Source organism: Brevibacterium sp. OS20 (assembly GCF_056837565.1).
In genome coordinates, this window is the sequence record NZ_CM166367.1 from 2,641,824 (window position 1) to 2,698,860 (window position 57,037).

At 65.7% G+C, this 57,037-nt stretch carries 56 protein-coding genes (2 of these 56 only partly in view); 8 read left to right on the forward strand and 48 right to left on the reverse strand.

All coding sequences use genetic code 11. The features are described 5' to 3' along the window. The 3 genes in view from ACVZTU_RS11820 to ACVZTU_RS11830 are tightly spaced (at most 4 nt apart) and all read right to left on the reverse strand, a layout consistent with a single transcriptional unit that may run on beyond the window. Positions 1–633, reverse strand: partial view of a thiamine pyrophosphate-binding protein gene (locus ACVZTU_RS11820; RefSeq protein WP_229664178.1) — the 5' end (the start) only. The gene continues 1,002 nt to the left of window position 1, outside the view; the window shows 633 of its 1,635 coding nt (coding positions 1–633); the start codon lies at positions 631–633; the stop codon falls past the left edge of the window. 2 nt (positions 634–635) lie between these two features. After that, positions 636–2,723 carry an acetate--CoA ligase family protein gene (locus ACVZTU_RS11825; RefSeq protein ID WP_181272039.1) on the reverse strand — a complete coding sequence of 696 codons (2,088 nt, stop codon included), beginning with the start codon at positions 2,721–2,723 and terminating at the stop codon, positions 636–638. Positions 2,724–2,727: 4 nt separating this feature from the next. After that, entirely contained in the window at positions 2,728–3,912 is a 1,185-nt protein-coding gene (locus ACVZTU_RS11830) for a Glu/Leu/Phe/Val dehydrogenase dimerization domain-containing protein (RefSeq protein WP_181272038.1), read from the reverse strand. A 115-nt stretch (positions 3,913–4,027) separates the two neighbouring features. Between ACVZTU_RS11830 and ACVZTU_RS11835 the strand changes: the two genes are divergently transcribed. Then, positions 4,028–4,693 carry an SDR family NAD(P)-dependent oxidoreductase gene (locus ACVZTU_RS11835; protein WP_181272037.1) on the forward strand — a complete coding sequence of 222 codons (666 nt, stop codon included), beginning with the start codon at positions 4,028–4,030 and terminating at the stop codon, positions 4,691–4,693. 105 nt (positions 4,694–4,798) lie between these two features. On the opposite strand, the gene ACVZTU_RS11840 is transcribed toward ACVZTU_RS11835, so the two are convergent. The 14 genes from ACVZTU_RS11840 to ACVZTU_RS11905 form a co-directional block, all read right to left on the reverse strand. Further along, a complete protein-coding gene (locus ACVZTU_RS11840) occupies positions 4,799–5,386 on the reverse strand; it encodes a TetR/AcrR family transcriptional regulator (RefSeq protein WP_181272036.1) in 588 nt (195 codons plus the stop codon). A gap of 77 nt (positions 5,387–5,463) precedes the next feature. Continuing rightward, a complete protein-coding gene (locus ACVZTU_RS11845; protein WP_229664179.1) occupies positions 5,464–6,735 on the reverse strand; it encodes a M16 family metallopeptidase in 1,272 nt (423 codons plus the stop codon). A 62-nt stretch (positions 6,736–6,797) separates the two neighbouring features. Further along, the gene (locus tag ACVZTU_RS11850) at positions 6,798–9,020 is read right to left on the reverse strand and encodes a polyribonucleotide nucleotidyltransferase (protein WP_139468948.1); all 2,223 of its coding nucleotides are present in this window, start codon (positions 9,018–9,020) and stop codon (positions 6,798–6,800) included. 334 nt (positions 9,021–9,354) lie between these two features. Next, entirely contained in the window at positions 9,355–9,624 is a 270-nt protein-coding gene (rpsO, locus tag ACVZTU_RS11855; protein WP_039210907.1) for a 30S ribosomal protein S15, read from the reverse strand. Between the two features lie 91 nt (positions 9,625–9,715). Next, positions 9,716–10,654, reverse strand: a complete 939-nt coding sequence (locus ACVZTU_RS11860; protein WP_181272035.1) for a bifunctional riboflavin kinase/FAD synthetase — start codon at positions 10,652–10,654, stop codon at positions 9,716–9,718. A gap of 90 nt (positions 10,655–10,744) precedes the next feature. Further along, complete coding sequence (locus ACVZTU_RS11865; protein WP_139468782.1) at positions 10,745–11,116, reverse strand: hypothetical protein; 372 nt, start codon at positions 11,114–11,116, stop codon at positions 10,745–10,747. Further along, entirely contained in the window at positions 11,106–11,747 is a 642-nt protein-coding gene (locus tag ACVZTU_RS11870) for a hypothetical protein (protein ID WP_139468783.1), read from the reverse strand. The genes ACVZTU_RS11865 and ACVZTU_RS11870 overlap by 11 nt, the downstream gene beginning before the upstream one ends. Before the next feature lie 99 nt (positions 11,748–11,846). After that, on the reverse strand, positions 11,847–12,785 hold the full coding sequence (gene truB / locus ACVZTU_RS11875) for a tRNA pseudouridine(55) synthase TruB (protein WP_181272034.1): 939 nt from the start codon (positions 12,783–12,785) through the stop codon (positions 11,847–11,849). Between the two features lie 11 nt (positions 12,786–12,796). Beyond that, positions 12,797–13,672 carry a VldE C-terminal domain-containing protein gene (locus tag ACVZTU_RS11880; RefSeq protein WP_139468785.1) on the reverse strand — a complete coding sequence of 292 codons (876 nt, stop codon included), beginning with the start codon at positions 13,670–13,672 and terminating at the stop codon, positions 12,797–12,799. 194 nt (positions 13,673–13,866) lie between these two features. After that, positions 13,867–14,301, reverse strand: a complete 435-nt coding sequence (gene rbfA / locus ACVZTU_RS11885; protein WP_181272033.1) for a 30S ribosome-binding factor RbfA — start codon at positions 14,299–14,301, stop codon at positions 13,867–13,869. A 189-nt stretch (positions 14,302–14,490) separates the two neighbouring features. Then, positions 14,491–17,409, reverse strand: coding sequence for a translation initiation factor IF-2 (gene infB / locus ACVZTU_RS11890; protein ID WP_139468787.1), 2,919 nt, complete (start codon positions 17,407–17,409; stop codon positions 14,491–14,493). 130 nt (positions 17,410–17,539) lie between these two features. Then, complete coding sequence (locus ACVZTU_RS11895) at positions 17,540–17,878, reverse strand: YlxR family protein (protein ID WP_308423783.1); 339 nt, start codon at positions 17,876–17,878, stop codon at positions 17,540–17,542. Between the two features lie 9 nt (positions 17,879–17,887). Further along, positions 17,888–18,850 carry a transcription termination factor NusA gene (nusA, locus tag ACVZTU_RS11900; RefSeq protein ID WP_172174327.1) on the reverse strand — a complete coding sequence of 321 codons (963 nt, stop codon included), beginning with the start codon at positions 18,848–18,850 and terminating at the stop codon, positions 17,888–17,890. 137 nt (positions 18,851–18,987) lie between these two features. Then, entirely contained in the window at positions 18,988–19,452 is a 465-nt protein-coding gene (locus ACVZTU_RS11905) for a ribosome maturation factor RimP (protein WP_139468788.1), read from the reverse strand. Between the two features lie 223 nt (positions 19,453–19,675). On the opposite strand from ACVZTU_RS11905, the gene ACVZTU_RS11910 reads away from it, so the two are divergent. Next, complete coding sequence (locus ACVZTU_RS11910) at positions 19,676–20,674, forward strand: hypothetical protein (RefSeq protein WP_139468789.1); 999 nt, start codon at positions 19,676–19,678, stop codon at positions 20,672–20,674. Continuing rightward, positions 20,671–21,690 (forward strand): aminoglycoside phosphotransferase family protein, encoded by a 1,020-nt coding sequence (locus tag ACVZTU_RS11915; RefSeq protein WP_139468790.1) that lies wholly within the window; start codon positions 20,671–20,673, stop codon positions 21,688–21,690. The genes ACVZTU_RS11910 and ACVZTU_RS11915 overlap by 4 nt, the downstream gene beginning before the upstream one ends. A gap of 69 nt (positions 21,691–21,759) precedes the next feature. Here ACVZTU_RS11915 and ACVZTU_RS11920 read toward each other — a convergent pair whose 3' ends face one another. Further along, positions 21,760–22,569 (reverse strand): TSUP family transporter, encoded by an 810-nt coding sequence (locus ACVZTU_RS11920; RefSeq protein ID WP_229664181.1) that lies wholly within the window; start codon positions 22,567–22,569, stop codon positions 21,760–21,762. 9 nt (positions 22,570–22,578) lie between these two features. Then, on the reverse strand, positions 22,579–24,426 hold the full coding sequence (locus ACVZTU_RS11925) for a proline--tRNA ligase (RefSeq protein WP_139468791.1): 1,848 nt from the start codon (positions 24,424–24,426) through the stop codon (positions 22,579–22,581). A 205-nt stretch (positions 24,427–24,631) separates the two neighbouring features. Between ACVZTU_RS11925 and ACVZTU_RS11930 the strand changes: the two genes are divergently transcribed. Together ACVZTU_RS11930 and ACVZTU_RS11935 are read left to right on the forward strand one after the other, a co-directional pair. Then, positions 24,632–25,492, forward strand: a complete 861-nt coding sequence (locus ACVZTU_RS11930) for an NUDIX hydrolase (RefSeq protein WP_229664182.1) — start codon at positions 24,632–24,634, stop codon at positions 25,490–25,492. Further along, positions 25,492–25,908, forward strand: coding sequence for an RNA-binding S4 domain-containing protein (locus tag ACVZTU_RS11935; RefSeq protein ID WP_139468792.1), 417 nt, complete (start codon positions 25,492–25,494; stop codon positions 25,906–25,908). The genes ACVZTU_RS11930 and ACVZTU_RS11935 overlap by 1 nt, the downstream gene beginning before the upstream one ends. 12 nt (positions 25,909–25,920) lie before the next feature. On the opposite strand, the gene ACVZTU_RS11940 is transcribed toward ACVZTU_RS11935, so the two are convergent. Both ACVZTU_RS11940 and ispG read right to left on the reverse strand, forming a co-directional pair. After that, positions 25,921–26,802, reverse strand: a complete 882-nt coding sequence (locus tag ACVZTU_RS11940; protein ID WP_139908433.1) for a GNAT family N-acetyltransferase — start codon at positions 26,800–26,802, stop codon at positions 25,921–25,923. Between the two features lie 81 nt (positions 26,803–26,883). After that, complete coding sequence (ispG, locus tag ACVZTU_RS11945) at positions 26,884–28,047, reverse strand: flavodoxin-dependent (E)-4-hydroxy-3-methylbut-2-enyl-diphosphate synthase (RefSeq protein ID WP_482400473.1); 1,164 nt, start codon at positions 28,045–28,047, stop codon at positions 26,884–26,886. A 280-nt stretch (positions 28,048–28,327) separates the two neighbouring features. Here ispG and ACVZTU_RS11950 point away from each other — a divergent pair, with 280 nt between their 5' ends. Next, positions 28,328–29,728, forward strand: a complete 1,401-nt coding sequence (locus tag ACVZTU_RS11950) for a serine hydrolase domain-containing protein (RefSeq protein WP_181272032.1) — start codon at positions 28,328–28,330, stop codon at positions 29,726–29,728. 71 nt (positions 29,729–29,799) lie between these two features. Here the strand turns inward: ACVZTU_RS11950 and ACVZTU_RS11955 are convergent, their stop codons facing one another. Both ACVZTU_RS11955 and dxr read right to left on the reverse strand, forming a co-directional pair. After that, positions 29,800–31,350, reverse strand: coding sequence for a M50 family metallopeptidase (locus tag ACVZTU_RS11955; protein ID WP_181272031.1), 1,551 nt, complete (start codon positions 31,348–31,350; stop codon positions 29,800–29,802). Continuing rightward, positions 31,347–32,567 carry a 1-deoxy-D-xylulose-5-phosphate reductoisomerase gene (gene dxr / locus ACVZTU_RS11960; RefSeq protein WP_181272030.1) on the reverse strand — a complete coding sequence of 407 codons (1,221 nt, stop codon included), beginning with the start codon at positions 32,565–32,567 and terminating at the stop codon, positions 31,347–31,349. The genes ACVZTU_RS11955 and dxr overlap by 4 nt, the downstream gene beginning before the upstream one ends. A gap of 158 nt (positions 32,568–32,725) precedes the next feature. Here dxr and ACVZTU_RS11965 point away from each other — a divergent pair, with 158 nt between their 5' ends. Next, positions 32,726–33,925, forward strand: coding sequence for an acyl-CoA dehydrogenase family protein (locus tag ACVZTU_RS11965; protein WP_092017334.1), 1,200 nt, complete (start codon positions 32,726–32,728; stop codon positions 33,923–33,925). 200 nt (positions 33,926–34,125) lie between these two features. Here ACVZTU_RS11965 and ACVZTU_RS11970 read toward each other — a convergent pair whose 3' ends face one another. The 9 genes from ACVZTU_RS11970 to rpsB form a co-directional block, all read right to left on the reverse strand. Continuing rightward, positions 34,126–34,941 (reverse strand): N5-glutamine methyltransferase family protein, encoded by an 816-nt coding sequence (locus ACVZTU_RS11970; RefSeq protein ID WP_248283978.1) that lies wholly within the window; start codon positions 34,939–34,941, stop codon positions 34,126–34,128. Positions 34,942–35,113: 172 nt separating this feature from the next. Beyond that, complete coding sequence (locus ACVZTU_RS11975) at positions 35,114–35,788, reverse strand: hypothetical protein (protein WP_482400474.1); 675 nt, start codon at positions 35,786–35,788, stop codon at positions 35,114–35,116. After that, on the reverse strand, positions 35,781–36,341 hold the full coding sequence (locus ACVZTU_RS11980) for a DivIVA domain-containing protein (protein ID WP_025777300.1): 561 nt from the start codon (positions 36,339–36,341) through the stop codon (positions 35,781–35,783). Before ACVZTU_RS11980 ends, ACVZTU_RS11975 begins: the two co-directional genes overlap by 8 nt. Before the next feature lie 100 nt (positions 36,342–36,441). After that, positions 36,442–37,671, reverse strand: a complete 1,230-nt coding sequence (rlmN, locus tag ACVZTU_RS11985; protein WP_482401753.1) for a 23S rRNA (adenine(2503)-C(2))-methyltransferase RlmN — start codon at positions 37,669–37,671, stop codon at positions 36,442–36,444. 186 nt (positions 37,672–37,857) lie between these two features. Continuing rightward, entirely contained in the window at positions 37,858–38,880 is a 1,023-nt protein-coding gene (locus ACVZTU_RS11990; protein WP_482400475.1) for a phosphatidate cytidylyltransferase, read from the reverse strand. After that, complete coding sequence (frr, locus tag ACVZTU_RS11995) at positions 38,880–39,437, reverse strand: ribosome recycling factor (protein WP_101544639.1); 558 nt, start codon at positions 39,435–39,437, stop codon at positions 38,880–38,882. The genes ACVZTU_RS11990 and frr overlap by 1 nt, the downstream gene beginning before the upstream one ends. Before the next feature lie 193 nt (positions 39,438–39,630). Continuing rightward, positions 39,631–40,383, reverse strand: coding sequence for a UMP kinase (gene pyrH, locus ACVZTU_RS12000; protein ID WP_139468802.1), 753 nt, complete (start codon positions 40,381–40,383; stop codon positions 39,631–39,633). A gap of 184 nt (positions 40,384–40,567) precedes the next feature. Beyond that, a complete protein-coding gene (gene tsf / locus ACVZTU_RS12005; protein WP_101544635.1) occupies positions 40,568–41,395 on the reverse strand; it encodes a translation elongation factor Ts in 828 nt (275 codons plus the stop codon). A gap of 33 nt (positions 41,396–41,428) precedes the next feature. Continuing rightward, the gene (gene rpsB, locus ACVZTU_RS12010) at positions 41,429–42,346 is read right to left on the reverse strand and encodes a 30S ribosomal protein S2 (RefSeq protein ID WP_101544634.1); all 918 of its coding nucleotides are present in this window, start codon (positions 42,344–42,346) and stop codon (positions 41,429–41,431) included. 551 nt (positions 42,347–42,897) lie between these two features. Between rpsB and ACVZTU_RS12015 the strand changes: the two genes are divergently transcribed. After that, on the forward strand, positions 42,898–43,968 hold the full coding sequence (locus ACVZTU_RS12015; protein ID WP_482400476.1) for a D-alanyl-D-alanine carboxypeptidase family protein: 1,071 nt from the start codon (positions 42,898–42,900) through the stop codon (positions 43,966–43,968). 63 nt (positions 43,969–44,031) lie between these two features. Here ACVZTU_RS12015 and ACVZTU_RS12020 read toward each other — a convergent pair whose 3' ends face one another. From ACVZTU_RS12020 to ACVZTU_RS12095, 16 genes are all read right to left on the reverse strand, one after another. Then, positions 44,032–45,147 carry a tyrosine recombinase XerC gene (locus ACVZTU_RS12020; RefSeq protein ID WP_482400477.1) on the reverse strand — a complete coding sequence of 372 codons (1,116 nt, stop codon included), beginning with the start codon at positions 45,145–45,147 and terminating at the stop codon, positions 44,032–44,034. Between the two features lie 77 nt (positions 45,148–45,224). Next, positions 45,225–45,899 (reverse strand): maleylpyruvate isomerase N-terminal domain-containing protein, encoded by a 675-nt coding sequence (locus ACVZTU_RS12025; protein ID WP_482400478.1) that lies wholly within the window; start codon positions 45,897–45,899, stop codon positions 45,225–45,227. A gap of 49 nt (positions 45,900–45,948) precedes the next feature. Beyond that, on the reverse strand, positions 45,949–47,178 hold the full coding sequence (gene dprA, locus ACVZTU_RS12030; RefSeq protein WP_482400479.1) for a DNA-processing protein DprA: 1,230 nt from the start codon (positions 47,176–47,178) through the stop codon (positions 45,949–45,951). Further along, a complete protein-coding gene (locus ACVZTU_RS12035) occupies positions 47,175–48,812 on the reverse strand; it encodes a YifB family Mg chelatase-like AAA ATPase (protein WP_482400480.1) in 1,638 nt (545 codons plus the stop codon). Before ACVZTU_RS12035 ends, dprA begins: the two co-directional genes overlap by 4 nt. After that, on the reverse strand, positions 48,809–49,228 hold the full coding sequence (locus tag ACVZTU_RS12040) for a YraN family protein (RefSeq protein ID WP_139908445.1): 420 nt from the start codon (positions 49,226–49,228) through the stop codon (positions 48,809–48,811). Before ACVZTU_RS12040 ends, ACVZTU_RS12035 begins: the two co-directional genes overlap by 4 nt. Positions 49,229–49,397: 169 nt before the next feature. Further along, on the reverse strand, positions 49,398–49,715 hold the full coding sequence (locus ACVZTU_RS12045) for a DUF2469 domain-containing protein (RefSeq protein WP_025777313.1): 318 nt from the start codon (positions 49,713–49,715) through the stop codon (positions 49,398–49,400). Further along, positions 49,712–50,524, reverse strand: a complete 813-nt coding sequence (locus ACVZTU_RS12050; protein ID WP_482400481.1) for a ribonuclease HII — start codon at positions 50,522–50,524, stop codon at positions 49,712–49,714. Before ACVZTU_RS12050 ends, ACVZTU_RS12045 begins: the two co-directional genes overlap by 4 nt. Beyond that, positions 50,524–51,231, reverse strand: coding sequence for a signal peptidase I (gene lepB / locus ACVZTU_RS12055; RefSeq protein ID WP_172171301.1), 708 nt, complete (start codon positions 51,229–51,231; stop codon positions 50,524–50,526). The genes ACVZTU_RS12050 and lepB (ACVZTU_RS12055) overlap by 1 nt, the downstream gene beginning before the upstream one ends. A 106-nt stretch (positions 51,232–51,337) precedes the next feature. Further along, entirely contained in the window at positions 51,338–51,961 is a 624-nt protein-coding gene (gene lepB / locus ACVZTU_RS12060; RefSeq protein ID WP_482400482.1) for a signal peptidase I, read from the reverse strand. A gap of 31 nt (positions 51,962–51,992) precedes the next feature. Then, positions 51,993–52,334, reverse strand: coding sequence for a 50S ribosomal protein L19 (gene rplS / locus ACVZTU_RS12065; protein WP_025777317.1), 342 nt, complete (start codon positions 52,332–52,334; stop codon positions 51,993–51,995). Positions 52,335–52,507: 173 nt separating this feature from the next. Then, positions 52,508–53,326 carry a tRNA (guanosine(37)-N1)-methyltransferase TrmD gene (trmD, locus tag ACVZTU_RS12070; RefSeq protein ID WP_181272055.1) on the reverse strand — a complete coding sequence of 273 codons (819 nt, stop codon included), beginning with the start codon at positions 53,324–53,326 and terminating at the stop codon, positions 52,508–52,510. 119 nt (positions 53,327–53,445) lie between these two features. After that, positions 53,446–53,946 carry a ribosome maturation factor RimM gene (rimM, locus tag ACVZTU_RS12075; protein ID WP_458310317.1) on the reverse strand — a complete coding sequence of 167 codons (501 nt, stop codon included), beginning with the start codon at positions 53,944–53,946 and terminating at the stop codon, positions 53,446–53,448. A 180-nt stretch (positions 53,947–54,126) separates the two neighbouring features. After that, positions 54,127–54,357, reverse strand: a complete 231-nt coding sequence (locus ACVZTU_RS12080; protein WP_039210974.1) for an RNA-binding protein — start codon at positions 54,355–54,357, stop codon at positions 54,127–54,129. 1 nt (position 54,358) lies between these two features. After that, complete coding sequence (rpsP, locus tag ACVZTU_RS12085; protein ID WP_139468811.1) at positions 54,359–54,802, reverse strand: 30S ribosomal protein S16; 444 nt, start codon at positions 54,800–54,802, stop codon at positions 54,359–54,361. A 157-nt stretch (positions 54,803–54,959) separates the two neighbouring features. Beyond that, positions 54,960–56,570 (reverse strand): signal recognition particle protein, encoded by a 1,611-nt coding sequence (gene ffh / locus ACVZTU_RS12090; protein WP_482400483.1) that lies wholly within the window; start codon positions 56,568–56,570, stop codon positions 54,960–54,962. Positions 56,571–56,999: 429 nt separating this feature from the next. Next, positions 57,000–57,037, reverse strand: the 3' portion of a protein-coding gene (locus tag ACVZTU_RS12095) for an ammonium transporter (protein WP_139908450.1). Its footprint extends 1,183 nt past the window's final position; only the last 38 of its 1,221 coding nucleotides appear in the window; the start codon falls outside the window, past its right edge — the gene reads right to left on this strand; its stop codon occupies positions 57,000–57,002.

Here is a 57,037-nt window from a genome sequence, read left to right on the forward strand (position 1 = left end):
GGCGATGATGAGCGGTCGATTCGAGCCGGCGATCGCCTCGGCGGCAGCATCGATCTCCGAGGACACGGGAGCCGGCAGCGCCCGGGTCACGGACGGATGGAGCTGTCCCGGGCCGGCGTCTTCGATGAGGTCGAGGGGGATCTCGATGGCGGCCGGGCGGGGCCGGCCTGAGCGCATCGCCGACAGCGTCTGCCCGACGGCCAGCGACACCTCGCCGGGGCTCGTGACCCGCATGACCTCGGTCAGTACCGCCGAGAGGGCCGCGGACTGGTTGCGCACTTCGTGAAGGAGTCCGTTCCCGCGGCCGGGGTGGGTCAACGGCATGCCGGGGGTGATGAGGAGGACGGGCACGGAATCGGTGAAGGACTGCAGCAGGGCGGTGAGTGCGTTGAGTGCGGCCGGCCCGGTGGTCGTGACGATGACCTGCACCTCGCCGGTGACGCGGGCGGCTCCATCGGCCATGTAGCCCGCGCCCTGCTCGTGGCGAGGTGAGACGATGTCGATGCCTGCGGCGCTCAGCTGCGCGAAGATCTCGAGGTTGTGGGTGCCGGGGATTCCGAAGACGCGGGTGATCCCTTCGGCCTGGAGCGCACGAGCCAGGTGTGCTCCGCCGGTGATGGTCGTCTGGTCCATTCTCATTCCTCGCTGTTCGGTTTCTCTGCTGGCACGTTCTCTGCGGTCGGGTTCTCCGTCGTCACGACGAGTGCGTCGACGGCCAAGGCGCTGTCCGGAGCGACTCGCACCGGGTTGATCTCGATCTCGGCGATGGCGTTGTTCCCGGCCACCATTCTGGATACCGCGACGATGATTTCGGCGAGGGCGTCGATATCCGCGGCGGGTCTGCCCCGCCATCCGGTGAGCAGCCGCGAGCAGCTCAGTCGCGAGATCATGTCCAAGGCTTCGGTGTGGGTGACGGGGGCGAGTTCGAGCCACGTGTCGGCGAAGAGTTCGGTCTCTGTCCCGCCGGCGGCCACGATGACGAGCGGCCCGAAGTTTTCGTCCTGCCGACCCCCGACGAGGATCTCGACGACGTGATCGCGCGTGTCCATCTCCTCGAGGATGTACTCACCCTCGCCGAGGCGACCCACCATGTCCGCGTATGCCGTTTCGACTGCGGGGAGATCGCTCAGTCCCAGGGCGATGCCGCCGACCTCGGTCTTGTGGGCGGGCCATCCGGCCTTGAGCGCGAACGGCGGTCTGAGTTCGGACGCCTTGGCCGCCTCGGCGGGTGCACGGGACTCCCCCGGGCCCACGCTGCCCACAGTCACAGCGGCAGGGACGGGAATCCCAGCGCCCTCGATCACTGCTCGAGCGGCCGCGTATCCGGTGCCCCACGGGGTGACGGGGCCGGTGAGTTCGAGGGATTCGGTGAGCCGACCCGAATGGGCGGCGTAGAAGCCGGCGCGGGCGAGCACGCGCATGGCCGCTTCGATGGAGGTGTAGGCGGGTATGCCGAGCTCCCAGAGGTGGGTGACGGCGGGCGACGATGCGCTCATCGAGTGGACGATGACGGGCTTCTTCGCCTCGGCGACGAGCTCGCCCAGACGATCGACGACAGCCAGTTCTCGGTCGCGCAGGTCGGGGACGTCCTCGCCGTAGCAGCCGAAGTATCCGGAGACGACGACAGCGTCGATGTCCGTATCGGTCAGCAGCACCTCGGCGAGGTCAGCATAGACATCAAGGTTCTTCTCTCCTGCGCCGTCGAGGTCGATGGGATTAACGATGTGGTCGGCCTCGGGCAGCAGTTCGCTCACGCGTCCGGCAGCGCCGGCGCTGAGTTCGCGCACGTCGAGTCCCCAGCTCTCGGCGGTGTCGGCGGCGATCGCTCCCTGTCCGCCCGAGTCGGAGAGCACACCGATGCGCCGGTCTTTCGGCAGCCAGGCGGAGGCGAAGAATCCGGCGAGTTCGACGAGTTGTCCGGGGGTGGCCAGGCGGATGGCGCCGGCGGCCCGGCAGGCGGCATCGACGGTGTCCATGGCCGAGGTCATCGATCCGGTGTGGGATCTCGCGAGACGCGCTCCTGCACTGGAGGCTCCTGTAGTCAGGATCATCGTCGGCTTCCCGGCGGCGCGCAGGGCTTTGAGGGCTGAGACGAGGGCGGCTCCGCCGGTGAAGGATTCGAGGTAGAGCGCGACCTGAGCGGTGGCGGGGTCGTCGACGAGGGTGCCGAGCACCTCGGCGGCGCGGACGTCGGACTGTCCGCCGATCGAAGCGAATCGGGAGACGCCGAGTCCGCTGCGGGCCGCGAGTGTCGCGATCTCCGTGCCGAGCTGGCCGCTCTGGGTGACCACGGCGAGACTTCCGGGTATGAAGTTGCCCCAGGCCAGGAGCAGATCGGCGTGTGAGTCGACGATCCCGAGCGAGTTCGGGCCGATGAGGCGGCCGCCGGTCTCACGGATAGTGGCAGCCAGTTGGTCGGCGTCGGGGACGCGGGCGGAGATGATGAGGAAGGCGCGCACTCCGTTCTCGAGTGCTTCGGCGACGACTCCCGCCACGGTGGGGCCGGGCACGGAGATGACGAGCAGCTCGGGCGTCTCCGGCAGGTCTCTCAGGCGAGCGTACGTCGGCTGGCCCTGGATCGAGCCGGCTGTGGCGTTGATGAGGTAGACGCGGCGGCGCTCGGCCCCGCGCAGAGCTCCGGCGGCGAGCCAGAAACCCCATTTGCTGGAATCGTTCGATGCTCCAAGGACGGCGACGCTGCCGGGATCGAAGAACGCGTCCATATCGCTAGCTTTCCGTCACCGAAACGGCAGCGGCAGCACGATCGCCCAAAGCGGCGAGATTCGCATCGACCTTCGCCTGGGCGGCCCCCCGGGGACTGATGCCCTGGTCGCGAGCTGCGGTGAGGACTTCGGCGGTGAGGTCGCGCAGGGTCGTCGTGACGATGGTGCGGCCGTCCTCCCAGCTGCCGTCGACGTCGCCGAAGGTCACCCACCACCACCAGGCGTTCGTCGCCGAGTTCGCGAGGAAGTCCGGGACGACGATGACGCCGCGAGCCAGCAGCGTCTCTTCGGCCGCGGGCAGGACAGGCATGTTCGCGGCCTCGACGATGAGTGAGGCGGTGATGCGGTCGCAGTTGTCCGGCGTGATCGAGTAGCTCACGGCCGCGGGGACGAGGACATCGGCGTCGGCGGCGAGCCAGTCGTCGCGATCGCCGACGCGGTCCTCCGGGCGCAGCGCTTCGCGGTCGATTCCGCCGAACTGGTCCCGGGTGACCAGCAGCGCTTCGACGTCGAGCCCGGCAGGGTTGGACACGAACCCGTCGGCGTCGGCGATGCCGACGATGCGCAGTCCCGCCTCGGCGAGATAGCGGGCGGTGGCACCGCCCATGGAGCCGAATCCTTGGATGACGGCGGTGGATTCGCTGGGGTCGCGGCCGGCGTCGTGCAGGGCCGCAATCGCCGAGGTGGCCACACCGAGGCCGCCGACGAGTTCGTCCTGGGCGACGCCGTCGACGACGGCGGAGAAGGCCTTCTCCGCACGGGCCTCGACGGCGACGGGATCGTCGACGAGCTTGTTGACGGCGGAGAGTCCCGAGCCGAGTTCGCGGCGGGCGAGGATCTCGTCGATGTCGTCCTGGCGAACGCCGAGGTCTTCCCCGAGGGCCCAGTAGGCGTGCATGATCGGGTTGATGTCGACGAGGAAGCGTTCGAGGACGTCCTTGGCTCCGGGTGCGCGGGGGTCGAAGTCGATTCCGCCCTTGGCTCCGCCGACGGGCACATAGTGTCGGCCCTCGCGCAGATGGATCGCTTCCTTGCGGGTCATCCCCTGGGCGAGTCCGCGCACCTCCTCGAGGGTGCAGCCTTTGCGCATGCGCAGACCGCCCGAAGCGGTGCCGCGCACGAGGGTGTCGATGACGACGTACCCGTGTGCACCGGTGTCCGGATCCTGCCAAGTGATGTCCATGAACATGGGGCTCCCAAAAGATCGGCGTCTCAAGACTCTTACTGAACCGCTATTCAGTAAGACGTGTGACTCCAGTCTGTCCGGGTGAGGGCCACCACGTCAAGGCCGCTAGGATCGAAGCATGCCGACAGCACTCATCACCGGAGCCGGACGAGAGAACAGCATCGCCGCGGGAGTGGCCGCACGACTGTCGTCCGACGGCTGGACCGTGTGCACGAGCGATCTCGATCGCGGAGACTACCCGTGCGACCTGTCATCGGCTCAGGAAGCTCAGGAGCTGGTCGGTCGGGTGAGCAGGGATCATGGCACCATCGACGGATTGGTGCTCAGCCATGCGCACGGCGAAGAGTCCGGGATCTTGGACACCACCGCCGACAGCTTCGACCGCCACATGGTTGTCAACGCACGCGCGTCGCTGCTCCTCATCGCGGCGTTCGCGAAGCAGATCGGCGAGTCGGGAGGCGCGATCGTCGCCTTCACCAGCGATCACGCCACGGGCAATCTGCCCTATGGAGCATCGAAAGGCGCGCTCGATCGAATCGTCATCTCCGCTGCGCGGGAACTCGGACCGAAGGGGATCTCTGCGAACGTCGTCAATCCTGGGCCGATCGATACGGGCTGGATGGACGAAGAGACGAGGACCGGGCTGATCCCTTATCAGCCGCTCGGCCGCATGGGCACTCCTCGCGACATCGCCGGGGTCACTGCATTTCTGCTCTCTGCTGAGGGTCGGTGGATCAGCGGCCAGCTGCTGTCTGCCGACGGAGGGTTCTCCGCTCGCTACTGATGGGAGCGCACGGCAGTCGACCACATGACCGCACGGAAGCATTGTTGGGTCGATCCGCGGCGTTCTGGACGTGCAGAACACCGTGGATCGACCCAACAATCACCCTCAGCCGAGTTCGCGGGTGAGGAAGTCGTCGACCCAGGTGCTCAGCGCCTCTGTGTCAACGGTCTCCGAATTGACCATCACCTGGATAGCCAGGCCGTCGAGGAAGGCGAGGACCCTGGTCGCGCCCGACGCGGTGCCGCCTTCAGGTGCCGTGCACTCCCCCGCCGCGATGGCCTCGTCCATGAGGTGCACGAGAATCGACTTCCACTCCCGGTCGAGAGCGGCGAATGTTGCTCTCAGACCAGCATCGAAGAGTCCGGCCGACCAAGCGTCGATCCAGATCTTCCAACTGCGCGAGGAGCCGCTTGGCAGGTACCAGCCGACGACGTCCCGCAGTCGCTGGAGAGCCGAGACCTGCCCGGCAGCCAGCTCCCGGGCACGGTCGATGTCCTGCCGCCCGGCGAAATCGAAGGCCTCGGCGACGAGGGCTTCCTTCGTCTCGAAGTGGTAGATGACGAGACTGGCGCTCAAGCCCAGACGCGCGGCGACGTCGGAGACGCGCAGCGCGCGCAGACCCGTCGCCTCGATCTCCTCGACCGTGGCCGCCAGGATCTCCTCCCGGCGGACCGCTGCGCTCTTCCTCGCCATCTCGCCTGTCTCCTTTCACGTTCCAGCCGGACGGCATCCCGCGCCCGAGGCTCGACGCCCCGAACGCGGCGACGCGCTCAGGGCAGTTCAACCTCGGCGGCCGGTCCGACCAGCGCCAGAGCCTTGGGCCGCGACAGCAGCCGCCCGGCCATCTCGCTGACGTCCTCGGCCGTGACCGAGCGGACGCGTTCGATGAGGTCCATCGGCGATTCGAGCGGCAGCCCGAAGATCTCCGACCGGGCGAGACGATTCATCCGCGCCGCAGAGGACTCGAGTCCGAGCACCATCGACCCCGACAGTTGGGACACGATCTCGTCGAGCTCGAACTGACTCGGCGTCTCCTGCGCCAGCCGATCCCATTCGCTCACCGCCAGATCGACGACGGCCTGAGCGTTCTCGGCCGTGCATCCGGCGTAGATGCCGAAGGTGCCGGTATCCGTGAACTGGCTGGCCACGCAGTTCACGGCATAGGCCAGTCCGCGCTCCTCGCGCACGCTCTGGAACAGTCGCGACGACATTCCCCCGCCGAGCATGGTGAGCATGACCGAGTAGATGAACCGGTCGTCGTCGCCTTCCGGCAGGCCTTCGCAGCCGAGCATGATGCCCAACTGTTCGATGTCTTTGACGGTGTGCGACTTTCCGGAATGGAACTCCGGACGCACCCGTGCGGCCCCACCGAGGTGCGAGCCCTTCGCCACCGAGGCGGCGTCCCCGTTCCCCGCGCCCGACCAGACGTCGGCGCGGGACCCGAGCCCCGCCTCGGCGAGGGCATCCTCAACCATCTCGAGGACCTCTTCGTGGGTCGCCCCGCCCGCGGCGGCGATGACCAGACGAGGCGGGATATACGTCGACTGATAGTGGTCGATGACCGTGTGGTGGCCGAGCACGCGGGCCTGATCCTTCGTCGCACCCACGGGCCGGGCCAGCGAATGCGGCCCGAAGACCAGAGAATCGAAGTCGTCGAAGAGGACGTCTCCGGGATCATCGGCGGACATGGCGAGCTCTTCGATGATGACACCGCGCTCGCGTTCGAACTCCTCGACGTCGAGTTGGGAGTTCGAGACCATATCGACGAGGAGGCCGGTGATGTTCGGCAGATCCGTCACGAGGCACCGGGAGTAGTAGCAGGTGAGCTCCTTGGCGGTGATCGCATTCGAATCCCCGCCGGTGCGGTCGAAGGCCGCGGCGATGGTCTTCGCATCGCGGCTGCCGGTGCCTTTGAACAGCATGTGCTCGAGGAAATGCGTCGAGCCGGCGGTCTCGGCGGATTCGTCACGGGACCCGGCCGCGACCCAGATCCCGATCGTCTCCGAGGCCAGACCCGGCATGTGTTCGGTGGTCAGCGTCAAACCACCGGGGAGGACAGACCGATCGATTCGGCTGCCCTCCCCGGTGTGCGAACTGCTCAGTATCAGTTGTCTGATCCCTCTTCGTCCGATTTCTCGTCTTCGTCGGTGACCGGAGCCAGCGACAGCTTGCCGCGGTCATCGATCTTCGTGATCTCGACCTGGACCTTCTGGCCCACACCGACGACGTCTTCGACGTCCTCGACGCGCTTGCCGTCGTTGAGCTTACGCAGCTCGGAGATGTGCAGCAGGCCGTCCTTGCCCGGGGTCAGGGACACGAATGCGCCGAAGCTCATTGTCTTGACCACGGTGCCCAGGTAGCGTTCGCCGACCTCGGGAACCTGCGGGTTCGCGATCGCGTTGATCATCGAACGGGCGGCCTCGGCGGCCGGTCCGTCCGTGGCACCGATGAGGACGGTTCCGTCGTCTTCGATGCTGATGTCCGCGCCGGTGTCCTCCTGGATCTGGTTGATCATCTTGCCCTTGGGCCCGATGACCTCACCGATCTTGTCGACGGGGATGTTCACGGAGATGATCCGCGGTGCCGTCGGGGCCATCTCGGCCGGGGCGTCGATGGCCTCTGCGATGACGTCGAGGATGACCATGCGTGCTTCGCGGGCCTGCTTGAGGGCGGCACCGAGCACCGAGGCGGGAAGGCCGTCGAGCTTGGTGTCGAGCTGGATCGCGGTGATGAAGTCACGCGTACCGGCGACCTTGAAGTCCATATCGCCGAAGGCATCTTCGGCACCGAGGATGTCGGTCAGAGCCGCGTAGGCGGTCTGCTCACCCTGGTCGGTGGAGATGACGTCGGAGACGAGACCCATGGCGATGCCGGCGACGGGCGCCTGCAGCGGCACACCGGCCGAGAGCATAGCCAGCGTCGAGGCGCAGACCGAGCCCATCGAGGTCGAACCGTTCGAACCGAGGGCCTCGGAGACCTCACGGATCGCGTACGGGAAGTCCTCACGCTTGGGCAGAACGGGCACGAGGGCGCGTTCGGCGAGAGCGCCGTGGCCGATCTCGCGGCGCTTCGGGCTGCCCACGCGGCCGGTCTCACCGACCGAATAGGGCGGGAAGTTGTAGTGGTGCATGTAGCGCTTCGACGTCTCGGGTGAGAGCGAGTCGATGGTCTGCTCGAGCTTGAGCATATTCAGGGTGGTGACACCCAAGATCTGGGTCTCGCCGCGTTCGAAGATCGCCGAACCGTGCACGCGCGGGATGACGTTCGTCTCGGCGGTGAGCGGACGGATGTCCTTGAGCCCACGGCCGTCGATGCGGACCTGCTCGGTGAGGATGCGCTTGCGCACGACCTGCTTGGTCAGGGCGTTGAGAGCGTTCGCGATCTCCTTCTCACGGCCTTCGAAGCGCTCTCCGAGCTTCTCGAAGAGCTCGTCGAGGAGGGCGGCACCGGCGGCTTCCCGCTCCTGCTTGTCGGCGATCGTGAAGTTCTCGGTCTGCTTCGCCTCGGCGAGTTCCTTCACCGCTTCGAAGACGTCGTCCTCGTAGTCGCGGAAGACGGGGAATTCGACGGTCGGCTTCGCGGCGCGATCGGCGAGCTCGGACTGCGCGCGGCAGAGCTCTGCGATGAACGGCTTCGCAGCTTCGAGACCTTCGGACACGACCTCCTCGGTGGGGGCCGCGGCACCGGTCTTGATCTTGTCGATGGCGTTGTCGGTGGCTTCGGCCTCGACCATCATGATGGCGACGTCGTCACCGACGACACGACCGGCGACGACCATGTTGAACACGGCGTCCTCGAGCTGCGAGTGGTTCGGGAAGGCGACCCACTGGCCGTCGATGAGCGCGATGCGCACACCGCCGATGGGGCCGGAGAACGGCAGACCCGAGAGCTGAGTCGACATCGACGCGGCGTTGATGGCCAGAGCGTCGTAGATGTGGTCGGGATTGACCGACATCACGGTGACGACGACCTGGACCTCGTTGCGCAGGCCCTTGACGAACGAGGGGCGCAGCGGACGGTCGATGAGGCGGCAGGTCAGGATCGCGTCTGTCGAGGGGCGTCCCTCACGGCGGAAGAACGAGCCGGGGATGCGGCCGGCGGCGTACATGCGCTCTTCGACGTCGACTGTCAGGGGGAAGAAGTCGAAGCCCTCACGGGGGTTCTTGCCGGCCGAGGTGGCCGAGAACAGCATGGTGTCGTCGTCGAGGTAGGCGACGGCGGATCCGGCGGCCTGCTGGGCAAGTCGTCCGGTTTCGAAGCGAATGGTGTGTTTGCCGAAGCTGCCGTTGTCGATATGGGCAACGGCGGATTCAGGGTTGAGTCCCACGTAGTCTCCTATGTTGTGCCGGCACGCGGTGGTCTGCGGTGCGCAGGTGATAGTTCTCAACGCATGAGTGGACGCGCTGCCTTCGGCGGTGTGCCCTCGGCAGTGCGCGACCCCGCGTCGTTCCGGCGGGATATTGGCTCGGACATCCCATGGATCCAAGCCGGTCATCGATCGGGGCCCACGGAACCGGCGCTCAAGCGCTCATTCCTCCGGAGGCCACTACCGAAGACCGAAACGTCCATGGCGTGGTTGTCCGGTACGAAGTCTACCGCAGAAGCACAGAAGCGCCCCACCCGAAGGTGGGACGCTTCCATTTCAGCTGCGCTGAGTCGAATCAGCGGCGCAGGCCGAGGCGCTTGATGAGCGAGCGGTAACGCTCGATGTCGACCTTCGCGAGGTACTTGAGCATGCGGCGACGCTGGCCGACGAGGAGCAGCAGGCCACGACGCGAGTGGTGGTCGTGCTTGTGATCCTTGAAGTGCTCGGTCAGGTCGGTGATCCGGCGGGTCAGCAGTGCAACCTGGACCTCGGGAGAACCGGTGTCGCCCTCATGAGTTGCATATTCCTTGATGATCTCTTGCTTCACAGCGGTATCGAGAGCCATGGAGTTCTCCTTCGTGTCGTTGCGCGGCGCAGGGACCTGAAGTCTCTGCCCTATGGGACCGCGGCCGGTGAAAACGGCAGAGATCAGCTTATCAGGTGTGCAGGACCTCGCGCACATCGGCGATGTCCTCATGCATCTGCACGATGAGGTCGTCCATCCCGGTGAACGCGACCTGCCCACGGATGCGGGAGACGAATTCGAGAGTCATCTCACGGTCGTAGACGTCGAATTCGCCGAATTCCTTGTCGAGCACGTACGCCTCGACCCGTCGGACCTGTCCCTGGAAGGTCGGGTTCGTGCCCACGGAGATCGCGGCCGGGTACGCCTGATCCTCACCGGAGAACGTCGCCCAGCCGGCGTAGACGCCGTCGGCGGGGACGAGTCCGTCGGGATCGTCCGAGAGGTTCGCCGTCGGAAATCCCAGGTCGCGTCCGCGGGCATCGCCGTGGACGACGGTGCCGTGGAGTGCGTGGTAGCGCCCGAGCTGGTCGGCCGCCTCGGCGACATCACCGGCAGTGAGCTGCTCCCGGATCCGGGAGGACGAATACCGACCCCCGCGCCCGACTTCGTCGATCGTTTCGACACGGAACCCGAATTTCTCGCCGAGGCGGCGCAGAGTCTCGATCGTGCCTTCATTGTCCTTGCCGAACCGGACGTCGTCGCCGACGACGACGATCTTCGCGCGCAGGGCTTCGACGAAGTACCGGCGCACGAATTCCTCGGCCGACTGGGCGGCGAAGTCGAGGTCGTAGGGCTGGATGAGGAGGCCGTCGATTCCGGTGGCGGCGATGAGGTCGGCGCGCTGCCGGGTCGAATTGATCATCACGGTCGGCTCGTCGGGGCGGTGGACCGTGCGCGGGTGGGGATCGAAGGTCATTGCGATCGAGCGCAGGCCTTCTTGCCTGGCCAGGGCGGCGACGGTGGTCAGGACCGTTTCGTGTCCGCGGTGCACGCCGTCGAAGTTGCCGAGGGTGACGACGGTGCCGACAGCGTCGACCTCGACCTCACCGAGTCCGTGATACAGCTCCACCAGACATTCGCTCCTTCCGTGCACCGATTCAGATTATCGCAGAGATCTTCCGCCTCCTAACCCGGACCTCGCCGAGGCGGAAGGACGGGTTCAGGCAACGATCGCCCACCCGATGACGCCGAGGAGGGAGGCCAAGGCGATGGAGACGAAGGTGCCGATGATGAACCGCTCCCCCGCGGCCGCCGAGGACTTGATCTCCGCGAAGCGCCCGAGCCCTTTGACCGCGATGACCACGGCCATGAGTTCGGGGCGACCGAGCACGATCGCACCGGCGATGAGTGCGCGTTCAACGATGCCGATCCACAGTCCGCCGCGCAGGACTTCGACGTCCTCGGCTCCTGTGCGTTCGGGCTTGGAGCCCGGGCCCGCATGGGTCAGACGGAGGAGAAGCGGGACGAGTGGCCAGCCGATGAGGGCCGCGATGATGGCGGCGGCGATGGCGACGAGCACGTCAGTCCACATGTGCGTCTCCTTCCGATAGGGCTCGTTGGAGCCGGTCGAGGTGATGTCGGGCCAGGTGCTCGGCCCCGGCGATGATCTCGGCGGGACCGGCCGCCAGCACCCGAGAGACCGCCTGTTGGGAGACGTCGAATTCCGCGGCGATCTCGGCCTGAGTGGCATCAGGGTGGTCCAGTCGGTATCCGACGTAGCCGCGGGAGTGACCGCGCAGCTCTGTCAGCGTGCTGATGAGGAGCCGCAGAGCTGCCTCCGCCAGCCCACGATGGTCACTGTCCGCATCGGCGCTGACGACGTCCGGGTCGGCGCTCACGACGAGGTGGACCGGTGCGGATTTGGCCGCTTCGACCGCCTGGCGGGCGGAGTAGAAGGCTTCTCCCCTGCCTTCGGTGGTCGTCTCGGGCAGCGGCCGTTCGACCTCGCCGATTCCGAGGCCGATATGCCAACCGGAGTCGATGCCGATACGGCGGACCGCCTCGGCGACGGCGTCGGGACCGTCGAGGACCCCTTGGACCTCGTCACCGATGGTGCGGGCGAAGGGAACGACCGTGTCGATCGGAGAGAGAGCATCGAGGATGCGGGGCACCGCGTCGGCGTTCGACCGCGAATCCTGCTGGTCGATGGTCAAGACGAACATAGGACAAGTAGACCAGATGATAGCCTCAGACACAATAGTTTCAGTTGTATCTGATGAATACAAACTATTTAGTTGTTTCGAGCGTGAAGGCTGAGCCCCTCAGGCGAGGTCGATGGCGAAGGCGGTCAGCGACTTCAGACCGCCATTCCGACGCACTTCGGCCACGGAGACGAGGGCGTCATCGCAGATGACGGCGACCTCTCGGTTCCCCGCGTCGCCGGCGTCGGAGCCTATATGCCAGTCACCAGCCTCAACGATCTTGCCCTGCATGAGGGCGCGGGCCCGCTCGGCATCGACGGTGACGACGGGCAGGAGGGTGCGGGCCGCCTCGGCGAGGGAGATGAGGCTGGGCGCGGGGAGGTCGAGGTCCTCGGGCAGGGTCACGGCCTGGTCGATGTGGAAATCGCCGACGCGCGTCCGCCTGAGCGCGGTGAGATGGCCGAAGACGCCGAGGTCGGTGCCGATATCGCGGGCCAGGGCGCGCACATAGGTGCCCGACGAGCAGTCGACTTCGACATCGACGTCGATATGCCCGTCCTCGGCGGCGAAGCGGATGTCGATGATCTCGAAGGCCGATACCTCGACACGACGGGCCTTGAGTTCGACGTTCTCACCGGCACGGACGCGGGCGTAGGAGCGCTTGCCGTCGACCTTGATCGCCGAGACGGCGCTGGGCACCTGATCGATGGGGCCGCGCAGCTTGGCCACGGCGGCCTCGATGGCCGCAGCGTCGACACGAGCGAGATCGGACGGATCGGCGAAGCGATCGGGCTCGGAATCGGCATCATCGGTCGGCGTCGATGCCCCCAGGCGAATGGTGGCGAAGTAGGTCTTCGAGACCCCGGTGATGTAGGTGAGCAGCTTGGTGCCGCGGCCGAGGCCGAGCACGAGGACGCCCGTGGCCATCGGGTCGAGAGTGCCGGCGTGGCCGACCTTCTTCGTCCCGAACCAACGGCGGATGCGGGAGACCACGCCGTGGGAGCTCAGTCCCTGCGGTTTGTCGCAGACAAGGACGCCCTGTGGGGAAGTATCGCTCACTGGGTGTGCGATCAGTTGAAGGACGCGTGCACGTGGTCGAAGTGGTTGGCGGTCGCGTCTCCGCGGTCCTCCATGCCCTTCCAGCCCTGTCCGGGCATCCAGATGCGCTGCTTCCAGATGACGTACTTGACGTTGAGGGCGCTCTGGTTCTGGATGAGGTATTCGGCGATGCGGTCGCCGGTGGATCCGGTGATCATGATGTCGACGGCTTCACCGGTGTTGTGATCCGAACCGGTGCCGGGGCGACGTCCGCCGAAGGTCTTGACCTCGGGGAACTTCGCGCAGACAGCACGGTAGCCGTTGACGGCGTTCGGCAGCAGGCCGGACTCGATCGAGGAGGACACGCTGCACGGCGGTGCCGAGGTGTCCGAGGAGGTGCCTTCGCCGGAGGACTTCTCATCGGAAGACTTCTCATCGGAGGACGAATCGTCGCTCTTCTCCTCAGCAGCCGAGGATTCCGCGGTCGGCTTGGGCTTCGGCGGAGCCTTGACCTCGAGATCGGTCTTCGAGGTCTTGTTCTTGTACTTCGGGTCGTCCTTGACCTTCTCCAGGTACTCTTCGCCGGCCTTCTTGCGTTCGGCGTCGAGTTCTTTCTGACTCGGGGTCGAGGCAGTGGTCGACTCCTCGGGGGTCGTCGATGCGGCCTCGGTGGTGACGTTGCCGGACTCGGGCGGACCCATGACGACGGTCGAACCGACGACGGCGGCGGTCGCGGCTGCAGGAACGGCGATCGCGGCGACGACGGGACGCTGCTTGACGGTCGCCAGCACGGAAGTCGCCGAGGACGGCGCATTCGCTGCGCGTCGGCCTGCGGGGCGCTTGCCGGGAGTCAGGTCCCGGATCAGCTGCTTCGCGAACGACGGCTTCGGTGAGGAGTGCTTACCCAATGCAGAATTCCCTTAACAGAGTCGTAATCATTTCGTTACCGCAAAAAGTCTACGACATCTCGGAAAGATAACAAAACTGTTACGAGAACTTTTTTCGTGACGTGACGAAGCTCAAATCGGACCCGGAACGGCCGTTCCGCCGCTCTCCACCCGATGACCAGGCGCGATGCAGTCTGTTCGCTGGAATGCGACGATCACTCCTCGTCGGCGTCGTCGGCCTTCTTGTACGGGTCGGATTCACCTGCATGCTGCGCGTTCTTGGCCAACCCGGCGACTCGAGCGTCGTCGGCGGCGGCCTGAGCGAGCAGTCCGTCGAGACGGGCGGCCGCCTCGGGGACGGCATCGGCGATGAATTCGAGGCTCGGGGTCAGACGGATCGTCAGCCCCTTGCCGACCTCGGAGCGGATGAAGCCCTTGGCCGATTCGAGGGCATGACTGGTGCCGACGAGATCCTGGTCGTCGCCGTAGACGGTGTAGAAGATGGTGGCGTGCTGCAGATCGCCGGTCACGCGAACATCGGTGACGGTGACGAAGCCGAGGCGGGGATCCTTGAGCTTGCGCTCGATGGTGCTGGCGACGATGACCTTGATCTGGTCGGCGATCTTGCGGGCCCGTGTCGAGTCTGCCATGGTGTGTGTCCTTCTGTTCGGGGCCGGAACAACTCTTCCGACCCAATATTAGCTGTGCAATCGAACCGGCTCCGGCCGGTCCCCCGTTCGGGGGCCGACCGGAGCCGTCGACTCACGATGTGAGTCCCATCCTCCTCGCCTGCGCTGCTGCGCTGTCGAATCAGCGGGTGGAACTCGCTGTGCGACCGATCAGTCGCGCGGCTTCTCTTGCATCTCGAAGGTCTCGATGATGTCGCCGACGCGCAGGTCGTTGAACTTGCCGAGTCCGATACCGCACTCGTAGCCCTCGCGGACCTCGGTCGCATCGTCCTTGAACCGGCGCAGCGATTCGATGTGGACGTTGTCGCCGATGACGATTCCGTCGCGGGTGACGCGAGCGGTCGAGTTCCGCTTGATGAGGCCGTCGCGGACGATCGAACCGGCGATGTTGCCGAACTTCGAGGAGCGGAAGACCTCGCGGATCTCCGCGGTACCGGTCTGGACCTCTTCGTACTCGGGCTTGAGCATGCCCTTGAGCGAGGACTCGATGTCGTCGATCGCCTGGTAGATGACCGAGTAGTAGCGGACGTCGACGCCTTCGCGGTCTGCCAGGTCGCGAGCCTTCGCTTCCGGACGGACGTTGAAGCCGAGGACGATCGCGTTGTCGACCGTGGCCAGGTTGATGTCGTTCTCCGTGATCGCACCGACGCCGCGGTGGATGATCCGCAGGTCGACGTCGTCGCCCACATCGATCTTGAGCAGCGAATCCTCGAGCGCTTCGACAGCACCGGAGACGTCACCCTTGAGGATGAGGTTGAGCATGTCGACCTTGCCCTCAGCCAGAGCCTTCGTGAAGTCCTCAAGGCTGATGCGCTTGCGACCGCGGGCCTGAGCGGCGTTGCGCTCGATGGCGTCACGCTTCTCAGCGATCTGACGGGCCGTGCGGTCGTCATCGGTGGAGATGAACGAGTCACCGGCACGCGGGACGGACGACAGGCCGAGCACCTGCACGGGGCGGGAGGGCCCTGCCTCCTCGACGACGTTTCCGTTCTCGTCGAACATCGCACGCACACGTCCGTAGGCGGTGCCGCAGACGATGGCGTCGCCCTGACGCAGGGTGCCGGACTCGACGAGGACGGTGGCAACCGCACCGCGGCCCTTGTCGAGCTTGGCTTCGATCGCGATGCCGCGAGCGGACTTGTCGGGGTTCGCCCGCAGGTCCAGGGCCGCATCGGTGGTCAGCAGAACGGATTCGAGCAGCTGGTCGATGCCCTCGCGCTTGAGCGCGGAGATCGGCACGAACATGGTCTCGCCGCCGTATTCTTCGGCCACGAGGTTGTATTCGGTCAGCTGCTGCATGACCTTGGCGGGGTTGGCGCCTTCCTTGTCGATCTTGTTCACGGCCACGACGATCGGCACATCGGCCGCCTGAGCGTGGTTGAGAGCTTCGATCGTCTGCGGCATGACGCCGTCGTCGGCGGCGACCACGAGGATCGCGAGGTCCGTCGACTTCGCACCACGGGCACGCATGGCGGTGAACGCCTCGTGACCGGGGGTGTCGAGGAAGGTGATCTTGCGGTCTTCTCCCTCGTGCTCGACCTCGGCCTGGTAGGCACCGATGTGCTGGGTGATTCCGCCGGCTTCGCGGGAAGCGACATTGGCCGAGCGGATCGCGTCGAGCAGCTTGGTCTTACCGTGGTCGACGTGACCCATGACGGTGACGACCGGCGGACGTGCCTGCAGGTCCTCGTCATCCTCTTCTGCGGCTTCGGCATCGAGGTCGATGTCGAAGGTCTCCAGCAGCTCACGATCTTCGTCTTCGGGCGAGACGATCTCGATCTTGTAGCCGAGCTCTTCGCCGAGGACCTCGAAGGTCGCCTCGTCGAGGGACTGGGTGATCGTGGCCATCTCACCGAGGTGGAAGAGCACGGTCACGAGGTTCGTCGGATCGGTATTGATCTTCTCGGCGAAGTCGGCCAGCGAGGAGCCGCGACGCAGACGCAGCGGCGTGTTGCCGTCTCCGCGCGGAACGGTGACGCCACCGACCGAGGGAGCCTGCATCTGTTCGAGCTCTGCGCGCTTCGCCCGCTTCGACTTGCGTCCCTTCTGACGGGGACCGCCGCCGCGGCCGAATGCACCCTGCGTGCTTCCGCGACCGCGACCTGAACCGCGACCACCGGGACCGCCGCCGGGTCCACGACGAGGACCGCCGGGAGCGCCGCCCGGGGCACCGGGTGCGCCGCCGCCTGGGGCGTTTCCGCGTCCGCCGCCGCGACCGCGGCCGGGAGCGGGCTTGTTCAGTGCCGAGTTCTTCAGCATCGACGGGTTCGGGCGTGGTGCGCCCGGGCGAGGTGCCGGACGGGGACCGCCCGAGGATTCCTCACCGGATCCGCGCTGCTTCTGGCCGGGCTTCGGCATTCCCTGCGAAGGCGCAAACGGATTGTTTCCGGGGCGTCCGCCCTGGCCACCCTGACCGCCTTGACCGCCCTGGCCCGCACGACCGCCGGGCTTGGGTCCGCGACCGGGCTTCGGCATTCCCTGCGAGGAAGCGAAGGGGTTGTTTCCGGGACGCGCGGCACCACGACCGCCGGGCTTCCCGGCAGCACCCGGCTTGGGAGCGCCGGGCTTCGGGGCACCGGGCTTGGGTGCGGCAGCCGGCTTCGGGGCACCGGGCTTCGGCGCCGAGGAGGCAGCCGGCTTGGCAGCGGGAGCCTCGGTCGATTCGGCTGCCTCCGGGGCAGCCGGGGTCGCCGGCTTGGCGGCAGGCTTCGGTGCGGACTTCGCAGCGGGGGCGGCATCCTCGGCGGGGGCCGATTTCGCCGCACCGGCGGACTTCGCAGCACCCGGCTTGGCGGCCGACTTCGCGGCGGGCTTGGGTGCGGGCTTCGCACCGGGTTTCGGGGCTCCGGGCTTCGCGGCCGGCTTGGCGGCCTTCTTCGCGCCGGTGGACTTCTCACCATCAGCGGAAGAGGAATCGGCGAATGCCTCCTTCACGCGGCGCACGACGGGCGCTTCGAGCGTCGAAGAGGCGGAGCGAACGAATTCGCCCATGTCCTGGAGCTTTTCGAGGACGTTCTTACTTGTTGTGCCGAGCTCTTTCGCGAGCTCATGGACACGGGGCTTTGCCACAGTTCTCCTGTCCGGGTTCTTTCCCGGTCAGGAAAGAACCTCATCAATGAAGAGCAGTACTCATTTCACTGCTCTCTCGAATTCCGTTTGGGTGTCATCGTGCGACACTCACAACTTGTCATCCATTCGGCTACCCGTTCTCTTTGGGTTCGGTGTCCGGCCTCGGGAGGTCCGAGGCGGTGATCTTCGTTCGAAAGGATCGAGCGAAGGCGGCAGTGGTCAGGGCCTTGTCCAGGCACTTCGCATCAGGATGCACCCACGCACCACGTCCCGGCAGTGTCGCTGACACATCGCGGACGACGGCGGGGTGCTGATCGGGGCGGAACACGAAGCGTGTCAGCTCGTCCCGACCGGCCTTCTGCCTACAGGCGATGCACGTCCTTACGGGTCCATCACCAACATTCACAATGAATGATTCTACAGCACCGGCACCCGGGCTCGCGCCAAGGGGGCCAGTGGTGCGAATCACTGCACGAGGCTATTCGCCTGCGACGATGTCGATCTTCCAGCCGGTGAGCTTGGCTGCCAGGCGGGCGTTCTGCCCTTCCTTGCCGATGGCCAGGGACAGCTGGTCGTTGGGGACGACTGCGCGGGATTCCTGAGCGGCGGCGTCGAGGATCTCGACGCTCTTGGCCTTGGCCGGGGACAAGGCGTGTGCGATGAACTTCGCCGGGTCGTCGGAGTAGTCGACGATGTCGATCTTCTCCTGGCCGAGTTCGTTCATCACCGCACGCACACGGGAGCCGAGTTCGCCGATGCACGATCCCTTCGCGTTGACTCCCGGCTTCGTGGCGCGCACGGCGAGCTTCGTGCGGTGGCCGGCTTCGCGGGCCAGGGACACGATCTCGACAGTGCCGTCGGCGATCTCCGGAGCCTCATGGGCGAAGAGTCGGCGCACGAGGTTCGGGTGGGTGCGGGAGACGGTGACCGAGGTGCCCTTCGTGCCCTTGTGCACGTCGGCGATGTAGACGCGCAGTCGGGTGCCGTGGGCGTAGGTCTCGCCGGGGACCTGTTCGTGCGGGGGCAGCACGGCTTCGACGTCTCCGATGTCGACCTGGACCATCTGCGGGTCGCGGCCCTGCTGGATGATGCCCGAGACGATCTCGCCCTCACGGCCCTTGAATGTGCCCAGCAGCGTCTCGTCCTCGACATCGCGCAGCCGCTGGTGGATGACCTGCCGAGCGGTCTGGGCGGCGATGCGGCCGAAGCCGGTGGGAGTGTCGTCGAACTCGCCGATCGGGTTGTCGTCGTTGTCGAATTCCACGGCGAGGATGCGCACCTCGCCGGTGGACTTGTCGAGTTCGGCACGGGCGTCGGGCCAGGCCCCTTCGGTCTTCTGGTAGGCGAGGAAGAGCGCCTGTTCGATGAGTTCGATGAGGGTTTCCAGCGGAATCTCACGCTCTCGTTCGATGACGCGCAGAACATTGAGGTCGATGTCCATGTCTAAGTCCTCTCTCGCTCAACCGAGCATTGAATTGTCTGTGTTCACTTATGCAGGCGTAACAGTCTATCCCAGTCCGCGCCCGCACTCTGTCTGCGAAGGGGCCGCCGCACTGCCGGAGGTACGTGAGGTTCGCCTCAGCGGAACTTCAACTCCACCTGGGCCTTGCGGATCTCGCCGAGGTCGACCGTCTTCGACTCCTTGCGCTGGGGGTCCGTGCCCGTGATCGAACTCTCCCCCACCTCGGCGAGGTCGAGCTTGAAGGTGTCCTTCTTCGTCGTGATCTCCAGGCGACGGCCGATGACGCGTCGGAAGTGGCGTGGGGTCTCGAGCTTCCGGGTCGCGCCGGGGCTCGTGACCTCGAGCTGGTACGGCTTGTCCCGGAAGATTTCGACCTCGTCGAGGGCGTCGCCGACGATCTTCGTCGATTCGGCGATCTTCTCCATCGACATCGGATCGGAGCTCGATTCGTCGAGGTCGACGACGACGGTCAACGTGCGCCGCGGACCGGCCGCCACCGCTTTGACGGTCTCGAGGTGGAATCCCGCATCCTGCAGGGGCGGGGCGAGCAGGCCCTTGATCCGCTCGACGTCTTCGTCCATTTCTCCTCCATATCCTTGTGCGTCCCCTTCACCGAGGCGGGGCGAGGGGGGCCGGCGCACCGTGCACGTGTGCGACCGCCGTGTTCTCCCCCACCCTAAGCGACAGCCGCCGTCGAGGTTAAGCCTTCGGCGGGGTTCTGCCGGGTGCGCGTCTCATTCTGCGGTCGGGCGGGCGACGGTCGGTGCCCCTCGGCGATGGCGGGGCATCCGATAGGATTGCCGTATGCATTTTCCCGTCAGTCGCCGCGGCCTGTTGACTGCCGGCGTCGGCGGGTTGAGTCTGAGCCTGCTCACCGCCTGCGGCCTGCGACTCGATCAAGATCCCAAGATCCCCACTCTTGATGCGACTCAGCAGCTGCGCAATCGTCTGGCCCGCACCTTGGACTCCGCTTCTCCCGGCGCCGGTGATCCCGAAACCGCGGGTGAGGACCTTACTGACTTCGCTGCGGCGATCGGTCCCGAATGGAACCCGCCGACCGAATTCGCCACCGAGGCACCTCCGACAGAGAAGAACCGCACCTTCGTCCAAGCCGCCGAGGTGGCTTCCCGCGCCGTCTTCGAAGCCTCAGCGTCCTTAGGTTCGGACCTTATTCCCGTCCTGGCCGATGTGGCCACGGGTCTGGCTCTGGTCGCTGGGACGAAGAACCCGGAGATCATCACCACCGCCGACGAACTCATCCGCGCCGGCCGTGAGGAACTCGACCAGAACAGGGACGGCGGCGATGATGCGACAGCGCCACCCAGTGCCACCGGTGGGGCCGACGCGGATGCCGGGACGAACGACTCCGGAAGCCAGGATCCGAAGGGTCGGGCGGAGATGTTCAACGCGATCCTCAATCAGTCGCGGGCTGCCGCTTACGGCTTTGAACGGCTGGCCGTGAACTTCGATTCGAAGTCGCGTGAACGCAAAGCCACCCTGGCCAGGCTCGAATCCTTGGGTGCCCTGTCCGGGGAGATGCTCGAACGCCTCGGTGAGGACGCAGCCGATCCGGCCGCCTCGGCGTGGAAGCTCGATCCCACCCCGACGGATGCGGACTCCGCGAAGGAGTTGGCGCTGTCGTTGGAAGACGGCATCGCTTCCGCGCTTCTGCCCTGGTTGGAGGCGGACGCCTCGGCGATTCTCCGGCTCTGGGAATCGGCCCGGAACCGGATGGTCTTCGCCGCTCCGCAGCCGCTGCGTTTCACCTATGACGAACCCGGGCAGGCGGAGGTGCAGGAGTGAAGGTCCCACCGGTTCTCTACCGCGCGACTCGCGAGATCATCGGCGATTATCGCACCGATTCGTGGGTCGCCGCGCTCGACTATATGGCAAACGAACTCCTCGATCGGTGGAAGCTGCGCTTCGACGATGTGCCGGGGGCGCCGTGGGCCGGGTGCGAGTCCTTGGTGATTCCGGTGCTCACTCAGGAGAACTATCAGGGGGTGCTGCGGTTCGCGGCTCCCACCTCGGCACATACGGCCGCGCATGCGCAGGTGCTGCGGGCGCTGAAGATGTGGAACGGGCACGGGGCGGTGCGGGTCATCCGGGATGATCGCAGCTTCCGGGTCACTCTGCAGGAGCGGCTGCGCACGAAGGACAATCTGTCCGTGCTGCCACTGGCCGATGTGCCTCCGGTGTGGGGTGCGCTGCAGCGGTCCTTGGAGATTCCGGCGACCTCGGAGTTCCTGCGGGTCCAGGATGTCGTGGCCGGGTGGCTGAATTCGTTCGATGCCGATGCCGCGCTGTTGACCGGGTGGTCGGAGGCGGGCCCTCACGATTCTCTGCTGCTGTCGTTCGCCCGCAATTGGATGCAGACTCTGGCGTCCTCGGATGAGAACTGGCTCATCCATGCCGATCTGCACTACTACAACATCCTCGCCGGCAATCCCGACCCGACGGGCATCTCGACGTGGAAGGCCATCGATCCGCAGCCTTTGGCCGGTCCGACCGCATACACCTTGGCCCCGGTGCTGTGGAACCGCCTCGCCGAGATCCCCTCGGATCATCCGCAGGCGCAGGCGGCGTGGCTGCGTGGTTTCGCCACGGACCTAGCGCTGTGCGCCGGGGTCGATCCGCAGTACGGGATGGGGGCGACCGTGGCACGGGAGATCACGAACATGTTCTGGTATCTGCGCGCGGCCTCCGGCGGGTCGAATTCGAGCCTGGCCGATGCTGCCCGCTCCCTGTGGGTGGCCCGCGCGCTGTCCGGCGCCGATGTCGCCGGAGTCAACGCCCACGCCCTCAAACCCATCGGCTAACCCCTTATTACTACCTGACGGCGGCCCAGATACCTCGCGCGAGGTTGCTGGGCCGCCGTCAGGTAGCAATTAGTGGATGAGGGTGGAGATGAAGTCGAAGCCGAGTTTGAGGATCAGAGCGGAGACGACGATGACGAAGACGACGCGGACGAACCCGGAGCCCTTCGCCAGCGCGGTGCGCGCACCGAAGATCCCGCCGGTGACATTGCCGGCGGCCATGATCACGCCCAGCAGCCAGACGACCTGACCGTCGGGGATGAAGTAGACGAGCGCCCCGAAGTTCGTCGCCCAGTTGATCACCTTCGCCGTGGCCGAGGCCTGTAGGAACGAGAATCCGATGATCGAGACGAAGGCGATGACGAGGAACGATCCCGTCCCCGGCCCGAGCACTCCGTCGTAGACGCCGATGACGAGCCCGATCAGCCACGACAGGGCATGGTGGCGTTTCGACGTTTCCCCGAACCGCAGCGTGGCATCGGCGCCGAGGCTCGGGTTGAGCACCGTGAAGATCCCGACCCCGATAAGCGCGAGCAGAATGATCGGGGTGAAAGCGTCGCTGGGCACCAAGGTCGCGAGTTTCGCCCCGAGCACGGCACCCAAGAACGCCGAGGCCGCGGCCGGAATCGTCGCCGACCGGTCCGGGGTGATCTTGCGCAGATAGGTGACCGCCGAGGCGGTCGTGCCCGCAATCGACCCGATCTTATTCGTCGCGACCGCCTGCACGGGGCTCATCCCCGGCACGAGCAGCAGCGCGGGCAGCTGGATCAGCCCGCCCCCGCCGACGACGGCATCGATCCACCCGGCCAGAACTCCCGCGGCGAGCAGCCACAGGACCATCGTCCAGGTGACATCGATTCCTCCGGCGAGAGCTTCGAACACCGAGGCGGCTCAGGCGTTCTGGTCGGCGCTGATCGCCGCGTCGGCTGCGGCTGCAGCCTTCGCGTACGCCTCACGCACACGTGCCACGGTGGCAGGAACCACCTCGGCGACGGGCTGGTCGGACTTCTCCCCGGCCAGACGGTCGCGGACCTCGACGACGCCATCGGCCAGACCGCGGCCGACGACGATGACGGTGGGAATGCCGATGAGCTCGGCATCGGCGAACTTGAATCCGGGCGAAACCTTATTGCGGTCATCGAGCAGGACGCTGATGCCTTCGGCCTCGAGTTCGGTCGTCATCTTCTCGGCGGCTTGAGCGATCTCCTCACCCTTGCCGGCGACGATGATGTGCACATCGGCCGGGGCCAGGTGCTGGGGCCACAGGAGGCCGTCCTCGGAATGGTATTCCTCGGCGATGCAGGCCATGACGCGGGTGACGCCGAGACCGTAGGAGCCCATGGTCACGGTCGTCGCCTTGCCGTTCTGGTCGAGCACCTTGAGGTCGAGGGACTCGGCGTACTTGCGGCCGAGCTTGAAGATCTGACCGATCTCGACACCGCGGGCCAGCTCCAGCGGACCGGAGCCGTCCGGTGCCGGATCGCCGAGGACGACCTGGGCGGCTTCGATGGTGCCGTCGGCAGTGAAGTCCCGTCCGGCGACGAGGTCGAAGACGTGGCGTCCGGGCTCATTGGCTCCAGTGATCCAGCGGGTGCCGTCGACGACGCGAGGGTCGAGGAGGTAGCGGATCTTCGAGGGCGATTCGAGGCCGAGAACCGGCGCGTCGAGGGAGTTGCCGGGTCCGATGTAACCCTTGACGAGCTCCGAATGGGCGGCGAGATCCTCAGCCGTCGCGGCTTCGAGGTCGACCTCACCGTCGCCGAGCATTCCGGTGCCGGCGGCCCGGTCGAGGTCGACTTCGCGGTCGCCGGGCAGGCCGATGACGATGATCTCGCGGGTGCCGTCGGGGTGGGTGACGGCGCAGACGACGTTCTTCAGTGTGTCTGCGGCCGTCCACTCACGATCGGAGCGCGGGTGCGAGGCGTTTGCGGCTGCCACGAGGGTCTCGATGGTCGGGGTGTCGGGGGTGTCCTCGACATGCGCGGCCGGCGACTGCGAGTAGGGAATCGCCTCGGGGACGATCGAGGTCACGGCCTCGACGTTTGCGGCATATCCGCCGGGCGACTTCACGAACGTGTCCTCCCCGACCTCGGAGGGGTAGATGAACTCCTCTGTCCCGGAGCCGCCCATGGCACCCGGGGTCGCCTTGACCGGCAGGCACGGCAGGCCGAGGCGGGCGAAGGCCCGCAGATAGGCCACGCGCATGGCCTCGTAGGAGGCGTCGAGTCCGGCGTCGTCGATGTCGAAGGAGTAGGCGTCCTTCATGATGAATTCGCGTCCGCGCAGCAGTCCGGCCCGAGGGCGAGCCTCGTCGCGGTATTTGGTCTGGATCTGGTAGATCGACAGCGGCAGGTCTTTGTACGAGGAGTAGAGGTCCTTGACCAGAAGGGTGAAGACCTCCTCATGCGTGGGGGCGAGGATGTAGTCGTTTTCGCGGCGGTCCTTGAGATGGAAGAGGTCGGGACCGAAGGCCTCCCAACGGCCGGACTTCTTGTACGGATCGGCGGGCAGCAGGCCCGGGAAGTGGACCTCTTGGGAGCCGGCGAGCGCCATCTCTTCGCGCACGATGGCTTCGATCTTGCCGAGCACGGCCAGTCCCAGCGGCAGCCACGTGTAGATTCCCGGTGCTGACCTGCGGATGTATCCGGCACGGTGGAGCAGTTTGTGGCTGGCCACCTCGGCGCCGACCGGGTCTTCCTTCTGGGTTCGCACGAACAGGGACGACATGCGCAGGGCCATGGGTAAATCTCCTCAACTTGTCAAGACTCAGATCGAACACTATCGCACGCGGGCGAGCCGGAGGGAATCGGAGCGGGCGCGGATTCGTCACCTGCGGGAAGAGAATTAGACTGGTGGCTGCAGCACCGAAGCCCGGCATCGGTCGGGGCCGTCCGGTCCCCGCCCGGTCCCCGCTGAAATGACGAGTCCGAACGATACGAAGAGCATGCCTGATCCCAGCCAACTCACGCAGTTCCCGCGGCCCTCGGTCGCGGTCGACACCGCGGTCCTCTGCCCCGTGCCCGGCCGTGGCCTGCATGTTCTCATGACCCATCCAGGAGATGGGGTGTGGCAGCTGCCCGGGTCGATCCTGCGTCCGCAGGAACGCCTCGCCGAGGCGGTCGCCCGCTGTCTGCGCGAAAAGGCTCGTTTGGTCGACCGCGCCCCCGTCCAGCTGCACGTGTTCGACCAACCCGACCGCGATGATCGCGGCTGGGTGATCTCCGTGGCCCACCTCGATGTTCTCTCCGCCTCCGATGTCGGACTCGCCGAGGAGGACGATCCCACCGAGGCGGCCGTGGCGGATGCTCCGGCGCAGGTGACGGAATCTTCCCCCGCCGAGGCGGTCCTCCCCGAGGCGGCCGACCCTGATCCTGCCGAATCGGATTCCGATCACCCGGACTCCCCCGTCCACAGGCGGAAGCTCGTGCCCGTCCACGATGTCGGCGAGCTCAGCGCCGAGCATCAGGAGATCGTGCGCGTGGCCGTGCACCGACTGCGGGCGTTCCACGAACGCACCCCGGATCCCTTCGGGCTCCTGGAGAAGGAGTTCTCGCTGCGGCAGCTGCGCGAGCTCCACGAGATCGTCGCCGGGGAGAGCCTCCAGGCAGATACGTTCCGCCGCACCATGCTGCCGCTGCTCGATCCCACCGGGGAGGCCGTCAGCCAGGGGCGAGGGCGTCCCGCGCAGACTTTCACCCGGCGCTCGGCACTGGCGCTGCGCGCCGACTCCCGGATACAGGACCCCGATGGTGCCGATGCGGGGATGCCCTCGTCCGGCACGAATTTCTCGGACGGTCATCGCTGATGACCGAGATCAACCGCGATGCCGGAAAGCACATGCGCGTCGACGTGTGGCTGTGGACGACGCGGATGTTCAAGACCCGCAATCTCGCCACTCAGGCCTGCCGCGGCGGGCATGTGCAGGTCGACGGTCAGCGCGTCAAGGCCGCGCAGAAGGTGAGCATCGGCCAAGAGGTGCGTGTGCGCAAGGCCGGGTCCGAATTCATCTGGAAGATCACCGGTTTCATCCCCACGAGGATGCAGGCCTCCATCGCCGTCCAGTGCTATGAGGACCTCACTCCCCCGCCCGATCCGGCACTGCGCGGATTCGTGCCCCGGCGAGACAAAGGGCTGGGGCGTCCGACGAAGAAGGACCGCCGGGAGATGGAGAAGTTCCTCGGCGATATGGCCAAACCTCAGTCGCGCAACCGCCGCGACTGATCCGCCGACCGCTCAGTACATGACGGTGGCGAAGGTGCCGACCTGTTCGAAGCCGACGCGGGCATACATGCGCAGCGCCGTCTCGTTGTAGTCATTGGCATACAGGCTCACCGTGGAATGGCCTTTGTCACGCGTGCGCTGGACGACCGCGGCCATGCCCGCTGCCCCCAGACCCTGATTGCGCACTGCGGGATGGACCCATACTCCTTGAACTTGGACGATGCGGCGGGCACGGATGCCGATATCGGCCTTGAACAGCACCTGTTCGTCCTGCTCTTCGGCCGGCCACCGCGGCACCGCACCGCCTTGGGGCAGGGTGGAGGAGATCCGGGCGTAGCAGTTCTTGCCGCGGATGATCCCGCGCACCCGCGCCAGGTACCCGGCGGTGCCGTCCTCGATCGGTGAGAATCCGACCTCTTTGGTGAACATGTCCACACTGGCGGGAAACACCGCACCGAGGTCATCGAGGGTCACCCGGTGCACATGCTCATCGGGAGTGACCAGCGGATCCGAGCTGATGGCCAACAGCGGCTGCCGTTCACGCACTCCACGCGCTCGGCCCCAATTGAGTCGCTGCTGCAGGTCGAGGATGACGGACCGGCTGCCGATGAGTGAGCAGGACACGCGACCGTCGGCATTGAGTTTGCGAGCGAGCACCTCATTCGTCGCCGGAGTCGCTGCGACCGGGATGATGTTGCCGCCCACCCAGTAGGCGGCGACGGGCCGGTCACCATCGAAGATTCCGTACAGCGTGCCTGCCGGGGAGCCCAGACGGGCGGTGCCCGTGACTTCGAGCAGGGAGATGAGGTAGACGTTCTCGCAGGGGTTGCGCGCAAGCAGGTCCGTCAGCCACCGGGTGTGCTGATGTTCCAGTCGTGCGATCCTCAGCGCCATGTGCCCCTGAACTCTTTCTCAGCCGTCAGCATGGGCCAACGACTGGACCATGAAACTCTTCGTCCTCACAAGGTATCGCACCTAGCCGACGGTCACTTCAGGCGGCCCCGACGCAGCGCCCGATGGCTGCCCCGCGGCCTCCTCGGCGATGCGGTTGGCCTCATGGATGAGCGTCTCGACGATCTCGGATTCGGGCACGGTTCGGATGACCTCGCCCTTGACGAAGATCTGGCCCTTGCCGTTGCCGCTGGCCACGCCGAGGTCGGCGTCGCGGGCCTCACCAGGGCCGTTGACGACGCAGCCCATGACGGCCACCCGCAGCGGCACCTCCATGCCTTCGAGTCCGGCGGTGACGCGTTCGGCCAGCGTGTACACGTCGACCTGCGCGCGCCCACAGGACGGGCAGGAGACGATCTCGAGCTTTCGGGGCCGCAGGTTGAGGGATTCGAGGATCTGGTTGCCGACCTTGACCTCCTCGGCGGGAGGCGCGGACAGGGAGACTCGGATGGTGTCTCCGATGCCCTCGGCCAACAGGTGTCCGAAGGCGGTGGCGGATTTGATCGTGCCCTGGAAGGCGGGCCCCGCCTCGGTGACGCCGAGATGGAGCGGCCAATCGCCGCGCTCGGCGAGCAGCTCATAGGCGCGGACCATGATCACCGGGTCATGGTGTTTGACGGAGATCTTGAAGTCATAGAATCCGTGTTCTTCGAACAGGGAGGCCTCCCACAGCGCGGATTCGACGAGCGCCTCAGGCGTGGCCTTGCCGTATTTCTCCATCAGCCGTTTGTCCAGGGACCCGGCGTTGACGCCGATGCGGATGGACACGCCCGCCTCGGCGGCGGCCTTCGAGATCTCCTTGACCTGGTCGTCGAACTTGCGGATGTTGCCGGGGTTGACGCGCACTCCCGCACAGCCGGCGTCGATGGCGGCGAAGACGTATTTGGGTTGGAAGTGGATATCGGCGATGACAGGGATCTGGGATTTGCCGGCGATGATCGGCAGAGCCGCGGCATCGTCGGCGGTGGGACAGGCCACGCGCACGATATCGCAGCCGGCGGCGGTGAGTTCGGCGATCTGCTGCAGGGTCCCGTTGATGTCCGTCGTCTGTGTCATCGTCATCGACTGCACGCTCACCGGGGACTCGGATCCGACCCCCACTCTTCCGACATTGATCTGCCTCGTCTTCCTTCGCGGAGCGAGCACGGGAGGCGGCGGTGCGGGCATTCCGAGATTGACCGATGTCACGAAGGATCCCTTCAGTCAGGCTGTTGACCAGCCACAATGTCCGAGCCGGCGCCGATGCGGGACCCGGATTGTGCGAACCATCACCATTGTAGGACCTCCCACTGACACAGAACTGTCCGTCCACGGGGCATACCCCGAACAGTCCACCGGCGCACCCCGGGCGGCCCCCGCGCGACCTCGACTTCGCCCGCACCACGCCACGGCCCACTTGTCCCGATCCGGTGTCACCGGCTGACGGTAGTGTGAGGGTGACCTGACGTCTGCGCGAAGGAGCAGCCCTGTGAGCACACCCGGATTCGTCGAACCCGATGTCGAGGCGGTGACTGCGGCTCTCGAGGCCGCAGCACAGAAGCTCGACGACCAGGGTGGATCTCTGGCATGGGGAATCTTTCGCCGAGGCGGCCCCGCCCGAACCGTGAACGGCGACGTTCCGTACCGGATCGCTTCGATGACGAAGTCCTTCACCGCCGCAGCCATCGGGCTCCTCGCCGCCGACGGACTCGATCTCGACGCTCCCTTCGGCGCCCTGCTCCCGGAACTGACCGATACGGCCATCGCCGACCGCACCTGCCGGCAGGCGTTGACGATGAGCACCGGTTTCACCAAGGACGACCCGTGGGCGGACCGGATGGAGGCGATGACTCCGGCCGAGCTCACCGACTGGCTGCACCGCGGCGCCATCGCCTGCGCGCCCGCCGACACCGGCTATGAGTATTCGAACCTCGGCTATGCGCTTCTCGGCATGGTCGCCGAGGCGGTCACAGGCAGGGCTTTCACCGAACTCGTGTCCACTGAGATCTTCGATCCCCTGAAGCTCACGCGCACCGGTTTCGACCACACGGACTTCCCGGACCTGGCGACCGGGTTCCGCGTCGACCTGGGCGGCGGCCTCCACCCGGCCGAACTCACCGGCCCAGGAGTCTTCTCCCCCATCGGCGGGGTCATCTCCACGGTGAACGACATCGGCACATGGATGGACGCGCATCTCGATGCCCTCGAACGCATGGACTCCTATGCCTCCGGCTCCTGGTCGCGGATACTGACCGACAACCAGCAGCCACGACGGATCATGGAGGTCCAGACGAGCGACCACCATGCGGAGACACTCAGCTACGGATACGGTCTCGAGACTCGTCTGGACACGCGATTCGGCCGCGTCGTCTGCCATTCCGGCGGTTACCCAGGATACGGCTCACATATGCGTTGGTTCCCCGATCTGGGGCTCAGCCTCGTCGTGCTCGGCAATACGACCTATTACCCGGCGCAGCGCGTCGTCCAGGACGCGCTCGACCTCGGTTGGGCGGCGGCCACGGGACGACAGGGCACCCGGCTGGAACGTCGGGCCACCTCGGCGCCGGTGCCCCGTTATCCCGCCGCCCAACCCCAGATCGATGCCGTGATGGCTGCGGCGAACCTCGTCAACGACTTCGACGACACCGTCGCCGAGGCGATCTTCTCCATGAACATGGACCTCGACGAACCCCGCGAAGAGAGGCGGGAGCGCTTCGCGCGGTGGCGGGCGGAGAAGCAGATCGACCGTCCTCTCACCGAGGCGGACCTCGAGATGGTCTCCCCGTTGCGCGGAGTGGTCACAGTGCCGGGCACAGCAGATGAGAACGCCACGATCACGGTCGGCCTCAATCACCTCGGCGAGGTGCAGACGATCACCCTCAGTTCCTGAGTTCGATATCCCGCGGCGGCCCGTGAACCCACTCGCCCGGGCGACCCATGAGCCTGCCCGAGCGACCCGGCCTAACCGCCGGAGTTGAAGATCGCGTCGAGGGTGATGGGTTTGACGAGGTCGACGTAGACGAGCAGCGCCGTCATGCACAGCATCAGCCCGATGCACACGTACGTCAGCGGCAGCAGCTTCGCAGTGTCGAAGGGGCCGACCAGTCCGCGGCCGCGCCACCGGTTGATGCGGCGGCGCGCACCTTCGTAGAGACCCACGGCGATGTGTCCGCCGTCGAGGGGCAGCAGCGGGATCATGTTGAACGCGAAGAGGAAGATGTTGAGCGAGCCGAGCATGCCCAGTCCCATCTGTGCCTTGTCGACGACGTCGATCTGGTCGGTGGACACGATCTCGCCGGCGATGCGGCCGACGCCGACCATGCCGACGAGTCCTTCGGCGTCGCGGTCCTTCGTGCCGACGGCCACTTCGCCGATATCGACGAGTTTGACCGGCAGGGTGATGATCGCGTGGAAGACTCCGGAGACTTGGTCCCACACGGCGCCGGGGAATTCCTCGAGCGGCAGGGACTGACGTTCTTGAACTGGTCCGACGCCGAAGAATCCTTGGGTCTCGGTCTGCGGAGTTCCGTCCGGGTTGAGCACGGCCTTGCCGGTGTCGTCGACCTTCGGCCGTTCGGTGGCGATGATCGGCACGGTCACCGTTTGGGCCTGACCATCGCGGATGAAGTCGACATCGACGCGTTCGCCTGCATGTTCCTTGATGACCGAGGACAGCTGGTCCCAGTCCTTCGTCTCGACGCCGGCGATCGAGGTGATCTCGTCACCCGGTTTGATCCCAGCCTCCCAGGCAGGGGTGAGCTGATCGTCGGGACGGCAGGTGTTCTGCTCCGAGGCGGGACGCTGCTGCGCTTCGGAGGCGGGCACCGCACATTCGACGACAGTCTGGACGGTCGTCGTCGGAGTGACCACACCAATGCCCAGCAGCGAGATCCCCATGATGAGGATGCCCAGGACGAGATTGACGAAGGGACCGGAGAACATGACGACGAGGCGTTTGGGCACGCTGAGCGCATAGAACGTCCGGTGCTCCTCCCCCGGCGCGATCTCCTGGTTCGAGAACTCCCGGGCATCGGCCATCGTGTCTTCGAACAGCCGCCCCTTCCGCTTCTTGCGGTCCCGGCGCAGCGGAGCGGCATCACCGTCATCCGTCCCCTCGCCGAGGCGGCCCGAGGTTTCGCTGCCCGTCGAGTCGAGTGCAGCGCCCGGTTCGCCGAGGCGGCCCGACGTGCCGTCGATCCCGCCGTCGACGCCGGCGGCAGTGCCGCCCTTCTGCGCAGCGGCGGCGGTCTCATAGCGGGACTTCGTCGCTTCCTCGGGCGGATACATTCCCGGCATCGCGATGAACCCACCGAGGGGGAACGCTTTGATGCCGTACTCGGTCTCACCGCGGCGGAAGGAGAACAGGGTCGGTCCGAAGCCGACCATATAGTGCGTGACTTTCACCCCGAACTTCTTCGCCGGGGTGAGGTGGCCGAGTTCGTGCAGCGCAATCGAGATCGAGATGCCGATGAGGAACAGGATGATCCCGACAATGTAGAGCACAACTGTCATCGGCGGCCCCCGTTCTGTTCAGCGACGTCGGCGCGAGCGAAGTCCCTGGCCCAGGCGTCGGCGGCCAGCACGGTCTCCACCGTGTGTTCGGCCGCAGGTTCGTGGGCGGCCAGAGCTCGGGACAGGCCTTTGTCGATTCCGGTGAAGGCGATGTCTCCGGCGATGAATGCGGCGACGAGTTCCTCATTGGCAGCGTTGAGCACAGCCGGGTAGCTGCGGCCTTTCTTACCGGCGTCGATAGCCAGACCGAGCGCAGGAAAGGCGAGATGGTTGACCGGCTCGAACGACCAGTGCATGGGCTGGCCCCAATTGTGCGGAACGGCCCTCGAAGTCAGTCGCTTCGTCGTTCCATCGTCCTGGGTGCCCAGCGCATAGGAGATCGGCAGGCGCATATCCGGTGGGGAGATCTGCGCGATCGTCGAGGCATCGGCGAACTCGACCATCGAATGGATCTGCGACTGAGGATGCACGACGACTTCGATGTGGTCGAAGTCGATGTCGAAGAGCAGGTGGGCTTCGATGACTTCGAGGCCCTTGTTGACCAGGGTCGCAGAGTTGATGGTGATCATCGACCCCATCGACCAGGTGGGATGGTTGAGCGCCTGGGCGGGGGTGACTCGACGCAGGGCATCACGGGTCATGCCCCGGAAGGGACCGCCCGACGCGGTGATGATGAGCTTGCTGACTTCACCGTGCGTGCCGGCGCGCAGCGCCTGGGCGATGGCGGAGTGCTCACTGTCGACCGGCACCAGGCGGGCCCCGGAGGCACGAGCGGCGTCGAGGACGATGGACCCGCCGATGATGAGGGATTCCTTGTTCGCCAGGGCCACGTCCGTGCCGCGTTCGAGGGCGGCCAGGGTCGCGCCGAGACCGGCGGCACCGGTGATCGCGTTGAGGACCATATCGGCGGCCAAGCCCGCGACCGCCTCGGCGGCATCGTCCCCGAGGTGGATGGCTTCGACAGGATCGGCGGTCCCCCGCTGGGCAGCCAGCTCGGTCAGTCGCGCACGCACCTCGGCCTCACCTCCGGCGGGTGGGGTCGTGAGCCCGATGACGGGGACGTGGAAATCGAGGGCCTGCTCGAGCAGAAGGTCGAGCTGGGACCCCGCGGCCAAGCCGATGATCGCGTGCTCGTCCCGGTGTTCGGCGAGGACATCAAGGGCCTGGGTGCCGACCGAACCAGTTGAGCCGACTACAATGAAACCACGTTTACTCACGCCAACCGATGATGCCAAAGTTCTCTGGGAAATGACTCGACACGGACACGTGTGTCGCCTAGCGGAACCTAGTCATCTGTAGTGCTTCGGGACACCGACCTTCCACCGGGTTCCGGTAAAACTGTGAATGAAGACAATCAATGGCGAAAGAGATGGATATGAGCAAGACGCTGAGCCCCGACGACATTCTTGGACTGGATTCGGTCTTCGAATCCGACGACCTCGAATTCGCATCGATCGTGAAGAAATGGCTGGACGAGAACGTCCGGGAGAAGATCGGCGACTACTTCCTCGACGCCACCATCCCCGCCCGGGAACTGGCCGAAGGACTCGGCGAGCTCGGGCTGCTCGGCATGCACCTCGACGGCTACGGCTGCGGCGGTTCGACGGCGACTCAGTACGGACTGGCCTGCCGCGAACTCGAAGCCGTCGACTCCGGTCTGCGCTCCCTCGTCTCCGTGCAGGGCTCGCTGGCGATGTTCGCCATCCACCACTGGGGATCGGAAGCACAGAAGGAAGAATGGCTGCCGAAGATGGCCGCCGGCAAGGCCATCGGCTGCTTCGGGCTGACCGAACCCGATGTCGGATCCGACCCGTCGGGGATGAAGACGACCGCGAAGAAGGACGGATCCGACTGGATCCTCAACGGCGCGAAGATGTGGATCACGAACTCCCCGGTCTCCGATGTCATGGTCGTGTGGGCCAAGACCGAAGAGGTCGACGACAAGGGCAAGAACGTCGTCCGCGGCTTCGTCGTCCCCTCGAACACCGAGGGTGTGCAGACCCCGGAGATCCACCGCAAGATCTCGCTGCGTGCGTCGATCACCGGTGAGATCGTCCTCGACAACGTCCGCCTGCCCGAGGATGCGATGCTGCCGAAGGCCAAGGGACTCAAGGGCCCCCTGTCCTGCCTGTCCGAGGCCCGCTACGGCATCGTCTTCGGTGTCACCGGTGCAGCCCGAGACGCGCTGCTCTCCGCACTGGAGTACACCGGCACCCGTGTCCAGTTCGATCGCCCGCTGGCGTCGTTCCAGATCACGCAGCAGAAGCTGGCGAAGGCCTTCGGCCAGTACTCGCAGATCACTCTGCTCGCCGCTCACCTGGGCAAGCTCAAGGACTCCGAGAAGGGTGTCCGTCCCGAGCAGATCAGCCTGGGCAAGATGGTCAACGTCGATACCGCGATGAACGTGTGCCGTGACCTGCGCGCCCTGTTCGGCGGGTCGGGCATCACGAGCGAGTACCCGCCGCTGCGTCACGCGGTCAACCTCGAGACAGTGCTCACCTACGAAGGCACACACGAGGTGCACCAGCTGACCCTGGGTCGGACGATGACCGGAATCAACGCCTTCGCGAACTGAAACCAGTGAGCAGGGCACCCGCCCTCCGCTGAACACAGTCAGCGCCCGCCGATCCTGCTGAGGTTCGGCGGGCGTGCTGTATCTGCAGTCACCGGCTGGTTCAAAGTGCTGACGCACAGACTTCGCGCCCCGCGCCCGCACTTCGAACCAGTCGGTACGCAGCCGGCCGGCTGAAATCACTCGATTTCAGCCGGCCGTTGTCAGTTTCCACGACGCAGTTCGAGCACGACCGTCTGGTCATCCTCGCCGAGGTGGCTCCGGGCTTCCAGCCCCTGCTCGGCTGCGAACCCGGTGGCCCCTGCAATCTGACCTCGCCCGAGCTCGATGAGCAGCACACCGTCCGGGGCCAGCCAGTCCAACGACTCCGTGATGAGTCGACGGACAAGGTCGAGTCCGTCGGAGCCGCCGAAGAGTGCGCTGCTCGGTTCGAAGTCGAGGGCCTCATGCGGCAGAAAATCGGCTGCCGTTTCAGGAACGTACGGCGGCACGGCAGCGATAACTGAGATCGACCGCCGCAGCGTGTCGGGCAGTCCGTGGAGGCAGTCGAGGACATGCCCCGACACGGTAGTGCCGGACTCATTTGCCTGTTCGGACCCGCCGGCCTGCGTAGACTCCCCCGCGTGCGCTGAGTCCCCCGACTGGATGCAGCGTTCGACATTCTCCACCGCACACCGCACGGCCTCCGCCTGAGCATCGCCGACGTGGATCACCACCCCCGGCACCAAGGAGGCCACCACTGAGGCGACCGGGCCGACTCCGCTGAACGCTTCGAGCACAACGGGCCGGTCAGCAACAGAGTTTGAGCATGCGATGGTCCTGGCCCCATTTCCCTGTGGGTCCAGCATCCGTCGGGTCACCGCGACTGCGTGAGCCGCAAGCAGAGCAGTCCGCTGCCGCGGCACAAACACTCCGGGACGCACGCTCAGTCGCAGACCCGCGACATCAACCCAGCCGACGATCTGCTCGAGGGGTTCACCGGCCACGCGTCGTTCAACGAGCTCATCGAGTTTCGGCACAGAGCCAGATGCTGACTCCAGCAGGATCGCAGCTTCGTCCTCGGCGAAGACGCAGCCGGCCGCGCGCAGAGCAGCCGCCGTCTCAGCCGAACGCGGATCAGCAGGCCGCGGGTCCGCGGAAGCCGGAACGTCGACACCATCGTCGGCGTCGAAGCCCCCATGCGTCCAGGGCTCAGGAAGCAGAGAGAACCTCGGTGCGGTACCAGTCTAGGCTCGTACCCGCCTCAAGATCACCGTCATCGGAGAGCAGCAGAGTGCGCTGCGGGTCAAGCGGTACTACTGCGGCGAATTCGACGCGTGAGTCGCGCATCGCCTGGTCGAGGTTCGCGGTCTCGGAGCCGATCGTCACTCCGACGCCTTCGAAGCGCGACCGGGTGACCCGCACGGAGGCACGCCCCGGCTCGACCGGTTCGTCTTCGATGGCGTGGAGAACCACTAAGTCTGAGGCAGAGTCAGACGGAGCTCCTGCTCGCAGATCCACGACGAGCCCGATCCGGGCGGCAGCAAGAACACCGAGCGCCCGCGCCAACGGCGGGACATCCTCGGCGAAGGTGAGCCGGGCACCGGATTCCGGAACCACGCCCATGGCACGGAGCACTCCGGCGAGCTTCGAACTGCGGTCGAGCACCTCGGCGCGGTCGAGCTCGACGGGAACGGACAGGGCCTTGACCAGGCGGGGATCCGTGACTTCCCGGCCGTCGACGAGCGGTTTCTCCGGAGCGGGTCCGGTCAGCACGATGTCTTCGGCCTTGCCCATCGCGATCGGAAAGTCCAGGAGTTCGTAAACCGGGTTGAGCGTGCCGGGATCGGTCGCGGTCGGGACCGCGAAGTAGTGGAAATCAGTCAACGGAGGCCATCACTTCGACGACGCGGTCGATGAACGCATCGACCTGGTCCTCGTTGTACGCCTTCTTGCCTTTTGCGGTCTTGAACAGCACGCGGCGGACCTGGTCGACGCTCATCGCCACGCCCTGCGTGAAGTACGAGTTGACCTTGTCGCACATGTCGTCGACCTGGGTGATGTCGTAGCCGATGACTCCGGGAGGAGGATTGTCGAAGCGCTCACCGGGTTCACGGACCAGTCGACCCCGCAGCGACGCGGCCACACGGGTGAGCTCGGAGACCCAGGCGTCCTGCCCGGACTGCGCGATCAGACGGTCTCGGGCCTGCTTGGCGAATGCATCTTCGAGACGGTCGAGCGCGGCGTCGACGACGGCGACGTGGTAGCCCTTGCGGACGAGATCGAAACCGACCGTGCGCACCGCCCGGGAGTCGAGGTCGCCGGGCTGCGGCGTCGGCCGTTCGAAGGACTCACGTGCACGCTTGAAGAAGCTGTCGACCTGCTTGGGGTCGTATCCGTTCTTCCAACCGGACATTCGAGGGAAAGTCGTGTCCGCCATGTCTCCTCCAGAAGCGAGTGGCTGTGGTGTTTCCACCATAATAGATGGAAGCCGCAGCAATTGCGTTGCCGCGGTCCGCAGTTGCCGAACCGGGCGTCGATCAGTCGGCTGCGGCGAGCTGTCCGCAGGCGCCGTCGATATCGGATCCGCGGGTATCGCGGATCGTCGTCGGAATGCCCTGATCGATGAGGCGGCGGACGAATTCGTCGGCGACCTCCGGTTCCGAGGCCGTCCACACCGAGCCCGGAGTCGGGTTGAGCGGGATCGGGTTGACATGGACCCAGCCGCGTCCGCGGGCGTTGAGCTTCTTGGCCAGCAGTTCCGCACGCCACGCGTGGTCGTTCATGTCCTTGATGAGCGCGTATTCGATGCTCACCCGCCGTCCGGTCACCTGGTAGTAGTTGTAAGCGGCGTCGATGGCCTCATCGGCCTTCCACCGCGTGTTGACCGGGATCATCTCATCACGCAGCTCGTCATCGGGTGCGTGGAGGCTGAGGGCGAACGTGACGGGGATGTCTTCGGCGGCGAGTTTGTTGATGCCGGGCACGAGTCCGACCGTGGAGATCGTGATCCGCCTGGCCGACATGCCCAGTCCTTCGGGGCTCGGTCCGACGAACCGGCGCACCGCGTTCATCACTCGCTTGTAGTTGGCCAGGGGTTCGCCCATGCCCATGAAGACGATGTTCGAGACCCGTTCGGGGCCATTCGCCGAGGCGGCCGTGGCCTCCCCGTCGAATCCGGCTTCTCCCGCCGCTTCGTCATCATCGGCTTCCGCGCCGAGCGCGGTCTCTCCGGCACCGGGCATATCCGACTTCGGGGCTTCGGCGAGTTCGCCGGCGGCGATGACCTGGTTGGCACGCACGACCTGTTCGACGATCTCGGCCGTGGACATGTTCCGGGTCAGACCCTGCTGGCCGGTGGCGCAGAACGGGCAGTTCATTCCGCAGCCGCACTGGCTGGACACGCACAGGGTGACACGGTTGCGGTAGCGCATGAGCACTGATTCGACGAGAGCTCCGTCGAAGAGGCGCCACAGGAACTTGATGGTGTCGCCGTTCTCGGTGCGCAGGCGGCGCACTTCGGTGAGCAGGTGCGGGAAGAACCGTTGCTGGATCTCTGCCCGTTTGTCTTTGGGCAGGTCCGTCATCGCCTCGGTGTCGGTGACATAGTGGCTGAAGTAGTGGGTGGAGATCTGCTTGGCCCGGAAAGCGGGCAATCCCATCTCCTTGACCGCGTCGACGCGTTCGTCCATCGTCATATCGGCCAGATGCTGAGGAGGTTGCTTGACCCGTGCGGACTTGAAGTTGAGAAGGGGACGGCCATCGCGCATCGGGGTCTTCGATGTCGTGCCGTCGGCATGTTCGACGACGGGCCTGGTCTGCCTTCTGCCTGCTTGAGAACTCACACGGCCATTGTCTCATGTTCGCTGCACGGCTGTCGTGTGTGAGCCGCCACGTCGGACAGGTGCGAACCGGACAGGGTCAGAGGCAGCCGGGTAGCCGAGTCGGCGGGCCGGTCAGAGGTAGCCGGGCAGGACCGAGAAGAGAACGAGCGCGACCGGGGCTGTCGGTAGGATCGAGTCAAGTCGATCCATGACACCGCCGTGGCCGGGCAGCAGGGTGCCCATGTCCTTGAGTTCGAGGTCGCGTTTGATCATCGATTCACTGAAGTCGCCGAGAGTGGCGAAAGCGGGGATGACGGCACCGATGACCAGACCGGTCCAGAACGGAGCGTCGACGACGGTGACGGCGAGGATCGTTGCGACCACTGCGGCGAAGACGGTCGAGCCGAGGTAGCCTTCCCAGGACTTCTTCGGAGAGATCCGCGGGGCGATGGGATGCTTGCCCCACAGCACGCCGAAGACGTAGCCGCCGGTGTCGGAGGCGACGACCGCGGCGAGGAAGATGATGACGTAGAAGTTGCCGTCCGGCTGGGTGAGGATGTAGACGATGAAGCAGGCCATGAGGCCGACATAGGTGAGAGCGAAGAGGGAGAGCGAGACGTCTTTGACTGCGTTCTTCCGGCGCTCGACCATCGTGAAGAGCATGACTGCTCCCGCGCTGGCGGCGAAGGTCACCCAGAGCGCTTCGCGGCCCCCGATGAACGTGGCCACGACCATACAGGCCGCCGACACCATGGTGGGCACGCGGGAGACGAGGGAGCCGGAACGTGACAGAGCGTTCGCCAGCTCCCACATTGCGGCGACGATGCCGACAAGGACGATGAAGAGGAACGAGATCGGCAGGAAGATCAGAGACGCGAGCACCACGCCGCCGATCAGCAGTCCCATGCCGATCGCGGCCGGCAGGTTGCGTCCGGCTCGACCGTAATCCTTCGGTTCAGGTTCGGAATCGGTCGCAACCGCCTCGGCGGTCGGATTCGATTCCGGGTCGTCAGGCGAATACGGCTTGTCCGAGTTGCGCAGGTCTCGACGTTTCGGGAAAGGGGTCTCAACCCGCGCGGCCTCGACTGACGGATCCGGCTCCCCGAGGGGAGCCGGATCTGTCGCGGGGCTGTCGGACCCTGTCACGGCGATCATCAGACCTCGAGCAGCTCAGCTTCCTTCTGCGCAAGCAGCTTGTCGACGTTCTCCACCTTGCTCTTCGTCAGATCGTCGAGCTCGGAGATGCTGCGAGTGACCTCGTCCTCGCCGGCTTCGCCGTCCTTCTTGATACGTTCGAGAGTCTCCTTGGCGTGACGACGGATGTTGCGGATGGAGACCTTGCCGTCTTCGGCCTTGCCCTTGACGATCTTGACGTATTCCTTGCGGCGTTCCTCGGTGAGGTCCGGGAGGACGACGCGGATGACGTTGCCGTCGTTGGCGGGGTTCGCGCCGATGTCGGAGTTGCGCAGAGCGTTCTCGATATCGGTCAGCGTGCCCTTGTCGTAGGGGGTCACGAGAATCGTGCGTGCCTCGGGCGTCTGGAACGAGGCGAGCTGCTGCAGCGGTGTCGGAGCGCCGTAGTAGTCGATCTCGATATCGGCGAACAGTGCGGGGTTGGCACGGCCGGTGCGGATCGACGCGAAGTCCTCCTGCGTGAATTCGACGGCCTTGTCCATCTTCTCTCTGGCTTCGGCCAGTGTCTCTTCAATCACGGTTGCCTCTTTCCCTCTTCTTAAAGCTTTGGGTTCATTCTATGGGTCATCACTGAAAAATGCCGCACCGAATCATCGCAGGAGTGTTCTCACCTGCGTGGATGCCAGGCGGCCGACCGCCTCGATGGAGACGGTCCCCCGCCTTGAGGATCCGCCTGCGTTCAGCGTCGGACCGCCTCGGTGGGGGTGGGTCTCAGTGGACGACCGTGCCGATCTTCTCACCGATGATGGCCTTGCGCAGGTTGCCCTCGCCTTCCATACCGAAGACGTGCATCGGCAGCTTGTTGTCCATGCACAGGCTGAAGGCGGTCGCGTCGACGACTTTGAGGCCTCGCTGCAGGGCGTCTTGGTAGCTGATCTCGGAGATCTTCTCGGCCTTCGGGTCGACCTTGGGGTCGGCGGTGTAGACGCCGTCGACACCGTTCTTGGCGATGAGGACCTCATCGGCATGCACTTCAAGTGCGCGCTGGGCGGCCACGGTGTCGGTGGAGAAGTACGGGAGTCCGGCGCCGGCGCCGAAGATGACGACGCGGTTCTTCTCCATGTGCCGCATGGCACGGCGGGGAATATACGATTCGGCGACCTGCGACATGGGGATCGCGGTCTGCACGCGGGTGTCGACACCCGTCTGTTCGAGGAAGTCCTGCAGTGCCAGGCAGTTCATCACGGTGCCGAGCATGCCCATGTAATCGGCACGGGTGCGGTCCATGCCGCGCTGGGAGAGTTCGGCTCCGCGGAAGAAGTTGCCGCCGCCGACGACGATGCTGACCTCGACGTCCTCGGTCGTGGGAGCGACCTCGCGGGCGACTGCGGCCACGACGTCGGGATCGACGCCGATCTTGCCGCCGCCGAAGACCTCGCCGGAGAGCTTGAGCAGAACGCGGCGCCGATGGGAGCGCACCGCGCGGCTGGCGTAGCTGGATTCGTGAACAGGGGTGCTTGTCATGGAGTCCTTCTTCCGTGCGGGCAGGTCTGTACCCGGTGGGATCGTCACTGTGATCGGGCATCTGGGTCAGTTTAGCGAAAAACGGGGCCGGACCGATTGGTCCGACCCCGCTCCTCAGGTGAGTTCTCACTCACTCGGTGAACCTGGGAAGCAGAGATCTGTCTGCTTCACGGTCAGTGGTGATTCAGGCTCCGACGCGGTAGCGCAGGAAGCCGGTGGCCTTGACGCCGGCGGCCTCGAGGACCTTGGCCACGGACTGCTTGGGATCCTTGGCGAATCCCTGGTCGAGCAGGCAGTTCTCCTTGAAGAAGCCGTTGACGCGACCCTCGATGATCTTCGGCAGAGCCTGTTCGGGCTTGCCTTCGTTCTTCGCGGTGTCTTCGGCGATGCGACGCTCGTTCTCAACGAGGTCGGCGGGAACGTCTTCGCGGGAGAAGTACTTCGGAGCCATGGCGGCGATGTGCACGGCGACATCGTGCGCCACGGTCTCGTCGTCACCTTCGAATGCCAGCAGCACGCCGACCTGCGGGGGCAGGTCCTTGTTGGTGCGGTGCAGGTAGGAGGCGATCTTGGAGCCTTCGACACGGCCCACGCGACGCAGTTCGACCTTCTCGCCCAGCGAGGCACCGGATTCGGTGATGAACTGGGAGACGGGCTTGCCGTCGGTCTCAGCGGCGAGGAGTGCCTCGGCCGAATCGGCCTTGTTGGCCACGGCCAGCTCGAGGACCTCTTCGGAGAGCTTGACGAACGGTTCGGACTTCGCAACGAAGTCGGTTTCCGAGTTGAGCTCGATCATGGTGCCGACTCCGCCTTCGACGGAGGTCGCGACCAGACCGTCGGAGGTCGAGCGGCCTTCGCGCTTGGTGGCGCCCTTGAGGCCCTTGATGCGCAGGGCTTCCATGGCCTTCGTCTGGTCGCCGTCGGACTCGTCGAGAGCCTTCTTGACGTCCATCATTCCGGCGCCGGTCTTCTCGCGCAGTGCCTTGATATCAGCGGCAGTGTAGTTTGCCATTCCTTCTCCTCAGGATGGTGGAGTTAAACGAAATCAGGACTCGGTCGACTCGGTGGAGTCGGCAGCTTCAGCGGCCGGAGCGGCTTCGGCGTTCTCGGCGTCGGCCGCAGGAGCAGCCTCAGCGGCCGGAGCGGCTTCTTCGGCCGGGGCAGCAGCCTCGGTGCCGTTCTCTTCGGTCTTGCCTTCGAGGAGCTCGCGCTCCCACTCGGGCATGGGCTCGACGGCGGAGACGTTCTTCTCACCGCTCGCGTCGTCCGAGGAGTGGCGGGCGATGAGGCCCTCGGCCACGGCGTCGGCGACGACGCGGGTCAGCAGCGAGACGGAGCGGATGGCGTCGTCGTTGCCCGGGATCGGGTAGTTGACGTCGTCCGGGTCGCAGTTGGTGTCGAGGATGCCGATGACCGGGATGCCCAGCTTCTTGGCTTCGTCGACCGCGAGGTGTTCCTTCTTGGTGTCGACGATCCAGACGGCCGACGGGGTGCGCTGCATGTCGCGGATGCCGCCGAGGGTCTTCTCGAGCTTGTCCTTCTCGCGACGCAGGATGAGCAGTTCCTTCTTGGTGTGCGAGGAACCTGCAACGTCGTCGAAGTCGATCTCTTCGAGTTCCTTGAGGCGGCGCAGACGCATCGAGATGGTCTGGAAGTTCGTGAGCATACCGCCGAGCCAACGCTGGTTGACGTAGGGCTGACCCACGCGCTGAGCCTGCTCAGCGATGGATTCCTGGGCCTGCTTCTTGGTGCCGACGAAGAGGATCGAGCCGCCGTGGGCCACGGTCTCCTTGACGAATTCGAAGGCGTTGTCGATGTAGCCCAGCGACTTCTGCAGGTCGATGATGTAGATGCCGTTGCGCTCGGTGAAGATGAAGCGCTTCATCTTCGGGTTCCAACGACGGGTCTGGTGTCCAAAGTGAACGCCGCTGTCGAGCAGCTGGCGGATGGTGACGACGGCCATGCCGACGCCCTCCTTTCTCTGCACCCTCAGGGTGCTTTTACGTCACGCGCGCGTCGATCGCTCTCAAAGCGAACCTCTGAGGGTCCGCATCGATTCGATCGACGGGATGCGTCGATGACATTTTCGGTTGATTCCTGGTACCCGGTTCGTCCGCCCCACAGGCTCACCTGACGGCTGCCTGCACCATGGGAAGGAGAAGAATTCGGATACGCGTAGTCAGAAGACACGCTTCTGCTGGGCTTAAGTCTATCCCGGTTGGGCAAGTCATTTCCAATCGAGATCGATCCCCCGCCGAGGCGGCCCACCGGGCCGTATCGCCGCACCGACTCGTGCGTCGACGGGTGTGGATCGATGGGTGCGGGCGAGTGCCGGAGCGCACGGTGCCGTCTGCCGTGGGGAGCCGGATTGCCGTCGATTCGGTGCACTCGACCATCGACTCCTGTGGACGGTCGCCGCACTCGAACGTCTTTGACTTGTGGATGGAGGCAGCTCGTCCACAGGGGTGTTACTCACGGGTGACACGACCGCGCCCTAAGGGTTTGCATGCTCCCATGACTCACTTCGCGTTCGACCGTCTCCGCCTGCTGCTCCATCTCCGAACGAGACGCTCAAGCCTCGGCTCACCGCAGTCACCGCTCCTTGCCGTGATCATCGCAGCGGCGCTTGTGCTCACGAGCACTCCCCCGACGGCGAGCGCCGCCTCCGGGGCTGCGTCGACACGGACACAGGTCAGCTTTCAGAGGAGCGCACCGACGAACTGGGTCACCCCGGTGCCGGCGATGGAGATCATCGAAGCCTTTGATCCTCCGGACAAGCCGTGGCTCAAGGGGCATCGCGGAATCGACGTGCTCGCTGTCGTTGGCGAACCGCTGCGGGCACCGACGGAAGGGACGATCCGCTTTGCCGGCACGGTGGCGGGGACTGCGACCGTCAGCATCCTCACCGAGTCCGATCATGTGCTCACGTTCCAACCGGCCGCGACGTCGTTGAAGAAGGGTGAGGGATTTGCCGCCGGCGAGAAGATCGGCACGGTGGGCAGCGGTGGCCACTGTCAGCGTTCGTGCCTGCATATAGGAGCATGGCCGGCCGCGAGCGATCAGAGGTACGTCGATCCGGGCAAGTTCTTCGGCCAGGAGCAGTCGGCACTTCTGCCTCTGTCACGGAAGCCCGCGAAGGAACCGAAAGGCGGCGGAGATTCGGCCACCTCCGGTGCCGGAGCGTGGGGCGGTCACAGCAATGGGCAGATTCCCGCCTCGGCGATGTGCCAGTTGGAGTCGGCCCCCGGGCAGATGCTGCGCTGCGATGCTCAAGCGGCTTTCGATCGGCTCTCGTCGGCGTTCGAGGCTCGGTTCGGCGCCCCGATCTCGGTCACCGATGCTTACCGGGACTACGCCACGCAGGTGATCCTCAAACGGCGAAAGGGGCGGATGGCGGCGACACCGGGAACGTCGAATCACGGGTGGGCGCTGGCCGTCGACCTCGGCAGCGGGATCAATTCCTTCGGCACCGCGCAGCATCAGTGGATGCGGGCGAATGCGCCGAAGTTCGGGTGGATTCATCCCGGTTGGGCACGGCAGACGGGGTCCCTGCCCGAGCCCTGGCACTGGGAATTCCGGAAGTAGGAGGCCTCGGCCAGGCCGACGCTTCCGCCATGACTCTGCCGGCCAAATCCGTCTCTGTGAGTCTCAGGCTCGCGGGTGTGCTCGCCGGTAGGTGTCCTGCAGACGCTGCATGGATACCTGAGTGTAGATCTGGGTGCTGCTCATCGTGGAGTGGCCGAGCAGCTCTTGGATCTGACGCAGGTCGGCACCGCGGTCGAGCATGTGTGTGGCCGCAGAGTGTCGCAGTCCGTGTGGTCCGATGTCCGGGGCGCTGGGGTCGTCGGAGCCGTAGCGGTGAACGAGTTCGCGCACCTGCCTGGCGCCGATGCGTCCCCCGCGAACGCCGAGGAACAGTGCGTCGCCGCTGTGAGGACCGGTGAACAGTTCGCGGGCGGCGAGCCAGTCGTCGAGGGCTCTGCGTGCCGGGGTCCCGAACGGGACGCGACGTTCTCTGTTGCCCTTGCCGAGCACGGTGATCATCGATGCGCGGTGATCGATGTCGCTGCGGTCGAGTCCGGTCAGCTCCGAGACGCGCACCGCAGTGGCGTAGAGCATTTCCAGGATTGCGGCATCGCGGATGCGTTTGGCCGCATCGAGTGGATCGTTCTTGCCGTGCTGTGCGGAATCACCCGTCGTGGTGTCGTCTGCAGCCGGGTCGCTCGTCGAGGAGTCGTCTGCCATCAAGCCACTCGTATCCATGCCGTTGTCGGCGCTTCCCCCTTTCCGTCTCCGCCCCACGCCGGTGACTCCGGTTCGGTGGTTCTCGGCGGCGGAGATGAGGTCGGCGGCCTGCTGAGGTTTGAGCACCGTGGGTAGGCGGGAGTCCTTCTTCGGAGTCCGCAGACGCGCGGCCGGGTTGTTCGGCAGTCCCAGGTTGCTCACACCGTAGGCGAAGAAGGAGCGCACTGCCGCGATCTTGCGAGCCACCGTCGATTTCGCGGCACCGGCATCGTCCAGGGCGATGAGCCAGGACCGCAGATCGTCGAGTTCGATCGCAGCCATGTCGATCCGTGCGCCGGATGCCGTCGTGAGGTGCCCCTCTCCGCTCCCCTGTCGGAGCTTCGTCGAGTGCACGGCGTGATCGAGGAAGTCGGAGACGTCGGCGACGTAGGCTCGGGCGGTGTGTTCGGAGACGTCACGAGACCTCAGGTGGTCGGCATAGCCTGACACAACCTCGGCGACGGTCGATGATGTGCTCACGTCCCCAGGATACGCGGCGCCGAAGGACGCCGCCGTTTTCCGTCGGCCATCAGGCGTCAGGTGTCGGCCATCAGGCCTCAGCTGAGGATGAACGGCAGCCGTTCGCCTATGTCGCCGAGGACCGATCTCTGCGCCGCGTCCGGTGGTCGTCGTCCCGTGCCGATGAGCAGTGCTTCGGCATCGGTCAGTTCCGCGGGGATCGTCGCCCCGATAGCGTCCTCGAACATCGTCCGGCTTCGAGCGACGCAGCCTGTCGGCGGAGTCGGCGCATCCGGCAGGTGTGCGATGAGATCGAAGTGGTGAAGGGTCCATTCGAGGACATACGCGTTGAGGAAGTCTCCGATCGTGAGCACCATGTGTTGGGTCTCCACCCGTCGTTCGGGGTCGGCGAGCCGAGCGGCCCGGTCGGCGGCTGTGCCCACATCGTCGAGGTGGAACTTCAGCAGCTGCGGGTCCTCATAGGCGGCAGCCAGTCGCGGGATGAGCGCGTCGAGGGGATCATCCCCGGTCGGCGGGAAGTCTGTGACAGTCCAGTAGGTTGCTGAGTCGTGGGTCGGTGCGCCCTCGCTCGGTGTCACGAGGGTGATGAGGACGTCCTGGGCATCGATGATGAGGTGGCACACGAGGTCTTGGACGCGCCACCTGGCACAGCCGGAGGCTCGCCCGAAGTCGCCGTCACGCAGTCCGGCGACGGTTCTCAACAGTGCTGTCCAGGCCTGAGAGAAATGGTCGGCGGGAGAGTCTGTGCTCACGTCCTCAGGATACGCGGTCTCCGCGGCGGACTGACGGTCATCGCCGGCATCAGGAGCGCGGTCTGCGCAGCTTCACCCATCCGGTGTCACGGCGTGCGGCCAATCCGGTCAGGTCGAGCGCGGTGAGAGAGTTGAGCGCATCCGCGATCGTCAGCCCTGCCCGGGAAGCGATGGTGCCGACGTCGAGCGGCTTCGACACGGTCAGCGCATTCAGACAGATCTTCTCCCGCTCGTCGAGCCCTTCGCGGGGGTCGAAAGACGGCGGGCGTTCTCCACTCCCCACCGCAGCACTGAGCACGGCCGTGTCGAAGAGTGCCGGGGTGTCATCGTCTATGAGCGCGATGACGTCGTCGCTGCAGGTGACGAGTTCCGCTTCGTGTTCGCGCAGGAGCTTGTGTGCTCCGGTCGAGGACGCCGAGTACACGGACCCGGGGAAGGCCGCGACCTGGCGGGAGAGTTCGAGGGCATGCCGGGCGGTGTTGAGTGCCCCGCTGCGCCAGCCGGCTTCGACGATGACGCTCACCTGCGACGAGGCGGCGATGAGTCGGTTGCGGAGCAGGAACCGGTGGCGCATCGGCGTCATTCCGGGTGCAGTCTCGGACACGATGGCACCGGTGGCGAGGATCTGTTCGAACAGGTCGGCGTTCGCCGCCGGGTAGAAGCGGTCGACTCCCCCGGCCATGAATGCCACCGTCGGCGATTCGCGGGCGATGGCGGCACGGTGGGCGGCCGCGTCGATGCCGAACGCGCCGCCGGATACGACGGTGATTCCGCGAGCGGCAAGATCCCACGCGAGGTCAGAGGCGCATTTGGTTCCGTAGTTGCTCGCTGCTCTGGCCCCGACCACGGCTACGGAACGAGTCAGTGCGGCGCTGAGGGAGGCTGCTCCTCTCACCCATAGGCCCAGCGGTGTTGCAGGGCCGAGGTCGTCGAGCATTCGTGGCCATTCATCGTCATCGGGAATGATCAGTCGGCCGCCGATTCTCGCGATCTTGTCCAGATCGCTCCCGACTGCGTCGGCTTCGCCGGCTCGCACAGCCCACCGGTCGATGGCCGCTGGCAGCTGACTGTGTTCGGCCGCCTCGGTGCCGGTGTCGGCCAGACCTTGGACAGCATCGTGCGCGGTGGTCTCACTGCGACCGACGGCCGTGATGATCGACAGAGCGGCGACCGGGCCGATTCCGTCGACGAGTTGTTTGAGCAGTCCGTCGCCGGGCTCACCGATGCGCAGCAGTGAGGCGATGGCCATGCGTACGTCCTCATGTGTGTTCACGGTCATGACTCCTGTGTCCGCAAGGCGAGCGCCATTCTCATCGTGTCGGGGTCGGGACCCTGCTTTCCCGCCAGGTCGGCCAGAGTGGTTGCGACACGCAGCACCCTGTCATAGCCGCGCATGGTGATCCGGCCGGTGTCGAGTGCCCGGTCCAGGTCCGTCAGGTCTTTCGGTGTGAGTGCGAAGTGTTCGCGCAGCCAGGTTCCGGGCGCTTCGGCGTTGAGCCTCCAGTCGCAGCCGGCGAATCGTTCCGACTGTCGCTTCCGTGCGCCTGACACGCGGGCGGCCACCGTGGTGCTGGTCTCCTGGTCCCCGCCGAGCCGGATGTCGGCGGGAGAGACGGGGAAGAGCTCGAGCTGCAGGTCGACGCGGTCGAGCAGCGGCCCGGAGAGCCGATTGCGATAGCGGCGTTTGTCCAGAGGGGTGCACCGACAGTCCCCGCCGGCGCCGGCCATCCCGACTCCGCAGGGGCAGGGGTTTGCGGCCATGATGAGCTGGAAGGATGCCGGAAGCACCATCGATCCCCAGGCGCGGTGGATGTGGACGCGACGGGATTCCATCGGCTGTCGCAGGGCTTCGAGCACATCGCGTGAGAATTCGGGTGCCTCATCCATGAACAGAACCCCGCGGTGGGCTCGGCTGAGGACTCCGACCGTTCCGGGGCGGCGTCCGCCGATGAGCGCCGAGGCGGTGCTGCGGTGATGGGGTGCCTCGAACGGCGGGCGGTGATCGAGTCCGTCGCTGCCGTCGAGTTCTCCGCGCAGGGAACGGACGGTGGCGACTTCGACGGCTTCGTCGTCGTTCAGCGGCGGCAGGATTCCGGGCAGGCATTGGGCCAGCAGCGTCTTGCCCGCTCCGGGTGTTCCGCGCATGAGCAGGTTGTGGCCACCTGCCGCGGCGACTTCGAGGCCGAAACGTCCTTCGGCCTGTCCTTGGACTTCGCTGAGGTCGTGGAGTTCCGGGTTCACGGGGACGGGCCGATCCATTTCGAGGACGGCAGGCAGTGCGGGTACGGCCATCGATCCTCCGTAGGCATTGACCACCTCGGCCAGCGAGGCGACCGGGAGGATTCTTGCCCGTCCGATGAGTCCCGCCTCATCGGCATTGCCGATGGGGACGACGAAGCGGTCGAACCCAGCTTGCAGCGCTGTGTGCAGGGACGGGAGCACCCCGGTGACGGGACGGATTCTGCCGTCGAGTCCGATCTCACCGCAGTGGATGACGCTGCCTGTGTCGTCGTTGGAGATCAACGAGAGTGCTCTGAGCACGGCGACGGCGATGCCGAGGTCGAATCCGGTGCCGATCTTCGGAACCGTTCCCGGGGTGAGGTTGATCGTCAGGTGTTCTGTGGCGACTGGTTTGCCGAGGTAGGACAGGGCCGCACGAAGGCGCTTGCGTGATTCGCTCACCGAGGCATCCGGCAGTCCGACGATGTCGATTCCCGGCAGGCCCGCGCTGACGCTGGCTTCGATCGACACGATCTTCCCGGTCAGTCCCCACAGAGCCACGGCGGAGGCCCGCCCGATGATGTGCGCCGAGGATGCGGGTTCGACTTCGTCGGCCTCGACCGGCTCGACCAGCTCCGGCGGATCGACCGGATCGCCCGACGGTTCCTCCCGTCCCAGGGTCTCCTCACTCACGAGTCGACCTGGATGTTCGGGCAGTGGAAGTACTGGACGCGCGGTTCCATGATGATTCCGAGTGCGTCGATGCGCGTGGCCGGAAAGTATTCGTCCTGCCCGCTCAGCCAGAACCCTGCCAATGTGCGGATGCGGGCGAGCTTGTTTCGGGTCACGGCCTCCAACGGTGATCCGAGCATGGCCGTGCGACGCGTCTTGACCTCCACGAAGACCGCGGTGTCACCGTCGCGGGCGATGATGTCGAGCTCACCGCGTGGGCACCGGAAGTTGCGTTCGAGAACGACGAGTCCAGCGTCTTCGAGGAACGCAGCGGCGAGGTCCTCTCCTCTGCTGCCGAGCGCCTGCTTGCGCAGGCCCTTCACGGTCCGCGTGCTCTTCGACGCTCGTGTCCGACCGGGTGTTCGTATCCGTCCCATACCGGTCAGATGACCATGCCGGCAATACTTCAGGGAAGAGCAGAAAAAAGGCCTGTGGACGAGGCCGCCTCATCCACAGGCCGAGGACGGTCGAGTCAGTGCCTCGTCCACAGCAATCGGTGCAAGGGTCAGTGAGCCCAGGGTTCGCCGGTGGCCCCGGCGCCCCGCCTCAGCCGCGGATCGCCGTCGGCGGTTCGAGATCGGACTTCGCGATCTCTTCGATATTGACGTCCTTGAACGTCAGCACGTGCACAGTCTTGATGAACCGTGCCGACCTGTAGCTGTCCCACACCCACGCGTCGCGCAGGGTGAGTTCGAAGTACACGTCGCCGGCATCGTTGTGAGCCTTGAGGTCGACGTGGTTGGCGAGGTAGAACCGGCGCTCGGTCTCGACGACATAGGCGAAGAGACCGACGACGTCCCGGTATTCCTTGTACAGCGCAAGCTCGAGTTGTGCTTCGTAGTCGTCAAGATCATCGGCGCTCATAACAGGCCCTCCTTCGCTCCTGAGTCCGCGGTCAGGCGGAAGCTTCTCCGGTGGTGGATGCTGGGTCCGAGTTCGGTGATGCCCTGTCGGTGCTTCACCGTCCCGTATCCCACGTTCGATTCCCAACCATAGTGCGGATGGGCCTCCGCGAGTGCGATCATCGTCTCGTCGCGTGCCACTTTCGCCACGATGCTCGCCGCCGCGATAGCCGGAACGGAGCCGTCCCCCTTGATCACGGTGCGCACAGGCGGCAGTTCGAGGTCGACACAGTCACCGAATGTCCCCAGGCAATCGAGGGTGAGTGGGGCCGAAAGCCAATCGTGTCGACCGTCGAGGAGCACCATCGTCCGGCCCGGGAATTCCCTCGCCGAGGCGGCCGTTCCGTTGACATCGGCACCTCCCGAACCGTTCCTTTCGAAACCGCCCGAACCGTGCCTGTCGGTACGAGCGTCCGCCCATTCGCGCAGCATCGAGATCATGGCGCGACGTCCGGCGAGGTTGAGCGCCATCGTCATCCCCACCTCGTCGAGCTCGGCCGGCGTCGACGATCCCACCGCCGCGGCGGTCGCCCACGACCGCACGCGGTCGGTGGCCTCCTGCCTCGACTGCGCGCTCAGCTGCTTCGAATCATGGATGCCGGCGGGCACCTCGGCGGCGGTGAGAATGCGCAGATCGAACAGGGCGACACCGACGCTGACGGGCCCGGCCAGGGCACCACGGCCCACCTCGTCGACGCCGATGACGTAGTCGAATCCCTCGCTCAGCAGCTCCCGTTCGACGCTGAGGTCGGTCAGTCCACGTGCGGCCATCAGTTCCCGCTGAGTCCCTCGGCGGTGTCCGGTACGTCCGCGAAGACCTTGTCGGGTGTCGAGACCCAGCTGAAGTGCTTGAACGGCCAGTTGATGAGGAACACGGTGCCGACGACGTCGTCTTCGGCCACGAAGGGGTCGGTGTCCATGTGGTAGCGCGAGTCGGCGGAGTTGCTGCGGTTGTCGCCCATCACCCAGTAATGGCCTTCGGGCACTGTGACTTCGAATTCGACCTCCGAGGGAGCGGTGCCCTCATCGAGATAGGTTTCGTCGATCGGTTCGCCGTTGACCAGCAGGCGTCCCTCGGCGTCACAGCATCTGATCGTGTCGCCGCCGACGCCGATGACCCGTTTGATCAGCTGATTGCCCGAGTCCGCGGGAGCCAAGCCGATGAATTCGAGGACCGGGTTGGGCGTGTATTCGGCGGTCTCGGCGGCCGAGAGCCAATGGTCCGGGTCGTCGAAGACGATGATGTCGCCGCGGTCGGCGGGTCCGAAGCGGTGAGCCAGCTGGTTGACGAGCACCCGGTCATCGACCTGGAGAGTGGTCATCATGGATTCGGACGGGATGTAGAACGAACGGACGACCCACGTCTTCAGGGCCGTCGAGATGAGCAGGGCGACGACGATGATCGCCAGGGTCTCCAGCAGACCGCGCGCGAACCGTTTCGAGGCGGGCGGCGGGGAAGCTTCGGATTCGCTTGTCATTCGTTCGCTTTCACATCGGACCAGGACTGCGGCTGTGGACTGAACCGAGCGTATCAGCACGACTCTCGCCGCACACTCAGCCGCAGTGCAGTTGCGGTGTGTGCGCTCAGTCGATCGAGGAGCCGTGCCCGATCACGGGGCCGATGATCCGGTCGGTGGGGATGAATCCCCCACCGGGCCGTCCCAGCAGCGACCTGGAGTCGGCGGAGTCGTTGCGATTGTCGCCCATCACCCACATGGTGCCCTCGGGGACTTCGATGGAGAATTCCACCGACGAGGCGGGGGCCGGCGCATAGTCCTCGGTCAGAGGCTTGCCGTTGAGCAGCAGACGACCCTTCGCGTCGCAGCATTCGAGGCTGTCGCCGCCGACGGCGATGACGCGTTTGACGTAGTAGACGTCCCGAGGGCCGAGTCCGACCCAGGAACCGATCTTCTGCAGAGGAGTGGGCAGCGCATCGTCGACGAACGATCCGCGGCCGTCGAAGACGACGATGTCTCCGCGTTGGAGGTCTCCACGCAGGGCGTCCGGGCGCCACACCGTGATCGAATCATCGACCTTGAGCGTCGGCTCCATCGAGGCGCTCGGAATAGTGAAGCGCTGGATGACGAATCCGCGGATCGATCCGCCGAGCACGATGATGACGACGACGATCGCCGCGATCGCTTTCCAGAACCGTGCCGAAGACAGAAGACGCGACCCGAAGGTCGCGTCTTCATGTCTGTTCGGCACCGTGTGATCATCGCCCACAGTGCCGGGCAAATCAGGCCTTTTCGCGGATCCGAGCAGCCTTGCCGCGCAGTTCGCGCAGGTAGTACAGCTTCGCACGGCGCACAGCGCCGCGGGTGAGCACCTCGATCTTGTCGACGTTGGGCGAGTGCACCGGGAAGGTACGCTCCACACCGACGCCGAAGCTGATCTTACGGACGGTGAAGGTCTCGCGAACGCCGTCGCCCTGGCGACGGATGACGATTCCCTTGAAGACCTGGATACGCGAGCGCGAACCTTCGATCACCTTGACGTGAACGTTGAGGGTGTCGCCCGGACGGAATTCGGGAACGTCAGACTTCAGCGAGGCTGCATCTACAACATCGAGCTTCTGCATTGTGGTTTCTCCTGTGGCCTCTGCTTCAGGTCGAGGACACGCATATCGGACCGGTGTTCCGGTAACTGGATCGTCTGTCGGGATCTCTCCCCGTCGACCCGCCGAATCGATGCGACGGGCCACCGTGGGCACTCATCCCCCTGAAGCAGGTGAGTGCCAACAAACGCGACGCTCTATTCTGTCACGGTTGAGCGCTCAGACTCAAACCGCTCGAGCGCGGCCAGGTCGTCCTTGCTCAGGTCATCGAGCTTCTCGAGCAGATCCGGTCTGACATCCGCGGTGCGTTCGAGACGTCGGTCACGTCGCCACCTGGCGATCGCAGCGTGGTTGCCGCTGAGCAGGATCTCGGGCACTTCGCGACCGCGCCAGTTCGCCGGCTTCGTATAGATCGGGTATTCGAGCAGTCCGTCTTCGTGGCTTTCCTCGGTCAGCGACTCGGGGTTTCCGATGACGCCGGGGATGAGGCGGGTGACCGCTTCGATCATCACCATCGAGGCGACTTCACCGCCGTTGAGGACGTAGTCGCCGATGCTCATGGGCAGCAGGTCGAAGTGCTCCCCGGCCCAATCGATGACGCGCTGGTCGATTCCTTCGTAGCGTCCGCAGGCGAAGACGAGGTGGTCGCGGGCGGCGAGATCCTCGGCGATGCGCTGATCGAACACCTGCCCGGCAGGGCTGGGCACGATGAGCGTCGGCTTGCCTCCGACTGCCGGACCGGCGGTCCGAGCACCGTCCGCACCTTCGTCCACCGCAGCGCTGCCGCGACCTGCCAGGATGTGCTCGAGAGCCAGCGCCCAGGGTTCGGCCTTCATGACCATTCCCGCTCCCCCACCGTAGGGCGAGTCATCGACGGTGTTGTGCCGGTCGAAGGTGAAGTCCCGCAGGTCGTGGACGCCGAGGCTCAGCTGACCACGATCGACGGCCTTGCCGATGAGCGAGAGCTGCAGTCCGGCGAGGTATTCGGGGAAGATTGACACGACGTCGATCGACATCTGCGGTCCGACCACGTCGGCGCAGGTCGCACCCTGGGTCACCGGGTCCGTTCCGGTCGCCTCGGCGGGGGTGTCGGTGCCAAGCATCGGGGACGATTCGGGCATCGGGGATGGTTCGCTCATTCGGCGTCGAAGAGGCCGGCGGGCGGGGTGACGATGACGCGTCCTGAGTCGATGTCGACATCGGGCACGATCTCGGTGACGAAGGGGATGAGCACAACGTGTCCGGCGGTGTGCTTCATGTGGAGCAGATCCTGGGCGGTGCCGTTCGTGACGTCGACGATCTCGCCGACGAGGGCGTCGTTCTCATAGACCTTGAGGCCGATGAGGTCGTCGAGGTACCAGGCGTCGATTTCGTCTTCGTCCTCATCCGCTTCGGCGAGGATGAGGGTGTTGCGGATCTCCTCGGCGCGGTTGCGGTCGGGGACTTCGTCGAAGGCCAGGAGCAGGCGGTCGCGATGCCACCTCGCCGACTTCAGCGTCAGCAGTCCGATATCGGGATCGGTGGCGAAGGTCGCCCCTGGATTGAGCCGGTCCTCGGGTCGGTCGGTGCGCACCTCGACGGTGAATTCGCCCTTGATTCCGTGCGGCTTGCCCAGCCGGGCGATCACCGTGTCCATACTGCTCCTCGAAGTCTGCTGTCGCTGTCTGTTCGGCCGGCCCTGCACTGAGGTGACTGCGCTTCTGCGGTCGTACGACGGGCCGCCCTGTTCAGGCACCAGTGTAGTCGGCGACGGTTAAGTGAATGCACGAGAGGGGATGCAGCGCACGTGCGCTGCATCCCCTCTCGGATGTTGGAATTACGCCTCGATGAGGTCCACTCGCACCGACTCACGGCCGGCCAGCGAGTTCATCACGGTGCGCAGGGCCTTGGCGGTCCTGCCTGCACGGCCGATGACCCGGCCGAGGTCTTCGGGGTGAACCCGGACCTCGAGGGTCGTGCCGCGCTGCGAAGAACGCGAACGAACGGAGACGTCGTCGGGATGATCGACGATTCCGCGGACCAGATGTTCGAGCGAATCAGGCAACATCTCAGGCTTCAGCGCTTTCTTCAGCGGCCTCAGGCGCGGCTTCGGCTGCTTCCTCGGCCGGAGCCTCGGCAGCTTCAGCGGACTTGCCGCCCTTCTGCGTGATGGCTTCCTTGATCACCGATTCGGCGTTCGGGGCCACGTAGGCTTCCTTCTCCGGCTGCGGCTTCACGGTGTTGACCGCTTCGCCTTCGCCGGTGAACTTCTGCCAGTCACCGGTGAGCTTGAGCAGAGCCTTGACCTGGTCGCTCGGCTGTGCGCCGACGCCGAGCCAGTACTGTGCTCGCTCGGAATCGATCTCGATGACCGAAGGCTCACGGGTCGGGTGGTAGATGCCGATCTGCTCGATGGCCTTACCGTCACGACGGGTCTTCGAGTCAGCGACCACGACGCGGTAGAAGGGTGCACGGATCTTGCCCATGCGGGTCAGACGAATTTTGACTGCCACTTTAGTGGTGTCTCCTTTTGTGTTCTGTGTGCACAGCTGTACCAGAAGAATCGTGGGGTTGATCTGCTGGAAGCCGCGGCTCGGACTATCACTTCGGCGCGGATGAGAGGGCCCGGACCGAGAGCAAAAGTACAAGAGTCAATTGTGCCAGAAGGCTCTACTTCTTGCCACCTGGGAAGATTCCGCCGAAGCCCTTGGGCAGGTTCGCCGGATCGAACTCCTCGTCCTTGCCCAGATCGACTCCGCCGAAGGCCGAGCCGACCGGGTCCTGGGTCTTGCCCGCCTTCTTGTCCGCCAGCGCCTGCGCCTCCTGCGCACGCTTGGCCGGGTTGCCCGACTGACCGCCCTTGCGGCCCTTCTTCTTCCCTGCGGGTTTCTTCTTCTTGCCACCCGCGGCACCAGGCATTCCGCCCATTCCGGGCATCTGCGGCATACCTCCGCCACCGGGCATTCCGGGCATTCCGCCGCCGCGGGTCATCGACCGCATCATCTTCTGCGCCTGGGTGAAGCGCTCCATGAGCTGGTTGACCGCGGTGACCGTGGTGCCGGCGCCCTTGGCGATGCGGGCACGGCGGGAGCCGTTGAGGATCTTCGGGTTGGAGCGCTCCTGGGGTGTCATCGATCTCACAATCGCTTCGACCCGGTCGACCTCACGCTCGTCGAAGTTCGCCAGCTGCTCCTTGTACTGGCTCATGCCGGGCATCATGCCCAGCATCTTCTTCATCGAGCCCATCTTCTTCAGGCCCGCCATCTGCGTGAGGAAGTCGTTGAGGTCGAAGTCCTCGCCGGATTCGACCTTCTTCTTGAGCTTCTCGGTCTCTTTTTCGTCGAAGTTCTTCTCGGCCTGCTCGATGAGCGTCATGATGTCGCCCATGTCGAGGATCCGGTCGGCCATCCGGTCCGGATGGAACTGCTCGAAGTCCTTCATCGATTCGCCCGTCGAGGCGAACATGATCGGCTTTCCGGTCACCTCGGCGACGGACAGCGCGGCACCACCGCGGGAGTCACCGTCGAGCTTCGAGAGCACGACGCCGGTGAAGTCGACGCCGTCGAGGAACGCCTCGGCGGTCTTCACCGCGTCCTGACCGATCATCGCGTCGATGACGAAGAGGACCTCGTCGGGGTTGACCGCGCTGCGGATGTCCGCGGCCTGCTGCATGAGCTCCTCGTCGATGCCGAGGCGCCCGGCCGTATCGACGATGACGACGTCGTGGAGTTTGGACTTCGCGACCTCGATCGAGTTGGTGGCGACCTGGATCGGATCGCCGACACCGTTGCCCGGTTCCGGGGCGTAGACCACGGCACCGGCACGTTCGCCGACGATCTGGAGCTGGTTGACGGCGTTGGGGCGCTGCAGGTCGGCCGCGACGAGCATCGGCCGGTGGCCCTCGGACTTCAGCCAGTGTGCGAGCTTTCCGGCCAGGGTGGTCTTACCTGCACCCTGGAGGCCGGCGAGCATGATGACCGTCGGCGGCCGCTTGGCGAAGTTGAGTCGACGGGTCTGACCGCCGAGGATGCCGACGAGTTCGTCGTTGACGATCTTGACGACCTGCTGGCCGGGATTGAGTGCGCCCGAGACCTCCTCGGACAGGGCGCGTTCACGGATCCGGCCGGTGAAGGCACGCACGACAGGCAGGGCGACGTCGGCGTCGAGCAGGGCACGTCTGATCTCACGGATGGTGGCATCGACGTCGGCTTCGGACAGCCGGCCCTTCCCGCGCAGATTCTTGAAAGTCGCGGTGAGCCTGTCGGACAGAGAGTTAAACACGTACAAGCCTTCTTCACGATGGTTTGGTCGACTCTCTAGACTAGCAACTCACCCGGGTCCGGCTGAAACCGCGGATGCTGGCAAACCCCCGTGAGCCCCGGTGAGTCCCAGTGAGCCTGCCCCGGGGACAGGAGCCACTCCGACCAGATCACTGGTTCGGCCGCAGGAATCCTGCGGCAACTTCTCAATTCCTTCGCCGAGGCTGCCCGCCGTACGCCACTCGCGAGGCATCCCTCACCGCTAGCGGTTCACCCGACATTTCCTCGCAAAACACGCTGGCAGTCGCATACCCACTCGTTGCACCAAGGCGGACTGCGAGGAGCGGTGAGGGATGCTGCTCGCCGCAGAGGTGATGGCCGAAATTCAGCCGACCGCAGCCGGCGGCCGGGGAAGCCGGCGCTCGGGGAAGCCGGCGCCGGCGGCCGTGGATCACCGGAAGGAGTAGGCCTGCTCCGCGTGCTCGTAGG

Excerpts from the sequence above, each read along its gene's own strand:
- ACVZTU_RS11825 (WP_181272039.1), bottom strand. The coding sequence starts at position 2,723 with ATGGACGCGTTCTTCGATCCCGGCAGCGTCGCCGTCCTTGGAGCATCG.
- ACVZTU_RS11830 (WP_181272038.1), bottom strand. The coding sequence starts at position 3,912 with ATGTTCATGGACATCACTTGGCAGGATCCGGACACCGGTGCACACGGG.
- ACVZTU_RS11835 (WP_181272037.1), top strand. The coding sequence starts at position 4,028 with ATGCCGACAGCACTCATCACCGGAGCCGGACGAGAGAACAGCATCGCC.
- ACVZTU_RS11840 (WP_181272036.1), bottom strand. The coding sequence starts at position 5,386 with ATGGCGAGGAAGAGCGCAGCGGTCCGCCGGGAGGAGATCCTGGCGGCC.
- rpsO (WP_039210907.1), bottom strand. The coding sequence starts at position 9,624 with ATGGCTCTCGATACCGCTGTGAAGCAAGAGATCATCAAGGAATATGCA.
- ACVZTU_RS11865 (WP_139468782.1), bottom strand. The coding sequence starts at position 11,116 with ATGTGGACTGACGTGCTCGTCGCCATCGCCGCCGCCATCATCGCGGCC.
- ACVZTU_RS11870 (WP_139468783.1), bottom strand. The coding sequence starts at position 11,747 with ATGTTCGTCTTGACCATCGACCAGCAGGATTCGCGGTCGAACGCCGAC.
- rbfA (WP_181272033.1), bottom strand. The coding sequence starts at position 14,301 with ATGGCAGACTCGACACGGGCCCGCAAGATCGCCGACCAGATCAAGGTC.
- nusA (WP_172174327.1), bottom strand. The coding sequence starts at position 18,850 with ATGGACATCGACCTCAATGTTCTGCGCGTCATCGAACGAGAGCGTGAG.
- ACVZTU_RS11905 (WP_139468788.1), bottom strand. The coding sequence starts at position 19,452 with ATGGACGAAGACGTCGAGCGGATCAAGGGCCTGCTCGCCCCGCCCCTG.
- ACVZTU_RS11910 (WP_139468789.1), top strand. The coding sequence starts at position 19,676 with ATGCATTTTCCCGTCAGTCGCCGCGGCCTGTTGACTGCCGGCGTCGGC.
- ACVZTU_RS11925 (WP_139468791.1), bottom strand. The coding sequence starts at position 24,426 with ATGGCCCTGCGCATGTCGTCCCTGTTCGTGCGAACCCAGAAGGAAGAC.
- ACVZTU_RS11930 (WP_229664182.1), top strand. The coding sequence starts at position 24,632 with ATGCCTGATCCCAGCCAACTCACGCAGTTCCCGCGGCCCTCGGTCGCG.
- ACVZTU_RS11935 (WP_139468792.1), top strand. The coding sequence starts at position 25,492 with ATGACCGAGATCAACCGCGATGCCGGAAAGCACATGCGCGTCGACGTG.
- ACVZTU_RS11940 (WP_139908433.1), bottom strand. The coding sequence starts at position 26,802 with ATGGCGCTGAGGATCGCACGACTGGAACATCAGCACACCCGGTGGCTG.
- ACVZTU_RS11955 (WP_181272031.1), bottom strand. The coding sequence starts at position 31,350 with ATGACAGTTGTGCTCTACATTGTCGGGATCATCCTGTTCCTCATCGGC.
- ACVZTU_RS11965 (WP_092017334.1), top strand. The coding sequence starts at position 32,726 with ATGAGCAAGACGCTGAGCCCCGACGACATTCTTGGACTGGATTCGGTC.
- ACVZTU_RS11980 (WP_025777300.1), bottom strand. The coding sequence starts at position 36,341 with ATGGCGGACACGACTTTCCCTCGAATGTCCGGTTGGAAGAACGGATAC.
- rlmN (WP_482401753.1), bottom strand. The coding sequence starts at position 37,671 with ATGCGCGATGGCCGTCCCCTTCTCAACTTCAAGTCCGCACGGGTCAAG.
- ACVZTU_RS11990 (WP_482400475.1), bottom strand. The coding sequence starts at position 38,880 with ATGATCGCCGTGACAGGGTCCGACAGCCCCGCGACAGATCCGGCTCCC.
- pyrH (WP_139468802.1), bottom strand. The coding sequence starts at position 40,383 with ATGACAAGCACCCCTGTTCACGAATCCAGCTACGCCAGCCGCGCGGTG.
- tsf (WP_101544635.1), bottom strand. The coding sequence starts at position 41,395 with ATGGCAAACTACACTGCCGCTGATATCAAGGCACTGCGCGAGAAGACC.
- rpsB (WP_101544634.1), bottom strand. The coding sequence starts at position 42,346 with ATGGCCGTCGTCACCATCCGCCAGCTGCTCGACAGCGGCGTTCACTTT.
- ACVZTU_RS12015 (WP_482400476.1), top strand. The coding sequence starts at position 42,898 with ATGACTCACTTCGCGTTCGACCGTCTCCGCCTGCTGCTCCATCTCCGA.
- dprA (WP_482400479.1), bottom strand. The coding sequence starts at position 47,178 with ATGACCGTGAACACACATGAGGACGTACGCATGGCCATCGCCTCACTG.
- ACVZTU_RS12040 (WP_139908445.1), bottom strand. The coding sequence starts at position 49,228 with ATGGGACGGATACGAACACCCGGTCGGACACGAGCGTCGAAGAGCACG.
- ACVZTU_RS12045 (WP_025777313.1), bottom strand. The coding sequence starts at position 49,715 with ATGAGCGCCGATGATCTTGACGACTACGAAGCACAACTCGAGCTTGCG.
- ACVZTU_RS12050 (WP_482400481.1), bottom strand. The coding sequence starts at position 50,524 with ATGGCCGCACGTGGACTGACCGACCTCAGCGTCGAACGGGAGCTGCTG.
- lepB (WP_172171301.1), bottom strand. The coding sequence starts at position 51,231 with ATGACAAGCGAATCCGAAGCTTCCCCGCCGCCCGCCTCGAAACGGTTC.
- rplS (WP_025777317.1), bottom strand. The coding sequence starts at position 52,334 with ATGCAGAAGCTCGATGTTGTAGATGCAGCCTCGCTGAAGTCTGACGTT.
- trmD (WP_181272055.1), bottom strand. The coding sequence starts at position 53,326 with ATGTCGATCGACGTCGTGTCAATCTTCCCCGAATACCTCGCCGGACTG.
- rimM (WP_458310317.1), bottom strand. The coding sequence starts at position 53,946 with ATGGACACGGTGATCGCCCGGCTGGGCAAGCCGCACGGAATCAAGGGC.
- ACVZTU_RS12080 (WP_039210974.1), bottom strand. The coding sequence starts at position 54,357 with ATGTTGCCTGATTCGCTCGAACATCTGGTCCGCGGAATCGTCGATCAT.